Origin of the sequence: Streptomyces sp. NPDC046887, from assembly GCF_040644755.1 — a bacterium.
Taxonomy (GTDB): domain Bacteria; phylum Actinomycetota; class Actinomycetes; order Streptomycetales; family Streptomycetaceae; genus Streptomyces; species Streptomyces lichenis.
In genome coordinates this window covers 199827-255882 of sequence record NZ_JBEYXH010000005.1, presented here as the reverse complement: position 1 = coordinate 255882, position 56056 = coordinate 199827, and the positions used below count along the sequence as shown (strand labels likewise).

Annotated in this window: 51 protein-coding genes, 3 tRNA genes and 1 pseudogene (2 of these 55 only partly in view); 28 read left to right on the top strand and 27 right to left on the bottom strand. The window is 73.2% G+C overall.

Annotated elements, in window-relative coordinates; translation table 11 throughout:
• Both ABZ945_RS08450 and ABZ945_RS08445 read right to left on the bottom strand, forming a co-directional pair.
• A protein-coding gene (locus ABZ945_RS08450) for a metal ABC transporter ATP-binding protein (protein WP_361266015.1) crosses the window boundary here: on the bottom strand, positions 1 to 239 show its 5' end (the start). It extends 553 nt beyond the left edge of the window; the window shows 239 of its 792 coding nt (coding positions 1–239); the start codon lies at positions 237 to 239; the stop codon falls past the left edge of the window.
• A 98-nt stretch (positions 240 to 337) separates the two neighbouring features.
• Entirely contained in the window at positions 338 to 1333 is a 996-nt protein-coding gene (locus tag ABZ945_RS08445; RefSeq protein WP_361265921.1) for a metal ABC transporter substrate-binding protein, read from the bottom strand.
• A 171-nt stretch (positions 1334 to 1504) separates the two neighbouring features.
• On the opposite strand from ABZ945_RS08445, the gene ABZ945_RS08440 reads away from it, so the two are divergent.
• Positions 1505 to 2887: a glycine--tRNA ligase gene (locus ABZ945_RS08440; protein WP_248632167.1), complete on the top strand. Its 1383-nt coding sequence runs from the start codon at positions 1505 to 1507 to the stop codon at positions 2885 to 2887.
• A gap of 150 nt (positions 2888 to 3037) precedes the next feature.
• Here the strand turns inward: ABZ945_RS08440 and ABZ945_RS08435 are convergent, their stop codons facing one another.
• The gene (locus tag ABZ945_RS08435; RefSeq protein ID WP_361265917.1) at positions 3038 to 3625 is read right to left on the bottom strand and encodes a TetR family transcriptional regulator; all 588 of its coding nucleotides are present in this window, start codon (positions 3623 to 3625) and stop codon (positions 3038 to 3040) included.
• 32 nt (positions 3626 to 3657) lie between these two features.
• Entirely contained in the window at positions 3658 to 4677 is a 1020-nt protein-coding gene (locus ABZ945_RS08430; RefSeq protein WP_361265914.1) for an aldo/keto reductase, read from the bottom strand.
• A gap of 257 nt (positions 4678 to 4934) precedes the next feature.
• Between ABZ945_RS08430 and ABZ945_RS08425 the strand changes: the two genes are divergently transcribed.
• Positions 4935 to 5147, top strand: a complete 213-nt coding sequence (locus ABZ945_RS08425) for a DUF6243 family protein (protein ID WP_361265911.1) — start codon at positions 4935 to 4937, stop codon at positions 5145 to 5147.
• A 103-nt stretch (positions 5148 to 5250) separates the two neighbouring features.
• On the opposite strand, the gene ABZ945_RS08420 is transcribed toward ABZ945_RS08425, so the two are convergent.
• Positions 5251 to 6723, bottom strand: a complete 1473-nt coding sequence (locus tag ABZ945_RS08420) for an MFS transporter (protein ID WP_361265908.1) — start codon at positions 6721 to 6723, stop codon at positions 5251 to 5253.
• Between the two features lie 73 nt (positions 6724 to 6796).
• On the opposite strand from ABZ945_RS08420, the gene dusB reads away from it, so the two are divergent.
• From dusB to ABZ945_RS08405, 3 genes and pseudogenes are all read left to right on the top strand, one after another.
• On the top strand, positions 6797 to 7951 hold the full coding sequence (dusB, locus tag ABZ945_RS08415) for a tRNA dihydrouridine synthase DusB (RefSeq protein ID WP_361265905.1): 1155 nt from the start codon (positions 6797 to 6799) through the stop codon (positions 7949 to 7951).
• 610 nt (positions 7952 to 8561) lie between these two features.
• Positions 8562 to 11273, top strand: a complete 2712-nt coding sequence (ppdK, locus tag ABZ945_RS08410; protein ID WP_361265902.1) for a pyruvate, phosphate dikinase — start codon at positions 8562 to 8564, stop codon at positions 11271 to 11273.
• 889 nt (positions 11274 to 12162) lie between these two features.
• Positions 12163 to 13137, top strand: a pseudogene (locus ABZ945_RS08405) (winged helix-turn-helix domain-containing protein); the annotation flags it as partial.
• Positions 13138 to 13383: 246 nt separating this feature from the next.
• Here ABZ945_RS08405 and ABZ945_RS08400 read toward each other — a convergent pair.
• Positions 13384 to 14544 carry an alkaline phosphatase PhoX gene (locus ABZ945_RS08400; RefSeq protein ID WP_361265899.1) on the bottom strand — a complete coding sequence of 387 codons (1161 nt, stop codon included), beginning with the start codon at positions 14542 to 14544 and terminating at the stop codon, positions 13384 to 13386.
• A gap of 280 nt (positions 14545 to 14824) precedes the next feature.
• On the opposite strand from ABZ945_RS08400, the gene ABZ945_RS08395 reads away from it, so the two are divergent.
• On the top strand, positions 14825 to 15604 hold the full coding sequence (locus tag ABZ945_RS08395; RefSeq protein WP_361265896.1) for a TSUP family transporter: 780 nt from the start codon (positions 14825 to 14827) through the stop codon (positions 15602 to 15604).
• 18 nt (positions 15605 to 15622) lie between these two features.
• Here the strand turns inward: ABZ945_RS08395 and ABZ945_RS08390 are convergent, their stop codons facing one another.
• Both ABZ945_RS08390 and ABZ945_RS08385 read right to left on the bottom strand, forming a co-directional pair.
• A complete protein-coding gene (locus ABZ945_RS08390; RefSeq protein ID WP_361265893.1) occupies positions 15623 to 16303 on the bottom strand; it encodes a class F sortase in 681 nt (226 codons plus the stop codon).
• 140 nt (positions 16304 to 16443) lie between these two features.
• Positions 16444 to 17133: a hypothetical protein gene (locus ABZ945_RS08385; protein ID WP_361265890.1), complete on the bottom strand. Its 690-nt coding sequence runs from the start codon at positions 17131 to 17133 to the stop codon at positions 16444 to 16446.
• Between the two features lie 258 nt (positions 17134 to 17391).
• On the opposite strand from ABZ945_RS08385, the gene ABZ945_RS08380 reads away from it, so the two are divergent.
• The 3 genes from ABZ945_RS08380 to ABZ945_RS08370 all read left to right on the top strand — a co-directional run bounded on the left by ABZ945_RS08380 (position 17392) and on the right by ABZ945_RS08370 (position 18948).
• A complete protein-coding gene (locus tag ABZ945_RS08380) occupies positions 17392 to 18039 on the top strand; it encodes an NAD(P)H-dependent oxidoreductase (RefSeq protein ID WP_361265887.1) in 648 nt (215 codons plus the stop codon).
• A 76-nt stretch (positions 18040 to 18115) separates the two neighbouring features.
• Positions 18116 to 18451 carry a divalent-cation tolerance protein CutA gene (gene cutA / locus ABZ945_RS08375; protein ID WP_361265884.1) on the top strand — a complete coding sequence of 112 codons (336 nt, stop codon included), beginning with the start codon at positions 18116 to 18118 and terminating at the stop codon, positions 18449 to 18451.
• On the top strand, positions 18448 to 18948 hold the full coding sequence (locus ABZ945_RS08370) for a gamma-glutamylcyclotransferase family protein (RefSeq protein ID WP_361265881.1): 501 nt from the start codon (positions 18448 to 18450) through the stop codon (positions 18946 to 18948). The genes cutA and ABZ945_RS08370 overlap by 4 nt, the downstream gene beginning before the upstream one ends.
• Positions 18949 to 18961: 13 nt before the next feature.
• Here the strand turns inward: ABZ945_RS08370 and ABZ945_RS08365 are convergent, their stop codons facing one another.
• Both ABZ945_RS08365 and ABZ945_RS08360 read right to left on the bottom strand, forming a co-directional pair.
• On the bottom strand, positions 18962 to 19651 hold the full coding sequence (locus ABZ945_RS08365; protein ID WP_361266013.1) for an ElyC/SanA/YdcF family protein: 690 nt from the start codon (positions 19649 to 19651) through the stop codon (positions 18962 to 18964).
• A gap of 84 nt (positions 19652 to 19735) precedes the next feature.
• Positions 19736 to 20455 (bottom strand): aquaporin, encoded by a 720-nt coding sequence (locus ABZ945_RS08360; RefSeq protein WP_361265878.1) that lies wholly within the window; start codon positions 20453 to 20455, stop codon positions 19736 to 19738.
• A 176-nt stretch (positions 20456 to 20631) separates the two neighbouring features.
• On the opposite strand from ABZ945_RS08360, the gene ABZ945_RS08355 reads away from it, so the two are divergent.
• The 4 genes from ABZ945_RS08355 (at position 20632) to ABZ945_RS08340 (ending at position 26760) form a co-directional block, all read left to right on the top strand.
• Positions 20632 to 21960, top strand: coding sequence for a deoxyguanosinetriphosphate triphosphohydrolase (locus ABZ945_RS08355; RefSeq protein WP_361265875.1), 1329 nt, complete (start codon positions 20632 to 20634; stop codon positions 21958 to 21960).
• 176 nt (positions 21961 to 22136) lie between these two features.
• The gene (locus tag ABZ945_RS08350; RefSeq protein ID WP_361265872.1) at positions 22137 to 23405 is read left to right on the top strand and encodes an FAD-dependent oxidoreductase; all 1269 of its coding nucleotides are present in this window, start codon (positions 22137 to 22139) and stop codon (positions 23403 to 23405) included.
• 74 nt (positions 23406 to 23479) lie between these two features.
• Positions 23480 to 25396 (top strand): DNA primase, encoded by a 1917-nt coding sequence (dnaG, locus tag ABZ945_RS08345; protein WP_361265869.1) that lies wholly within the window; start codon positions 23480 to 23482, stop codon positions 25394 to 25396.
• 188 nt (positions 25397 to 25584) lie between these two features.
• Positions 25585 to 26760 (top strand): RNA polymerase sigma factor, encoded by a 1176-nt coding sequence (locus ABZ945_RS08340; RefSeq protein WP_361266011.1) that lies wholly within the window; start codon positions 25585 to 25587, stop codon positions 26758 to 26760.
• Between the two features lie 27 nt (positions 26761 to 26787).
• On the opposite strand, the gene ABZ945_RS08335 is transcribed toward ABZ945_RS08340, so the two are convergent.
• The 6 genes from ABZ945_RS08335 to ABZ945_RS08310 all read right to left on the bottom strand — a co-directional run bounded on the left by ABZ945_RS08335 (position 26788) and on the right by ABZ945_RS08310 (position 33050).
• Positions 26788 to 27021: a hypothetical protein gene (locus tag ABZ945_RS08335; RefSeq protein WP_361265866.1), complete on the bottom strand. Its 234-nt coding sequence runs from the start codon at positions 27019 to 27021 to the stop codon at positions 26788 to 26790.
• A gap of 50 nt (positions 27022 to 27071) precedes the next feature.
• Positions 27072 to 27311, bottom strand: coding sequence for a hypothetical protein (locus ABZ945_RS08330; protein ID WP_361265863.1), 240 nt, complete (start codon positions 27309 to 27311; stop codon positions 27072 to 27074).
• Between the two features lie 100 nt (positions 27312 to 27411).
• Complete coding sequence (locus tag ABZ945_RS08325; RefSeq protein ID WP_361265860.1) at positions 27412 to 29394, bottom strand: ABC transporter ATP-binding protein; 1983 nt, start codon at positions 29392 to 29394, stop codon at positions 27412 to 27414.
• Positions 29394 to 31127, bottom strand: a complete 1734-nt coding sequence (locus ABZ945_RS08320; RefSeq protein WP_361265857.1) for an ABC transporter ATP-binding protein — start codon at positions 31125 to 31127, stop codon at positions 29394 to 29396. The genes ABZ945_RS08325 and ABZ945_RS08320 overlap by 1 nt, the downstream gene beginning before the upstream one ends.
• Before the next feature lie 108 nt (positions 31128 to 31235).
• Positions 31236 to 32687, bottom strand: a complete 1452-nt coding sequence (locus ABZ945_RS08315; protein ID WP_361265854.1) for an FGGY family carbohydrate kinase — start codon at positions 32685 to 32687, stop codon at positions 31236 to 31238.
• 63 nt (positions 32688 to 32750) lie between these two features.
• Entirely contained in the window at positions 32751 to 33050 is a 300-nt protein-coding gene (locus ABZ945_RS08310) for a YtxH domain-containing protein (RefSeq protein ID WP_248632192.1), read from the bottom strand.
• 170 nt (positions 33051 to 33220) lie between these two features.
• Here ABZ945_RS08310 and ABZ945_RS08305 point away from each other — a divergent pair.
• The 8 genes from ABZ945_RS08305 (at position 33221) to ABZ945_RS08270 (ending at position 41665) form a co-directional block, all read left to right on the top strand.
• Positions 33221 to 33293: transfer RNA gene (locus ABZ945_RS08305), tRNA-Asn, on the top strand.
• A 5-nt stretch (positions 33294 to 33298) separates the two neighbouring features.
• Positions 33299 to 33371, top strand: a tRNA-Asn gene (locus tag ABZ945_RS08300).
• Between the two features lie 211 nt (positions 33372 to 33582).
• Positions 33583 to 33656: transfer RNA gene (locus ABZ945_RS08295), tRNA-Ile, on the top strand.
• Between the two features lie 325 nt (positions 33657 to 33981).
• On the top strand, positions 33982 to 38211 hold the full coding sequence (locus tag ABZ945_RS08290) for a DEAD/DEAH box helicase (protein WP_361265850.1): 4230 nt from the start codon (positions 33982 to 33984) through the stop codon (positions 38209 to 38211).
• A complete protein-coding gene (locus ABZ945_RS08285; RefSeq protein ID WP_361265847.1) occupies positions 38211 to 39293 on the top strand; it encodes a hypothetical protein in 1083 nt (360 codons plus the stop codon). Before ABZ945_RS08290 ends, ABZ945_RS08285 begins: the two co-directional genes overlap by 1 nt.
• Before the next feature lie 143 nt (positions 39294 to 39436).
• Positions 39437 to 39652, top strand: a complete 216-nt coding sequence (locus ABZ945_RS08280) for a hypothetical protein (protein WP_361265844.1) — start codon at positions 39437 to 39439, stop codon at positions 39650 to 39652.
• Between the two features lie 51 nt (positions 39653 to 39703).
• Complete coding sequence (locus ABZ945_RS08275; RefSeq protein WP_361265841.1) at positions 39704 to 40882, top strand: hypothetical protein; 1179 nt, start codon at positions 39704 to 39706, stop codon at positions 40880 to 40882.
• Positions 40883 to 40942: 60 nt separating this feature from the next.
• Complete coding sequence (locus ABZ945_RS08270) at positions 40943 to 41665, top strand: hypothetical protein (protein WP_361265838.1); 723 nt, start codon at positions 40943 to 40945, stop codon at positions 41663 to 41665.
• A gap of 18 nt (positions 41666 to 41683) precedes the next feature.
• On the opposite strand, the gene ABZ945_RS08265 is transcribed toward ABZ945_RS08270, so the two are convergent.
• The 3 genes from ABZ945_RS08265 to ABZ945_RS08255 all read right to left on the bottom strand — a co-directional run bounded on the left by ABZ945_RS08265 (position 41684) and on the right by ABZ945_RS08255 (position 43310).
• Positions 41684 to 42037 (bottom strand): hypothetical protein, encoded by a 354-nt coding sequence (locus tag ABZ945_RS08265; RefSeq protein ID WP_361265835.1) that lies wholly within the window; start codon positions 42035 to 42037, stop codon positions 41684 to 41686.
• 136 nt (positions 42038 to 42173) lie between these two features.
• Positions 42174 to 42650 (bottom strand): phospholipase, encoded by a 477-nt coding sequence (locus ABZ945_RS08260; protein ID WP_361265832.1) that lies wholly within the window; start codon positions 42648 to 42650, stop codon positions 42174 to 42176.
• A gap of 243 nt (positions 42651 to 42893) precedes the next feature.
• Positions 42894 to 43310, bottom strand: a complete 417-nt coding sequence (locus ABZ945_RS08255; RefSeq protein ID WP_361265829.1) for an organic hydroperoxide resistance protein — start codon at positions 43308 to 43310, stop codon at positions 42894 to 42896.
• 108 nt (positions 43311 to 43418) lie between these two features.
• Between ABZ945_RS08255 and ABZ945_RS08250 the strand changes: the two genes are divergently transcribed.
• Positions 43419 to 43910 carry a MarR family transcriptional regulator gene (locus tag ABZ945_RS08250; protein ID WP_361265826.1) on the top strand — a complete coding sequence of 164 codons (492 nt, stop codon included), beginning with the start codon at positions 43419 to 43421 and terminating at the stop codon, positions 43908 to 43910.
• Positions 43911 to 43972: 62 nt separating this feature from the next.
• Here ABZ945_RS08250 and ABZ945_RS08245 read toward each other — a convergent pair whose 3' ends face one another.
• The 5 genes from ABZ945_RS08245 to ABZ945_RS08225 all read right to left on the bottom strand — a co-directional run bounded on the left by ABZ945_RS08245 (position 43973) and on the right by ABZ945_RS08225 (position 50530).
• Positions 43973 to 45322 (bottom strand): carboxyl transferase domain-containing protein, encoded by a 1350-nt coding sequence (locus ABZ945_RS08245; RefSeq protein ID WP_361265823.1) that lies wholly within the window; start codon positions 45320 to 45322, stop codon positions 43973 to 43975.
• Positions 45315 to 46787 carry an acyl-CoA synthetase gene (locus ABZ945_RS08240; RefSeq protein WP_361265820.1) on the bottom strand — a complete coding sequence of 491 codons (1473 nt, stop codon included), beginning with the start codon at positions 46785 to 46787 and terminating at the stop codon, positions 45315 to 45317. Before ABZ945_RS08240 ends, ABZ945_RS08245 begins: the two co-directional genes overlap by 8 nt.
• Positions 46788 to 47049: 262 nt before the next feature.
• Positions 47050 to 48762 (bottom strand): GAF domain-containing protein, encoded by a 1713-nt coding sequence (locus ABZ945_RS08235; RefSeq protein WP_361265817.1) that lies wholly within the window; start codon positions 48760 to 48762, stop codon positions 47050 to 47052.
• Positions 48759 to 49802: a rod shape-determining protein gene (locus tag ABZ945_RS08230; protein ID WP_248632208.1), complete on the bottom strand. Its 1044-nt coding sequence runs from the start codon at positions 49800 to 49802 to the stop codon at positions 48759 to 48761. The genes ABZ945_RS08235 and ABZ945_RS08230 overlap by 4 nt, the downstream gene beginning before the upstream one ends.
• Positions 49803 to 49927: 125 nt before the next feature.
• On the bottom strand, positions 49928 to 50530 hold the full coding sequence (locus ABZ945_RS08225) for a hypothetical protein (RefSeq protein ID WP_361265813.1): 603 nt from the start codon (positions 50528 to 50530) through the stop codon (positions 49928 to 49930).
• Positions 50531 to 50763: 233 nt separating this feature from the next.
• On the opposite strand from ABZ945_RS08225, the gene ABZ945_RS08220 reads away from it, so the two are divergent.
• Positions 50764 to 51609, top strand: coding sequence for a hypothetical protein (locus tag ABZ945_RS08220; RefSeq protein ID WP_361265810.1), 846 nt, complete (start codon positions 50764 to 50766; stop codon positions 51607 to 51609).
• 78 nt (positions 51610 to 51687) lie between these two features.
• Here ABZ945_RS08220 and ABZ945_RS08215 read toward each other — a convergent pair whose 3' ends face one another.
• On the bottom strand, positions 51688 to 52140 hold the full coding sequence (locus tag ABZ945_RS08215) for a MarR family transcriptional regulator (protein ID WP_361265807.1): 453 nt from the start codon (positions 52138 to 52140) through the stop codon (positions 51688 to 51690).
• Between the two features lie 100 nt (positions 52141 to 52240).
• Between ABZ945_RS08215 and ABZ945_RS08210 the strand changes: the two genes are divergently transcribed.
• Positions 52241 to 53260, top strand: coding sequence for an NADP-dependent oxidoreductase (locus ABZ945_RS08210; RefSeq protein ID WP_361265804.1), 1020 nt, complete (start codon positions 52241 to 52243; stop codon positions 53258 to 53260).
• Between the two features lie 105 nt (positions 53261 to 53365).
• Here the strand turns inward: ABZ945_RS08210 and ABZ945_RS08205 are convergent, their stop codons facing one another.
• Positions 53366 to 53863 (bottom strand): MarR family transcriptional regulator, encoded by a 498-nt coding sequence (locus ABZ945_RS08205; RefSeq protein WP_361265800.1) that lies wholly within the window; start codon positions 53861 to 53863, stop codon positions 53366 to 53368.
• 102 nt (positions 53864 to 53965) lie between these two features.
• Here ABZ945_RS08205 and ABZ945_RS08200 point away from each other — a divergent pair, with 102 nt between their 5' ends.
• From ABZ945_RS08200 to ABZ945_RS08190, 3 genes are all read left to right on the top strand, one after another.
• Positions 53966 to 54415, top strand: a complete 450-nt coding sequence (locus ABZ945_RS08200; RefSeq protein WP_361265797.1) for a Rid family hydrolase — start codon at positions 53966 to 53968, stop codon at positions 54413 to 54415.
• A gap of 112 nt (positions 54416 to 54527) precedes the next feature.
• Positions 54528 to 54953, top strand: a complete 426-nt coding sequence (locus ABZ945_RS08195; RefSeq protein WP_361265794.1) for an organic hydroperoxide resistance protein — start codon at positions 54528 to 54530, stop codon at positions 54951 to 54953.
• Between the two features lie 106 nt (positions 54954 to 55059).
• Positions 55060 to 55404 carry a hypothetical protein gene (locus ABZ945_RS08190; protein WP_361265792.1) on the top strand — a complete coding sequence of 115 codons (345 nt, stop codon included), beginning with the start codon at positions 55060 to 55062 and terminating at the stop codon, positions 55402 to 55404.
• Here the strand turns inward: ABZ945_RS08190 and ABZ945_RS08185 are convergent.
• On the bottom strand, positions 55377 to 55649 hold the full coding sequence (locus ABZ945_RS08185) for a type II toxin-antitoxin system prevent-host-death family antitoxin (protein ID WP_361266009.1): 273 nt from the start codon (positions 55647 to 55649) through the stop codon (positions 55377 to 55379). The genes ABZ945_RS08190 and ABZ945_RS08185 overlap by 28 nt on opposite strands.
• Positions 55650 to 55738: 89 nt before the next feature.
• On the opposite strand from ABZ945_RS08185, the gene ABZ945_RS08180 reads away from it, so the two are divergent.
• Positions 55739 to 56056, top strand: partial view of an EI24 domain-containing protein gene (locus ABZ945_RS08180; protein WP_361265789.1) — the start only. Its footprint extends 627 nt past the window's final position; 318 of the gene's 945 nt are visible here — the first part of the coding sequence; it begins with the start codon at positions 55739 to 55741; the stop codon falls past the right edge of the window.

Here is a 56056-nt window from a genome sequence, read left to right as displayed (position 1 = left end):
CGCAGCTCGGTGCCGAAGAGGGCGACGGAGCCGCCGGTCAGCGGCACCTGCCCGATCGCCGAGCGGACGGCGGTGGACTTGCCGGAGCCGTTGGCGCCGAGCAGGGCGACCACCTCGCCGCGGTGGACGGTGAGGTCGATGCCGCGCAGCACGGGCCGCGCGCCCAGCGTGGCGGTGGCCGCGCGGAGGGCTATGACGGGCTCGGGCTCGGTTCTCTCCACTCTCTCCACGGTTTCCATGGTGTCCTCGATCGGCTCGCGGTGCGCTTCGGGGATCTTCGGCGCCGCGGACGGGCCGCCGCGCTGGCGGCCGATCCGTCCTCCGGCCGGGGCTCGGGTCATCGGGCCCCCAGTGCCTGCTTCAGGGCGGTCAGGTTGGACCGCATGACCTGGAGGTAGTCGTCGCCCTTGGAGCGGTCGGTGATGCCCTCCAGCGGGTCGAGCACCGCGGTCTTCAGCCCGGTGTCCCGGGCCAGGGTCTTCGCCGTCCGGTCGCTGGCCAGGGTCTCGAAGAAGACGGTGCTCACCTTGTCCTTCTTGGCGATGGACTGGAGCTCCTTGATCCGGGCCGGGCTGGGCTCGGCCTCGGGGCTCACCCCGGAGATGCCCTCCTGGTCCAGCCCGTAGCGCTCGGCGAGGTAGCCGAAGGCGGCGTGGGTGGTGATGAAGGTGCGGGTGGAGGTGTTCTTCAGCCCGCTGTCGTACGCGGTGTCGAGCGCGGTCAGCTCCTTGACCAGGGCGTCGGTGTTCTTCCGGTAGTCCGCCGCGTGGTCCGGGTCGGTCTCGGCCAGCGAGTCCCCGACGCCCTTGGCGATCTCGGCGTACTTCACCGGGTCCAGCCAGACGTGTGGGTCGGTGCCGCCCTCGTGCCCGTGGTCATGGCCTTCCTCGCCGTGCTCGTCCCCGTGCTCATGGCTGTGGCCCTCGGTGGAGGCGCCGTGCTCCTCCAGGGCGGTCAGCGAGCCGGCGTCGACGGTCTTCTTCGCCTCGGACTGGGCGATGGCCTCGTCTGCGGCGGGCTGGAGGCCCTTGAGGTAGAGGACGTAGTCGGCCTCGCCGAGCTGGCCGATCTGCCGGGGCTTGAGCTCCAGGTCGTGCGGTTCGACGCCCGGCTGGGTCAGCGTGGTGACCTCGACGTGCCGGCCGCCGATCCGCTCGGCCAGGAACTGCATGGGGTAGAAGGACGCCACCACGTCGACCTTGCCGTCCGAGCCCGCGCCCGTGCTGCCGCCGGAGTCGCCGCAGGCGGTCAGGGTGAGCAGACCGAGGGCGACGGCGGCGGCGACAGCGGTGGTGGAGGCGGGGACGGAAGGTATCGAACGGCGTACTCTCATGACAGTCATTTTCAACAATATTGGAAACGGTTGTCAACAAGGATCCTCAGTGCCCTGAGCCACACCCCGATCGGGCTTTGGGGGCCACCGATTTGGTCCCGGGGGTGCGCCCGCCGGTAATCTGAATCATTCGCAAGCGCCGTTCGTCACCGTCGTACTGAAGAGAGCACCGTGGCCGCCGACAAGATCGACACCATCGTCAGCCTGAGCAAGCGCCGTGGCTTCGTCTACCCCTGCAGCGAGATCTACGGCGGGCAGCGCGCCGCCTGGGACTACGGACCGCTGGGTGTCGAGCTGAAGGAGAACATCAAGCGCCAGTGGTGGCGTTACATGGTCACCTCGCGTGAGGACGTCGTCGGCATCGACTCCTCGGTCATCCTGGCCACCGAGGTCTGGGAGGCGTCCGGGCACGTCGCCACCTTCACCGACCCGCTCACCGAGTGCACCTCCTGCCACAAGCGCTACCGCGCCGACCACCTGGAGGAGGCCTACGAGGAGAAGCACGGCCGCCTCCCGGAGAACGGCCTGAAGGACCTCAACTGCCCCAACTGCGGCAACAAGGGCACCTTCACCGAGCCCAAGCAGTTCTCCGGCCTGCTCTCCACCCACCTCGGCCCGACCCAGGACTCCGGCTCCGTCGCCTACCTGCGCCCCGAGACCGCCCAGGGCATCTTCACCAACTTCGCCCAGGTGCAGCAGACCTCGCGCAAGAAGCCGCCGTTCGGCATCGCGCAGATGGGCAAGTCCTTCCGGAACGAGATCACTCCGGGCAACTTCATCTTCCGGACCCGCGAGTTCGAGCAGATGGAGATGGAGTTCTTCGTCAAGCCGGGCGAGGACGAGCAGTGGCAGGAATACTGGATGGAGCAGCGCTGGAACTGGTACCGCGACCTGGGTCTCCGCGAGGAGAACATGCGCTGGTACGAGCACCCGGCGGAGAAGCTCTCCCACTACTCCAAGCGCACCGCCGACATCGAGTACCGCTTCTCCTTCGGCGGGAGCGAGTGGGGTGAGCTGGAGGGCGTGGCCAACCGCACCGACTACGACCTCGGCGCGCACTCCAAGGCCTCCGGCACCGACCTGTCGTACTTCGACCAGGAGGCCGGCGAGCGCTGGACCCCTTACGTCATCGAGCCGGCGGCGGGCGTGGGCCGGGCCATGCTGGCCTTCCTCCTCGACGCCTACAACGAGGACGAGGCGCCCAACGCCAAGGGCGTCATGGAGAAGCGCACCGTGATGCGCCTCGACCCGCGCCTGGCGCCGGTCAAGGTCGCGGTCCTGCCGCTCTCCCGCAACCCGCAGCTCTCGCCCAAGGCCAAGGGCCTCGCCGCGGACCTGCGCAAGAACTGGAACATCGACTTCGACGACGCCGGCGCCATCGGCCGCCGCTACCGCCGCCAGGACGAGATCGGCACCCCGTTCTGCGTCACCGTCGACTTCGACACCCTGGACGACAACGCGGTCACCGTCCGCGAGCGCGACACCATGAAGCAGGAGCGCGTCTCCCTGGACCAGATCCAGGGCTACCTGGGCAGCCGCCTCCTCGGCTGCTGACCCCCCGGCTCCCGCCGCGCGACCCGAGGCCCCCGCCCCGTACCCCCGAGGTACGAGCCGGGGGCCTCGGCCGTACGGAGTGCCGCCCGGGCCACCGCCCGGCGCCTATGCCTGCCGGACGTCGCGCGGGCCCGCTCTGAGCCGGCGCGGTTACGGGCGCAGGCCGCGGAGGATGAGGTCGGTGACGGCGGTGAACTCGGCCTCGATGCCTTCGGAGGACCACACCGGGGCGTAGGCGGGGTCATGGAAGCGGGAGGTGGCGTCGAAGACGGCGCGGGCACTCTGGGCCGGGTCGGTCGGGGTGAAGCGGCCGGCCTGGACGCCCTCCTCGATGATGTGGCCGACCTGCCCGAGCAGTATGTCGATATGGCGCTCCACCACCGTGCTGCTGTCGTCGATCAGCGCGCTGTAAGTGGCGAACAGCTCCGGGTCGTCGCCCGCCTTGTGCCGCTTGGCGTCGAAGAGGCGGGCGAGCCAGGCCCGCAGCTTCTCCGGCCCGGGGCCGGTGTCCGGGGAGGCGGTGGTCTCGGCGAGCAGCTCCTCGGTGCGGCCCAGCCAGCGCTGGGTGACCGCCTCCCGCAGCGCCGCCTTGGTGCGGAAGTGGCGGTAGACGCTGCCATGGCTCACCCCGAGCGCCCGGGCCACGTCGACGACCGTGGCCTTGGCCGGGCCGTAGCGGCGCAGGACCTCCTCGGTGGCTTCGAGGATGCGGTCCGGGGTCAGCGCTTCACTGCTCATGGAAGGTGACGGTACCCGTCTCGCGGAGGGCGTCAGCGCTCGCTGTCCAGATGGGCCATCTGGGCGGACGGATACCGCTCGCCCGCCGCCGCGCCCGCGGGCACCGCCTTCTCGATCGCGGCGAGGTCACCGGCGTCCAGGGTGACGGCCAGGGCTCCGAGCGCCTCGGCCAGCCGGTCGCGGCGGCGGGCGCCGATCAGCGGGACGATGTCCTCGCCCTGGGCCAGCACCCAGGCGATGGCGGTCTGGGCGACCGAGACCCCCTTGGCGTCGGCGATCTCGCGCAGCTTGTCCACCAGGTCGAGGTTGCGGTCGAGGTTGTCGCCCTGGAAGCGGGGGCTCATGGCACGGAAGTCGCCGGTGCCCAGCTCGCGGTCCCGGCTGAAGTGCCCGCTGATCAGGCCGCGGGACAGCACCCCGTACGCGGTGATCCCGATGCCCAGCTCACGGGCGGTGGGCAGGATCTCGGCCTCGATGGAGCGGGAGATCAGGCTGTACTCGATCTGGAGGTCGGAGATCGGGGCCACGGCGGCGGCCCGGCGCAGGCTCTCGGCGCCGACCTCGGACAGGCCGATATGGCGCACATGGCCGGACTCGACCAGCTCGGCGATGGCCCCGACGGTCTCCTCCACCGGCACATCCGGGTCGAGGCGGGCGATCCGGTAGACGTCGATGTGGTCGGTACCCAGGCGCTGGAGTGAGTACGCCGCGAAGTTCTTCACCGCGGCGGGGCGGCCGTCGTAGCCGAGGAAGGCGCCGTGGACGTCCCGCAGGGCGCCGAACTTCACGCTGACCAGGGCGCGATCCCGGTCGGCGGCGGGGGCGGTGCGCAGGGCCTCGTTGATCAGCAGCTCGTTGTGGCCCATGCCGTAGAAGTCGCCGGTGTCGAGCAGGGTGACGCCGGCGGCCAGGGCGGCGTGCACGGTGGCGATGGCCTCGCCGCGGTCGGCCTCGCCGTACAGCGCGGACATCCCCATGCAGCCGAGGCCGAGGGCCGAGACCTCAGGTCCGGTGCGGCCCAGGGTGCGGTGGGGGAGCGATGTGGTGGTCATGTCGGCTCCTGGGAGAGAGGGGTCGGTTCGGTTGGCGCTGTGTATGAGTATGGAACATGCGATGACAGATTTCAATATCTGTCAGTCACTCGATGGAGTGAAGACGCCATCGGAAAATCGGGTGCGGGGGTGGGGTGGAGGTGGACTAGGGTCGCCCTATGGCGAATCTCCCTCTCTACGAGTGAGCGCGCGCGGGGGACACACCCGCACCGCGCCCGACAGACGTCCATCCACTCGATCCCTGTGAGGGAGACACCATGGCCAAGAGCCGCAACAACCTGCTCGGCGTCGGCGGACAGCGCCGCAAGCTGTCCAAGAACGGTGAGCCCGGCTCGCCGTCCGCGCGCGCCGAGGACCGCCGTTCCGCCGACGACCAGAAGCAGGAGCTGCTGCGCAAGATGCGTGAGCGCGCCCAGCAGAGCGAGGGTCAGGGGCAGGACCAGGGGCAGCAGGCCTCCGCCGCCGAGTAGGCGGGTAGGGGCAACAGAGACACCGAGGGCCCGGGACGGCACCGCTTGCGCGGGCGTCCCGGGCCCTTGCCCGTACTCCTGGAGCCGTACCCCTCGGGGACCGTCAGCGGCGGTCCGCGTTCGCCGGGGCCGGGGCGGGCTGGTCCGGGGCGGTCAGGCGGCGGGCGGTGCGTTCGGCGGTGGCGCGGGCCCAGGCGCCGCTGGTCGCCGCGCCGACCAGGAGCACGGCCAGTCCGCAGCCGGCCAGCACCCACCAGGCGGTGCGGCTCGCCGCCACGAAGTCGCCCATGGAGCCCGACCCGCCGCCCCCGGCGGCCATCCCCGAGGCGAGCACCGCGCCGATGACGGCCACGCCCAGCGTCGTACCGATCTGGCGGCTGGTGGACGCCACCGCGGAGGCCACCCCGGCCTGGGCGCGCGGCATCCCGGAGACGGCGGTGTTGGTGATCGGGGCGTTCACCATGCCGAAGCCCAGGCCGAACAGGACGTAGCCGGTGAAGAGGAGGGGCAGGCTGGTCTCGGCGTCCAGCGCGGCGAACAGCACCCCGCTCGCGGTCAGCGCCACCCCGGCCACCAGCAGCGGCAGCCGTGGGCCCCGGCTGCCGACCAGCCGCCCGGAGAGCGGGGCGCAGACCAGGGTGAGCGCCGCCATCGGCAGCATGTAGAGGCCGGCGTGGAGGGCGGAGAGCCCGCGCACCTCCTGGAGGTAGAGCGTGTTGACGAAGAGGAAGCCGCCCAGCGCGGCGAACGCGCAGATCGCGATGACCGTCGCCCCGCTGAACGGGGCGCTGCGGAAGAAGCGCAGGTCGATCAGGGGCTCGGTGCGCCTCGGCTCGTAGCGGAGGAGGGCGAGGAGGGCGGCCAGGGCGAGCGCCGCGCAGACGGCGACCAGGGGGGAGGTGAAGCCCGCGTCGGGGGCCTCGATGATGCCGAAGGTCAGCGAGCCGAGCAGCACCATGACCAGCAGCTGGCCCACCGGATCGACCCGGCGCGGCTTGGGGGCTCGGGACTCCGGGACGTACCGCCAGGTGAGGAGGAGGGCGGCCAGTCCGACGGGCAGGTTGATCCAGAAGATCGCCCGCCAGCCGACCGTCTCGGTCAGCACCCCGCCGACCAGCGGCCCGGCGGCCATCGAGATGCCGACCACCCCTCCCCAGACGCCGATCGCCCGGGCCCGCTCCCGCGGGTCGGTGAAGGTGTTGGTGATGATCGACATCGCCACCGGGTTGAGCATGCAGCCGCCCACCGCCTGCACCATCCGGAAGACCACCAGCGCGGTGAGGCTGGGGGCGAGGGAGCAGAGCGCCGAGCCGACGGTGAAGAGCACGAGGCCGGTCATGAAGACCCGGCGGCGGCCCAGGCGGTCCGCTGTGGAGCCCGCGAGCATCAGCAGCGAGGCCAGGACGACGGTGTAGGCGTCGATGGTCCACTGCATCCCGGAGACGGAGGCGTCGAACTCCCGGCGCATGGAGGGCAGCGCCACGTTCAGCACGGTGTTGTCCAGGCTGACGATCAGCAGGCTCATACAGCAGATCGCCAGCACCAGCAGCCGCCGGCGGGAGGTGAGATCGGGCATATCTCCAACGTAACCCCTCACTAAGTACGCCTAACTAACGAACCTCCCCAGGGCGTGGGTGACAATGGACGGCATGACCGCGCTTGCTCCCTCCTCCACGCACGCCCCGCTCGCCATCGGGCCGCACACCGTGCAGCCGCCGGTGGTGCTCGCCCCGATGGCCGGTATCACGAACGCCCCGTTCCGGACTCTGTGCCGGGAGTTCAGTGGGGGCAAGGGGCTGTTCGTCAGCGAGATGATCACCACTCGGGCGCTGGTCGAGCGGAACGAGAAGACCATGCAGCTGATCCACTTCGACGCGAGCGAGACGCCGCGCTCGATCCAGCTGTACGGGGTGGACCCGGTCACCGTCGGCAAGGCGGTCCGCATGATCGTGGACGAGGACCTGGCCGACCACATCGACCTCAACTTCGGCTGCCCGGTGCCCAAGGTCACCCGCAAGGGCGGCGGCTCGGCGCTGCCGTACAAGCGGCCGCTGCTGCGGGCGATCCTGAACGAGGCGGTCGGCAACGCGGGCGAGCTGCCGGTCACCATGAAGATGCGCAAGGGCATCGACGACGACCACATCACCTTCCTGGACGCCGGGCGGATCGCCGTGGAGGAGGGCGTCACCGCGATCGCGCTGCACGGCCGCACCGCCGCCCAGCACTACGGCGGCACCGCCGACTGGGACGCCATCGCCCGGCTGAAGGAGCACGTCCCGGAGATCCCGGTGCTCGGCAACGGCGACATCTGGTGCGCCGAGGACGCGCTGCGGATGATGCGGGAGACCGGCTGCGACGGGGTGGTGGTGGGCCGCGGCTGCCTGGGCCGCCCCTGGCTGTTCGGCGATCTGGTGGCCGCCTTCGAGGGCACCGGCGGCCCGGCCGCGCCCTCGCTGCGCGAGGTGGCCGAGGTGATGGTGCGGCACGCCACGCTGCTGGGGGAGTGGATCGGCGACGAGTCCCGTGGCGTCATCGACTTCCGCAAGCATGTGGCCTGGTATCTGAAGGGCTTCGCGGTCGGCTCGGAGATGCGGCGGCGGCTGGCGGTGACCTCCTCGCTGGACGAGCTGTCCGCTCAGTTGAGCGAGCTGGATCTGGACCAGTCCTGGCCGCTCGGCGCGGACGGCCCTCGGGGCCGGACCTCCGGCAACAACCGGGTCGTCATGCCGGACGGCTGGCTCAAGGACCCGTACGACTGCGCGGGCGTCGGCGAGGACGCGGAGCTGGACACCTCGGGCGGGTGAGGCCGCGCCCCACCGGAGAGGTGGGGGAATGGGCGGGAGAGGCGGTCCCCGCCGGGAGGTGGGGATTGGCCGGTACCGATCGCAACCAGGCCGTACGAGGTCGTACGGGGTCGCGGACGAGGCCTGGTGTGGTCGGCGGGGGCGGGTGGTCCGGGTGCGCTCACCTGGGGCATCCGCCCTTTTCGTGCGCTTCTCGCGCCGTCTCCGTGTCGCCGCGCGGGGCTCCGGAGAAGTCCGGATACTGGGATCGGAGCGGGTCGGAGGCGCGTGATTCTCGCCACCCCTGATCGGACCTCCGCTCATATGAGCAGTAAGAGAGTGGCTGCACCTTCTCAAGGGGTGGCACGGAGTGCCATCCCTCCTGTGTTCAATAAGTGAACTCATATGGTCGGCCTGTACGCTCAGATGAGCGATCAGGGCCAGTGTTTCCCCAAACGGGCTTCGGGGGGTGAACGGGTGAGGCTCCCCGGCCTGCGCCCTGGTCACCTGCGATCTGCTGGCGGACGAGTGGTTACGACCGAGCGACCGACAAGCGGACGTACCGAGAAGCCTTCGATCTGGGTATGTTCTCGCCGTCAGGGCAGCCACCGCGTCCCGAGGAGTCGAGACCGTGTCGGAAAACAAAGATCAGAAGTTCGTGTACGACTTCACCGAGGGCAACAAGGACCTGAAGGACCTGCTCGGTGGCAAGGGCGCCAACCTGGCCGAGATGACCAATCTCGGACTGCCGGTACCCCCCGGGTTCACGATCACCACCGAGGCCTGCAAGGTCTACCTGGAGAGCGGCGAGGAGCCCGCGGCACTCCGTGCCGAGGTCAGCGCCCATCTGGAGGCCCTTGAGCGGGCCATGGGCAAGAAGCTCGGCCAGGCCGACGACCCGCTGCTGGTCTCCGTACGCTCCGGCGCCAAGTTCTCCATGCCCGGCATGATGGACACCGTCCTCAACATCGGACTCTCCGACACGTCCGTGGAGGGGCTGGCCCGGCAGGCCGGCGACGAGCGGTTCGCCTGGGACTCCTACCGCCGCCTCATCCAGATGTTCGGCAAGACCGTGCTGGACGTCGACGGCGAGCTCTTCGAGGAGGCGCTGGAGGAGGCCAAGCGGGCCAAGAAGGTCACGGTCGACACCGACCTGGCCGCCGCCGACCTCAAGAAGCTGGTCAAGCAGTTCAAGAAGATCGTCACCGCCGAGGCCGGCCGGGAGTTCCCGCAGGACCCGCGCGAGCAGATGGACCTCGCCATCGAGGCGGTCTTCAACTCCTGGAACACCGACCGGGCCAAGCTCTACCGCCGCCAGGAGCGCATCCCGCACGACCTGGGCACCGCGGTCAACGTCTGCTCGATGGTCTTCGGCAACCTCGGCCCCGACTCCGGCACCGGTGTCGCCTTCACCCGCGATCCGGCCTCCGGCCACCAGGGCGTCTACGGCGACTACCTCCAGAACGCGCAGGGCGAGGACGTCGTTGCCGGCATCCGCAACACCGTGCCGCTGGCCGACCTGGAGTCGATCGACAAGGTCTCCTACGACAAGCTGATGCAGATCATGGAGACCTTGGAGAACCACTACAAGGATCTCTGCGACATCGAGTTCACCATCGAGCGCGGCCAGCTCTGGATGCTCCAGACCCGGGTCGGCAAGCGCACCGCCGGTGCCGCCTTCCGGATCGCCACCCAGCTGGTGGACCAGGGCCTGATCGACCAGGCCGAGGCGCTCCAGCGGGTCAACGGCGCCCAGCTCGCCCAGCTGATGTTCCCGCGCTTCGACGAGAAGGCGGACGTCCAGCAGGCCGGCCGGGGCATCGCCGCCTCGCCGGGCGCGGCGGTCGGCAAGGCCGTCTTCGACTCGTACACCGCGGTGAAGTGGTCCCGCTCCGGCGAGAAGGTCATCCTGATCCGCCGCGAGACCAACCCCGACGACCTGGACGGCATGATCGCCGCCGAGGGCATCCTCACCTCCCGCGGCGGCAAGACCTCGCACGCCGCCGTGGTCGCCCGCGGCATGGGCAAGACCTGTGTCTGCGGCGCCGAGGAGCTGGAGGTCGACACCAAGCGCCGCCGGATGACCGTGCCCGGCGGGCAGGTGGTGGAGGAGGGCGACACCGTCTCCATCGACGGCTCCACCGGCAAGGTCTACCTCGGCGAGGTGCCGGTCGTGCCCTCCCCGGTGGTCGAGTACTTCGAGGGCCGGATGCACGCCGGCGCCGACGACGCCGACGAGCTGGTCGAGTCCGTGCACCGGATGATGGCCTACGCCGACCGCCGCCGCCGGCTGCGGGTGCGGGCCAACGCCGACAACGCCGAGGACGCGCTGCGCGCCCGCCGGTTCGGCGCCCAGGGCATCGGCCTGTGCCGCACCGAGCACATGTTCCTCGGCGAGCGCCGGGAGTACGTGGAGCGGCTGATCCTCGCCGACACCGACGCCGAGCGCGACGACGCCCTGAAGGCCCTGCTGCCGCTGCAGAAGCAGGACTTCGTGGAGCTGTTCGAGGCGATGGACGGGCTGCCCGTCACCGTACGGCTGCTGGACCCGCCGCTGCACGAGTTCCTGCCCGACATCACCGAGCTGTCGGTACGGGTGGCCCTGGCCGAGTCCCGCAAGGAGCCGCACGAGAACGAGCTGCGGCTGCTCCAGGCCGTACACCGGCTGCACGAGCAGAACCCGATGCTGGGCCTGCGCGGCGTACGGCTCGGCCTGGTCATCCCCGGCCTGTTCACCATGCAGGTCCGCGCCATCGCCGAGGCCGCCGCCGAGCGGATCGACGCCAAGGGCGACCCGCGCGCCGAGATCATGATCCCGCTGGTCGGCACCGTCCAGGAGCTGGAGATCGTCCGCGACGAGGCCGAGCAGGTCATCACCGAGGTGCAGGCGGCCACCGGGGTGGAGCTGAAGCTCGCCCTGGGCACCATGATCGAGCTGCCGCGCGCCGCGCTGACGGCCGGCCAGATCGCCGAGAGCGCCGAGTTCTTCTCCTTCGGCACCAACGACCTCACCCAGACGGTGTGGGGCTTCTCCCGGGACGACGTGGAGGCCAGCTTCTTCACCGCGTACCTGGAGAAGGGCATCTTCGGGGTCTCCCCGTTCGAGACGATCGACCGGGACGGTGTCGGCGCGCTGGTGAAGAGCGCGGTCGAGGCCGGCCGGGCCACCCGCCCGGACCTCAAGCTCGGCGTCTGCGGCGAGCACGGCGGCGACCCGGAGTCGGTGCACTTCTTCCACGAGGTCGGCCTCGACTACGTCTCCTGCTCGCCGTTCCGGATCCCGGTGGCGAGGCTGGAGGCGGGCCGGGCGGCCGCGTACTCCAACGGCAGCGACAGCCGCTAGCCGCGCTGACCGGCGGGCCGGTCCAGGGCGGGGGGCCACCCGCCTGACCGGCCTGCCTCGCCGGCCCGCCCGACGGGCCCACCGGGGCCGCCGCCGGCCCATCTGACCCTCACCGGCCAGGCGGCGGCCCCGGGACGCGGGGAGCGACGCGGCGGACACCTTTGTGCGGAGGTGTCCGCCGCGTCGTCGTGTGCGCGGACGCCGCCGCGGGCAAGCGGGGTGCGGGGGCACGGGGGACGTGCGCGAGCGGGTGCGGGCGGTCGGACGCGTGCGCGGGCGGGGTGCGGGCGGCCGGGGCCCGGGGCGCGCCGGCGGCGGGCCGGGGCACGGACCAACTCATGGGCGCCACGGGGGCGCTGCCGGCGGCAGGGTGGCGGCGGTCGGTGGGGGCCGGGGGGTCGTGCGGTGGGGAGGGCGTGTATCGTCTCGGGGGGCCTGGGGGAGCGAGTGCCGGGAAATGGCGTTCCCGGAAGGCGTATGTAGGTACATGTATTGCGGTTCGCGGTCCGTTGAATTCCCGCCTGTTGAACGGCGGACGTTTCACGGGATTCATGTGGTGTCCACCCGGCGTAATTGCGCCATTCGCCAAGCAAAGAACGGGTGAGGCGCGGCCACCGGATCCCCACCCAGTGGCCGCGCCCCATTACCCATGTCGGTCGGGAGAGCCGCAACCTTTCAGGTCCGCCGCCGGACGCGCGAAGCCCCCCACGGTCTTCTGACGCGTCACCTCGGTCCTGAAGGTTTCCCGTTCCGACGGGCTACAGCTTTTCGGCTGAACCCCATCCTCCGCGACGCGTTTCAACTGTGGCTGAAACACCGTGGTAACGTGCTGTGATGGCATGCATACTCAATGCCGGGGGTGATTGCGGATGCAACAGGTGGGGGTTCAGTGCTGCGTATTCATTTCACCGGGAACGACCTCGCTGCCATACGGATGGCGGCCCGGCCGGATGCGTTGTGGGAAACGATTCTCAGCTTTCACAGGTTGCGGGACCGGCGCGGCCCGCTGGTCTTCGGGGCCTGGCGGGAGGAGGCCCGGGCCCGGCTGAGCGGTGAGACCAGACTGCTCGGCGCGCTCGTCCCGCAGCGCGGCTACTTCCCCGACTTCCTCACCCCGGCGGCCGGTCTGGACGGGCTGGAGTCCGGCCTGGAAGCGATCCGGGCCACTCCGCCGGCCCGGGTCCACACCGAGCTGGCCCTGCTCGCCGCCGCCCGCCCGGTGGCCGCCCCGCTGCCCGGATGGGCGGTCGACCTCGCCCAGGGCGACCCGGAGCCCTTCGGCCGGCTGCTGACGGCGCTGCGCGGCTACCACCGGGCCGCCATCGAGCCCTCCTGGGCCTATGTGGAGTCCCGGATAGAGGCAGACCGCGCGCTGCGGGGCCGCGCCCTGCTGGACGGCGGGGCGGAGGAACTGCTCGCCTCCCTGCCGCCGATGCTGCGCTGGCAGGCCCCGGTGCTGGAGGCGGACTACCCGGTCGACCGGGACCTGCACCTGGACGGCCGGGGCCTGCTGCTCCAGCCCTCGTTCTTCTGCCGGGGCACCCCGGTGGTACTGCGCGACCCGGACCTGCCGCCGGTGCTGGTCTACCCGGTCACCCACACCGACGCCCCGGCGGCGGTCAACCCGGACGGCGGCGCCTCCCCGCTCGGCCGGCTGGTCGGGCACACCCGCTCGGCCGTGCTGCGGGCCATCGGGCACGGCGGCACCACCAGCGAACTGGCCCGCCGCGCCGGGGTGTCGCTCGCCTCGGCCAGTCAGCACGCCGGGGTGCTGCGGGAGGCCGGGCTGGTGGTGACCATGCGCCAGGGCAGCTCGGTGCTGCACACCCTGACCCCGCTGGGCGCCGCCCTGCTGCACGGCGGCCACCCCCACCCGGGCGCCGCGCGCCCCCTGGAGGGCGCCGGACGGCTCAAGGAGGCCGAGGCGCGCGTCAAGGGCGCCAAGGGCTCGGAGGGACGGGTCAAGGGGCCCGAGGGGCGGCTGCGGGAGTCCGGCGGGCACCGCGGGGAGGGCGGTACCCGCCGGGGCGGGGGCGGCGCCCCGCCCCCGCGCCGCCGCCACGCGTGGAACGGCCCCGTGGGGCCGTGACGGTGACGCCGGGTCGGGGGGCTATGCGCGGAACGGGCCGGTCACCTCGTAGGTGATGCCGCCCGAGGAGCTGCCGGAGGGGCCGCGCTGGCTGGAGAAGTACAGCCGCCGGCCGTCCGGTGAGAAGGCCGGTCCGGTGATCTCGGAGCCGGACTGGCCGGAGATCCGCAGGAAGGGCGCCACCGTGTCGTCCGGGGTGATCAGGCAGATCTCCATGTTGCCGCCGTCCTCCGCGATGTACAGATCGCCGGAGGACGAGCCGGTGACGTTGTCCACCCCGGTGAGCGGCGCCGCGCCGGAGGGCACCAGCGAGTCGTCGTAGGCCAGTTCGTAGGTGCCGGCCACCAGGTTCAGCCGCCAGACCCGGTTGTCGCCCTTGGTGGTGAACCAGACGTGGTCATTGGCGTAGTGGCAGCCCTCGCCGCCGTTGAACCGCTTGGCGCCGGACACCTGGTTGCGGGTGGTGGTCGGGGTGCCGTCCGGGTCGGGTACGTCCTGCCAGCGGAAGGTGCCGGAGGTCGCCGAGCCCGCCACCAGCACCTGGAGGGTGCCGGCGGAGAGGGTGCCCCAGGCGGCCGGCACGAAGCGGTAGAAGCAGCCGTCGGTCTCGTCCTCGGTCAGGTAGACCACCTTGCGGACCGGGTCGGCGGCCGCCGCCTCGTGCTTGAACAGCCCCATCGCGGGGTGCCGCACCGCCGCCTTCGCGCCCCAGGGGTCGGTCTCGTAGACGTAGCCGCGGGTGACCTCCTCGCAGGACAGCCAGGTGTTCCACGGGGTCCGCCCGCCCGCGCAGTTGGTGCGCGTACCGGAGAGGATCCGGTACGCGCCGGTGATCGCGCCGCTCGCCGAGAAGCGCAGCGCGCTCGCCCCGCCGTTGGGGCTCACCTCCGAGTTGGAGACATAGATCCAGCCGGTGCCGTCGGCGAAGCAGGCGCCGCCGTCGGGTGCGTCGTGCCAGGTGTACGAGGTGGTGCCGACCCGCTGCCGGGACCGGGCGACCACCCGGCTGCCGAAGCCCTCGGGCAGCGCGATGCCGTTGGCGTCCGCCGGGCGCAGGGCGCCGTACGGCCCGGTGCCGGGCTGGGCGGGCGCCGCATAGGCCGCACCCGCCATCAGGGCGCCGCCGAAGGCCGCCGCCGCACCGCCGCCAACCGCTCCGCGCAGAAAACCGCGACGTTCCACGTGTCTCACTCCAGGGTCCGGTGAACCCTCCGGCGCGCGTCCTCATGTCGTCACGTCGAAGGGTGCGGCCCGCCGCACCGGCCGGCGCGGCGGGTCTCACTCGACCCCGGACCGTAGGAGGCGGGCATGGGCCCGGCATGGACACGGCCCCAACGCCCGATGAAGGCCGGACGGCGGCTGTGCGGCCGTGAACGAGGGGCCCGCGGCCATTGCGTACAACTTGGCGGCCTGCCCTCGGAAGGGGTGGACGTAATGGATGTCACCGGATTAGGGTCCTTACGTGCCCGATATCTCCCTGGCCACCCTGGTCATGCTCTGCCTCGCCGCCCTGGTGGCCGGCTGGATCGACGCCGTGGTGGGCGGCGGCGGGCTGCTTCTGCTGCCCGCGCTGCTGCTGGGGCTGCCCCAGGTCTCCGCCGCCCATGTGCTCGGCACCAACAAGGCGGTGGCCATCGTCGGCACCACCGGCGCCGCCGTCACCTACGCCCGCAAGGCCCCGGTGAGCGTGGCGACGGCGGTGCGGATCGGGCTGATGGCGCTGGCCGGGTCGATGGGCGGGGCGTTCTTCGCCGCCGGGATCAGCAGCGAGGTGCTGCGCCCGGTCATCATGGTGGTGCTGCTCGCGGTGGCCGCCTTCGTGGTGCTACGCCCCGGGTTCGGCACCGCCGCGGCCGCCTCCGGGCCGGTCGGGCGGGGCCGCACGGTCACCGCGATCGTCCTCGTCGGCGGCGGGATCGGCTTCTACGACGGCCTGTTCGGCCCCGGTACCGGCACCTTCCTGGTGCTGGCGCTCACCGCGGTGCTCCATCTCAACCTGGTCACCGCCTCCGCGACGGCCAAGATCGTGAACGTCTGCACCAACGCGGGCGCGCTGGCGATGTTCGCCTACCAGGGCACGGTGCTCTGGCAACTGGCCGCGCTGATGGCGGTGTTCAACCTGGCGGGCGCGATGCTGGGCGCGCGGATGGCGCTGAGCCGGGGCGCCGAGTTCGTCCGCGGGGTGCTGCTGGTGGTGGTCTTCTCGCTGGTCGCCAAGCTGGCCTTCGACCAGTGGGGGTGAGCCGTGGGCGGGGGTGGTTCAACCGCGTGATACGGCGGTGGGCACCGTCTGCCGTACGCCGATGAGGTGCCCGAAGGCGACCACATTGGCCTGGTAGCCGCCGGTCCGCCGGTCGAACGCGCCGCCGCAGGTGATCACCCTCAGCTCGGCGCGGTCGGCCCCGCCGTAGACCTTGTCGTCGGGGAAGGCGTCGTTGTCGTACACCTCGACCGCGTCCACGGTGAAGACGGCGGTACGGCCGTCGGCGCGGTCCACCTCGACCCGGTGGCCCTTCTTCAGGGTGCCCAGGGAGTAGAAGACCGCGGGCCCCTGGTCGTTGTCCACATGCCCGGCCAGGACGGCGGCGCCCTCCGCGCCGGGGGCGGGCCCCTCCGCGTACCAGCCGGCGATGTTCCGGTTGGCGGCCGGCGGCACCTCCAGACCGCCGTCGGAGGCCAGCCCCAGCCGCATGAGCGGGGCGTCCACCTTCAGGTCGGGGATGCGCACCCGGTAGGGCGCCGCGGGCGGCAGCGGGTCGGCGGCCGCGGAGGTGTGCTGGTGCGGCCCGGCCGCGAAGGCCTGCGCCGCGGAGGGGACCGGCGGGGTGGTGTCCGCGGAGCCGTTCTGGATCAGCCAGAGGCCGACGAAGGCGGCGACCGCCAGGCCCCAGCCCTTGCCGCGGGCCTTGTCGTTGCCGGGCTGGGGCGCGGGATCGGACATGGCTGCCTCCTCGACGGGTGCGCGGGGGCGGGGCGTTCATCGTGGGGAGGGTGATGGGGCTCCCCACCCGCGCCGCGGTCTGGAGGGACACACGCGGCGGGGGCGGGGAGCGGGGCGGGGGCTTCGGGGACGGACCCCGGTCAGCCGTTCTGCGTGCCGCTCGCCCGGCGACGCAGGAACCACAGCCCGCCCGCGGCGGAGGCGGCCAGTACGCCCGCGCCCGCCGCGATCTGGGTGGTGTCCGGGCCGACGCTGCCGCCGACACCGGTCTTGACGTGGCCGCTGGGGTGGCGGCCACCGCTCTCCTCATGGCCCTCGGAGGACTCGTGGCCCCCGGAGGACTCATGGCCTCCGGACGACCCGCTGCCCCAGTCGTGCCCACCGCTGGACCCACCGGAGTCATGGCCTCCGGAGTCGTGGCCGCCGGTGCCTCCGGAGTCGTGCCCCCCGGAGCCCCCGGAATCGTGTCCGCCGGAGTGCTTGACGATCAGGTCGCCGGTGGCGGTCTTGCCGTTGTCGCAGGCCACGGCTATCGCATAGGTGCCCGACTTGGTGTGCTTGGGCACGGTGAAGCGCCCGACCACGATCTCCTTCTGGGTGCCCCGCTTCAGCTTGAACTCCCCGGCTCCCAGGGACTCCGCGTCACCCACCCCGCGCCCGTCCTTGCCGCAGGCGGTGGTGTTGACGGTGACGGTGTCGCCGGGGCTCGCGGGGGAGGGGTAGACCTCCAGCGAGCCGCGGTCTCCCGCGTACGCGGTCGGTGCGGCGAGCGCGCCGAGGGCGAGGGCCGCCAGTGCGGTACCGGTCAGCGGGCGGGCAGTGGTGCGCATGGGGGTCCTCCGGGGCCGCACGGTCGGACGGATGTCCTGGTCATGTCCTGGTCTTCTCCTTTCCGAGGTAACGGTCCGGGCCCGCGCCCCGCCTGCTGATAACGCATCAGTTTCCGGCGTACGGGCTCGTGACCGGTCCGTGTCGGCGGACGTCCTCGCAGCTCAGCGCTGTCCCCGAGGGCGTACGCCGGTCATCCGGCCGAACGGGTGAGCCGGTCGCTTGACCTCAACCAAGCTTGAGGAGTGAGGCTGTCGCCCATGCAGAGCAGCAGCGCCCCGAGCGCCCCCGAGACCGCCACCCGCCCGCTCCCCGACGACCGGCCGCGTACCGTTCCGCTCCGGCTCGCCGTCATCGTGGCCAGCAACCGCGAGGGGCGGTTCGGCCCCGTGGTGGCCGACTGGTTCCTCGCCCATGCCCGGGAGCACGCCGAGTTCGCCGTCGACGTGGTCGACCTGGCCGAGGCCGATCTGCCGACCGGGCTCTCCCGCGACCCCGGACCGGCCGCGGCGGCCACCCTGGCCGCGGTCGGCCCGGTGCTGGCCGCCGCGGACGCCTTCACCGTGGTGACCCCCGAGTACAACCACTCCTTCCCCGCCGCCCTGAAGAGCCTGATCGACTGGCACTTCACCGAGTGGCAGGCCAAGCCCGTCTCCTTTGTGTCGTACGGCGGACTGTCCGGTGGGCTGCGGGCCGTCGAGCAACTGCGCCAGGTCTTTGCCGAGATGCACGCGGTGACCATCCGCGACACGGTTTCCTTCCACAGTGCCCACGGCCACTTCGACGAGGAGGGCGCCCACCGCGACCCGGCGGTCCCGGACGCCGCCGCCAAGACGCTGCTCGACCAGCTGGCCTGGTGGGGGCACGCCCTGCGGGACGCCAAGGCGGTACGCCCGTACGGGGCATGAGGGGGCCGGGCCCCGCGGCGTACGGTGGGGGCGCCGCCGCCCGCCCCCACCCCCCCCGTAGCCCGAGGAGATCAGCATGCCCCCGGCCCCAGCTCCGGCCCTGACCGTACTGACCACCACCGACAGCGCCGAGAGCGCCGAGCGGCTGGCCCGGAGCGCCGTGGAGGCCCGGCTCGCCGCCTGTGCGCAGATCTCCGGGCCGGTCACCTCGGTCTACCACTGGAACGACGCGATCGAGACCGGCCAGGAGTGGCAGGTCTTCTTCAAGACGACGGAGGAGCGCTACGAGGAGCTGGAGGCCCAGCTGACCGCCGAGCACCCCTATGAGACGCCGGAGATCATCGCCCTGCCGGTGGTCCGCGGCAGTGCCGGCTATCTGGCCTGGCTGACGGCGGAGACCTCCGCCCGATGACTGTCCCCGACCCCCTCGGGCGCCCCCAGACCGCCCCCGACCGGGCCGCTCACCCCCTGCCCTTCTTCGTGTACGGCACGCTCCGGCCCGGCGAGTCCAACCACGCCCGCCATCTGCGCGGCCGCACCGCCGACGAGGAGCCCGCCCGGCTGCCCGGCACCCTGCTCTACGAGGGCCCCGGCTACCCCTACCTGGCCCGTGCGGGCGCCGGGGACGCGGGCGGTGCGGCGGGGGTGCTGGGGGAGCTGGTGACGGCCGCGCCGGGGGAGTACGAGGCGCTGCTGGCCGTACTCGACGCGCTGGAGGAGTTCCTGGCGCCGGGCCATCCGCTCAACGCCTACGAGCGGGAGCGGTGCGAGGCGGTGCGGCTGGCGGACGGGGCCCGGGTGGCCGCCTGGGTGTACGTGGCCGCCCCGGCGGTGCGGCTGGGCGCCGCGATCACCGGCGGCGACTGGCTCACCCGGCCGGGCCGGGCCCCGCTCCCGCCGCCGCCCTGAGGACCGTCAGCCGTCACGGCCGTCCCGCCACCGCCAGCGCCTCGGCCACGCCCGGCTCCTGGCGGCCCAGGAAGACCGGGTCGGGGCGGAGCGAGGCGTCCAGGGCGGCCTTCCCGGCGGCGGCCAGCTCGCGGACCCCGCCGTAGTACCAGGTCGCGTCGCGCCGCTCGTCCACCCCGACGCCGTACACATCGATCCCGGCCGAGCGGCAGAGCGCCACCGCGCGCCGGACGTGGAAGCCCTGGGTGATCAGCACCGCCCGGTCCACCCCGAAGATCCGCTTGGCCCGGACACAGGAGTCCCAGGTGTCGAAGCCCGCGTAGTCGCTGACGATCCGCCCGTCCGGCACCCCGCGCTCGCGGAGATAGCCGCGCATGGCGTCCGGCTCGTCGTAGTCGGCGCGGCTGTTGTCGCCGGTGACCAGCACCACCTTCACCTTGCCGTCCCGGTAGAGCCCGGCCGCCGTGTCCAGCCGGTGCGCCAGATACGGGGTGGGGCGGCCCTGCCGGAGGCCCGCCCCGAACACCACCGCCACGTCATGGGCGGGCACCTCCTCGGCGGTGCGCAGCCGGCTGTCGGCGACGGCGTGCATCCAGGTCGCGGGTGCCAGGGCGAGGACGCAGCCCAGCATCGCGCCCTGCACCAGCCGCCGCTGCCCCCGCCGTCCGACCGGCCACGGCCGCCACCCCCGTACTCCCCGCATCACACCGACCCGCCCCTCTGCTCCCGGCCGTTCCCCCGTCATCGGGGACCCCACCAGGGACGACGCGTCCGGGCGGCCATCGGTTCACCGCTGCGGCAGCCGGGACGCCGACGGCGGGCGGCGGCCGTAGAGGAGGGCGGCCAGGCAGGCGCCCAGCAGGCCGCCCCCGAGCTGGGCGGCGATGAAGCCGGGGAGGGAGGCGGGGGCTATCCCGGTGAACGAGTCGGTCAGTGAACGGCCCACCGTGGCGGCCGGGTTGGCGAAGGAGCCGGAGGAGGTGAACCAGATCGCGGCGGCGATGTACGCGGCCACGGCGAGCGGGGCGAGGGAGGCGCGGCCGATCCGGTCCAGCCCCTGGATCAGCAGGACGAGCCCGGCGGTGGCCACCGTTTCCCCGATCAGCAGATGGCCGTCCGAACGGAGCTGGGTGGACCAGGCGCCCGGCGGGCGGCCGAACATCGCCTCGGCGAGCAGCGCCCCGGCCACCGCCCCGGCGAGCTGGGCGGCGATGTAGAGCGCCACGCCCCGCCCGGTGAGCCCGGGCCCCGGTCGGGTGGGGGCGTGCCGTCCGGTCCACCAGGCCGAGAGGGTGACCACCGGGTTGAGGTGCGCCCCGGAGACGGGGGAGAAGAGGGCGATGAGCAGGCCCAGGCCGATCGCCGAGGCCAGCGAGTTGGCCAGCAGCCGCACCCCGGTGTCCTCGCTGAGCCCGCTGGCCTGGAGGCCCGAACCGACGATGACCGCCACCAGCGCGGCGGTGCCCACGAACTCCGCCACGGCGCGCCGCGCCAGGGTTCCCTCCATACCTCCACCCCACTTTTCGTTTTACGGAAACTTGATTCCGATCAGTGGAATTCATGGTACGGGGTGGGGCGGTCCGCGCCAGGCCGCGTCCCACGGTGCGACCCGGTCCGTCAACCCACGTCCCTTTGATCACCCCTCAGGGGTTCGTTGTCGGCCCGGGCGGTTACCTTCAACGCATGAACGGCACCAACGGCCCCCGCCCCGCCCCGTCCGGCGGCACCGCCCCCGCCCCGGACGCCCCGTACGACGGGCACGCCGCCGAGCGGTACGCGTCCGAGCCGGACAAGCGGCCGGGCCGTACCGCCTTCCAGCGGGACCGGGCCCGGGTGCTGCACTCCTCGGCGCTGCGCCGGCTCGCCGGCAAGACCCAGGTGGTCACCCCCGGCTCGCGCACCCACGCCTGGGACCCGACCCCGCGCACCCGGCTCACCCACTCCCTGGAGTGCGCCCAGGTCGGCCGCGAGCTGGGCGCCGCCCTCGGCTGCGACCCCGACCTGGTCGAGGCCGCCTGCCTCTCCCACGACATGGGCCACCCGCCCTTCGGGCACAACGGCGAGCAGGCGCTGGACGAGGTCGCCAAGGACTGCGGCGGCTTCGAGGGCAACGCCCAGTCGCTGCGGCTGCTCACCCGGATCGAGCCCAAGCGGTTCGCCCCCGACCCGGCCACCGGCGAGCTGGTCAGTGTCGGGCTCAACCTCACCCGCGCCGCGCTGGACGCCGCCACCAAGTACCCCTGGGTGCGCGGCGACCACCCCACCCAGCCCGCCTCGCCCAAGTTCGGCGTCTACGAGGACGACCTGCCGGTCTTCCGCTGGGTCCGCCAGGGCGCCCCGCGCGACCGCACCTGCTTCGAGGCGCAGGTCATGGACTGGGCCGACGACGTGGCCTACTCGGTGCACGACTTCGAGGACGGGCTGCACGCCGGGCACCTGGACCCCAACCTGCTGCACGCCGAGCCCGAGCGCGCCGACATCTGGCGGGTCGCCATCGGCCGCTACGTACCGGCGGACACCGACCCGCAGGAACTGGCCGACGCCCTCGACCGGTTGATGGAGCAGCAGTGGTGGCCGCACGGCTACGACGGCACCGCGGTGGCGCAGGCCCGGCTCAAGGACGCCACCAGCCAGCTCATCGGCCGCTTCTGCCTGGCCGCCGAGAGCGCCACCCGGGCGGTGCACGGCCCGGGCCGGCTCAGCCGGTACGGCGCCGAGCTGGTCGTCCCCCGCGAGGCGCGCCACGAGTGCGCGGTGCTCAAGGCGGTCGCCGACCGGTACGTCATACAGCGCGCCGAGCAGGAGACGCTCCGCGCCGACCAGCGGATCGTCGTCGCCGAGCTGGCCGAGGCGCTGGCCGCCCGCGCCCCCGAGGGCCTGGACCCCCAGTTCCGCGCCCTGTTCGACGCGGCCCGTGACGACCGGGCCCGCAAGCGGGTGATCGTGGACCAGATCGCCTCGCTCACCGACGCCTCCGCCCGCGCCCTGCACACCCGGCTCACCCAGCGGTAGCACCCCCGATGCCGCCGCGACCGCGGAACGTCTCCTTCCCGCCATCCCGCCGCGTACGGGACGCGGCGGGACGGCGGCGGCGTAGCGTGGAGATCCCGTGCCGCGGCCGCCCGGCACGTATCCGGGACCCCGCCGGGTAGCCGCCAGGAGAACCGAAGGACAACAGGAGGCACCAAGTGGTCGACGCAGATCAGACCTTCGTCATCGTCGGCGGAGGACTGGCCGGGGCCAAGGCCGCGGAGACGCTCCGCGCCGAGGGCTTCACCGGCCGGGTCATCCTCATCGGCGACGAACGCGACCACCCCTACGAACGGCCCCCGCTGTCCAAGGGCTACCTGGCCGGAAAGGACCCCCGCGAGGGCGCCTTCGTCCACGAGCACTCCTGGTACGCGCAGCATGACATCGAACTGCACCTGGGCCAGCCCGTCACCGCGCTGGACCGGCAGGCGAAGACGGTCCGCCTCGGTGACGGCACCCTCCTCGCCTACGACAAGCTGCTGCTGGCCACCGGCGCCGAACCGCGCCGCCTGGACATCCCCGGCACCGAGCTGGCCGGGGTGCACCATCTGCGCCGGCTCAGCCACGCCGACCGGCTCCAGGGCGTGCTGGCCGCGCTCGGCCGGGACAACGGCCATCTGGTGATCGCCGGGGCCGGCTGGATCGGCCTGGAGGTGGCCGCCGCCGCCCGCGGCTACGGCGCCGAGGTCACCGTGATCGAGTCCGCGCCCACCCCGCTGCACTCCGCCGTCGGCCCCGAGCTCGGCCAGCTCTTCGCCGACCTGCACGCCGAGCGCGGCGTCCGGCTGGCCTTCGGCACCCGGCTCACCGAGATCACCGGCCAGGACGGCATGGTCCTGGCCGCCCGCACCGAGGACGGCGAGGAGCACCCGGCGCACGCCGTGGTCGTCGCCATCGGCGCCGCCCCGCGCACCGCGCTCGCCGAGAACGCCGGGCTCGCCCTGGTCGACCGGGACCACGGCGGCGGCATCGCGGTGGACGCCGCGCTGCGCACCTCCGACCCGGACATCCACGCCGCCGGGGACGTGGCCGCCGCCGAGCACCCGCTGCTCGGCACCCGGCTACGGGTCGAGCACTGGGCCAACGCCCTCAACGGCGGGCCGGCCGCCGCCCGCGCCATGCTCGGCCAGGACGTCTCCTACGACCGGATCCCCTACTTCTTCTCCGACCAGTACGACCTGGGCATGGAGTACAGCGGCTGGGCCCCGCCCGGCGCCTACGACCAGGTGGTGCTGCGCGGGGACGCCGGGCGCCGCGAGTTCATCGCCTTCTGGTTGAAGGACCGCCGGGTGCTGGCCGGGATGAACGTCAACGTGTGGGACGTCACAGGGCCCATCCAGGACCTCATCCGCTCCGGCGCCCCGGTGGACCCGCACGTCCTCGCCGACCCCGCCACCCCGCTGGACGCGGTGCTGCCCCGGGTCTGAGGACGCCTCCCGTAGGCCTTCGGTCCTTCGGGAGGCCAGACGAGCGGGTGCCGCCGCGGCCGTAAGATTGCCGGGTGGCTGGCGGCAGGATCAACGACGAGGACGTGAAGGCGGTACGGGACGCGGTCCCGATCGACGCCGTGGTCGCGGAGTACCTCCAGCTGCGCAACGCCGGCGGCGGCAACCTCAAGGGCCTGTGCCCCTTCCACGACGAGAAGTCCCCGTCCTTCCAGGTCAGCCCGAGCAAGGGACTCTTCCACTGCTTCGGCTGCCAGGAGGGCGGGGACACCATCGCCTTCGTGATGAAGATCGACCACCTCTCCTTCTCGGAGACGGTCGAGCGCCTGGCCGCCAAGGCCGGCATCACCCTCCGCTACGAGCAGGGCGGCTACACCCCCGGCCACCAGCGCGGCGAGCGCATCCGGCTGGTGGAGGCGCATGAGCTGGCCGCCCGGTTCTACGCCGAGCAGCTGGGCTCCCCGGAGGCCGAGGCCGGCCGGGTCTTCCTCGCCGAACGCGGCTTCGACCAGGCCGCCGCCCAGCACTTCGGCGTCGGCTACAGCCCGGCCGGCTGGGACCACCTCACCCGCTTCCTGCGCGGCAAAGGCTTCACCGACAAGGAGCTGATCCTCTCCGGGCTCTCCCAGGACAGCCGCAGCGGCAAGCCCATCGACCGCTTCCGCGGCCGGCTGATGTGGCCCATCCGGGACACCGGCGGCGATGTCGTCGGCTTCGGCGCCCGCAAGCTCCGCGAGGACGACAACGGGCCCAAGTACCTCAACACCCCCGAGACCCCGATCTACCGCAAGTCCCAGGTGCTGTACGGGATCGACCTGGCCAAGAAGGAGATCGCCAAGTCCTCCCGGGCGGTGGTGGTGGAGGGCTACACCGACGTCATGGCCTGCCATCTGGCCGGGGTCACCACCGCCATCGCCACCTGCGGCACCTCCTTCGGCGGCGACCACATCAAGATCCTGCGCCGGCTGCTGATGGACAACGGCTCGGCCCGGGTGATCTTCACCTTCGACGGGGACGCCGCCGGGCAGAAGGCCGCGCTGCGGGCCTTCGAGGACGACCAGAAGTTCGCCGCCGAGACCTATATCGCCATCGCCCCCGACGGTATGGACCCCTGCGACCTGCGGCTCGCCAAGGGCGACCAGGCGGTGGCCGAACTGGCCGAGCCGCGCACCCCGCTGTTCGAGTTCGCGCTGCGCCAGATCACCGGCCGCTACGACCTGGAGACCCCGGCCGGCCGGGCCGCCGCCCTGGACGAGGCCGCCCCGGTGGTGGCCAAGCTGAAGGATCTAGCCGTTCGGCACGTTGTGGCTGTCCAGCTCGCTGGCATCGTCGGCATCTTTGACCAGGAGTTCGTTGTCCAGCGGGTTGCCCAGCTCGCCAAGTGGGCCCGAGACCGCGGCGGCCGCCCCGCCCCCCGGGCCCGTACCGGCGCCCACCGCTCCGAGCAGGTCCTCGCCCCGGCTGCCCCCCGTACGCCTTCCGGCCCCGCGCTCACTCTGCGCAACCCGGTCTACCGCACCGAGCGCGAACTGCTGAAGCTCGCCCTCCAATACCCGGCGCTGGTCTCACCCGCCTTCGACGCCTACGAGGCCGACGAGTTCACCGCCGCTCCCTACGCCGTGGTCCGCCAGACCATCGCCGACGCCGGCGGCGCCGAGCAGGGTGTGCACTCCGGCTCCGACTACCTGGCCGCGGTCCGCGAGGCCGCCGCCGACGACCAGGTCCGCGCACTGGTCACCGAGCTGGCGGTGGAGCCGCCGAACATCCGCAAGGTGGACGCGGTGTACGCCGACACCCAGCTGGTCGCGGTCCGGCTGCGCGCCGTGGACCGCCGGATCGACGAGGTCAATAGCTCACTGACCCGCCTCGGCTCGGGCGGTGACCCGCAGGCGTTCGCTGCCGTGCAGAACGAGCTCTGGGTGCTCCAGCAGTACGGCCAGTCCCTCCGCACCAACGGCGCCGCGGCGCTGTAAGGCCCCATCCCTCCGGGGCCGTGTCACCCTCCGGACCCGGCCGGTCGCGCGCGGTTCGCAGAAAATCGCCGCACGCCCCTCGTGGCCGCGATGTGTCGTACCCCACACTGAGGGCGGTGCCGCACCGCCGGGCCGCCCGAACGTCATCGGGCCGCACGCCCCCGCTCCGGTCGCCGCCCGTGGGAGGGATCCACTCGGGACCCGCCCCGGTCCGGCCGCCGTCGCCCCGCCGCCGTACGCCACCGGCGGCGAACACCCAGGAGGTCGCCCCCGTGCAGACCCGGACCCTGACCCTGACGCCGGTAGAGGCCGCCCCCGACGGGCCCGTACCCCTGCCCGTACCGCCGCCGCTCACCGACGGGGGAGCGGCGGCCGAGCAGGAGCAGCCGGACCCGGAGGCGGAGGCGGTGCCGCCGCGGCGCGCCCGCGCCGCCGAGTCCGCGGGCACCGGCGGGGCCACCGCCGACCTGTTCCGCCAGTACCTCCGCGAGATCGGCCGCATCCCGCTGCTGAGCGCCGCCGAGGAGGTGGAGCTCGCGCGCCGGGTCGAGGCGGGGCTGTTCGCCGAGGAGAAGCTGACCCGCACCCGCGACCTGGACACCCGGCTCGCGCACGACCTGGACCGGCTGGTCGTCATGGGCCGGATCGCCAAGCGCCGCCTGATCGAGGCCAATCTGCGGCTGGTGGTCTCCGTCGCCAAGCGGTACATCGGCCGCGGGCTGACCATGCTCGACCTGGTCCAGGAGGGCAACCTCGGGCTGATCCGGGCGGTCGAGAAGTTCGACTACACCCGCGGCTACAAGTTCTCCACCTACGCCACCTGGTGGATACGGCAGGCCATGTCCCGGGCGCTCGCCGACCAGGCCCGCACCATCCGGGTCCCGGTCCATGTGGTGGAGCTGATCAACCGGGTGATCAGGGTGCAGCGCGGGCTGCTCCAGGAACGCGGCTGCGAACCCACCCGGGAGGAGGTGGCCGCCCATCTCGGGCTGGCGCCGGAGCGGGTGGGGGAGGTGCTGCGGCTCGCCCAGGAGCCGGTCTCGCTGCACACCCCGGTCGGCGAGGAGGACGACGTGGCGCTCGGCGACCTCATCGAGGACGGCGACGCCCCCTCGCCGGTGGAGTCCGCCGCCTTCCTGCTGCTGCGCCAGCACCTGGAGGCGGTGCTCTCCACTCTCGGCGAACGGGAGCGCAAGGTCGTCCATCTGCGCTACGGGCTGGACGACGGCCGCCCCCGCACCCTGGAGGAGATCGGCCGCCTCTTCGGCGTCACCCGGGAGCGGATCCGGCAGATCGAGTCCAAGACCCTGGGCAAGCTCCGCGACCACGCCTACGCCGAGCAGCTCCGCGGCTATCTGGACTGACGGCCCGCCCGCCGGGCACCGCTGCCGTCAGGAGTCGTCGCGCTGCCGCCGCCAGGCACTCTCCAGCGCGGTGCCGACAGCGCCACCGAGGCCTATCCCCAGGCCGATGCCCACCGCCGGATTGCCGAGCAGCGTGCCGAGGCTGACACCGAGCGCCGTCCCGACACCCAGCCCCAGCGCGATCCCCGCCCCCTGCGCCCGCCCACCGGCGCCCGCCCCGTCGACCTCCGGCGTACCGCCGTCCTGCCGCTCTCCGGCCATGTCTCCCCCTCAGATCGGCTCCGCCCCTGGTCAGCGGGGCGGACGTCCGCTCACCCTAGTCGTCCGCCCCGCCGCCGGGCACTCTCCAGCGCACCGCCCAGCCCGGTCCCCAGGGCCACCCCCAGGCCGACGCCCAGCGGGGCGAGGCCGTCCATCAGCAGGCCGAGGCCCACGCCCAGGGCCGTCCCGACGCCCACCCCCAGCGCCATCCCCGCGCCCGGCATCCGCCCGCTCCGGGCGCCCATGCGCACCCGCCCCAGGGGCACCCCGCCGTCGCGCCGCTTCGCCATACCGTCCGCCCCAGCCGCCCGTCCGTGTGCGCCGCACCACGGGTCGGGGGCGGCCACGCACACCGTAGCCGCCCCCTCCCGCCGATCACCGACTGCCCGCTCAGTCGACCTCCGCCACCGCCTGGGCGAACTGCGCCGCGTACAGCCGGGCGTAGGCGCCCCGGGCGGCCAGCAGCTCCCGGTGCGTGCCCTGCTCCACGATCGCGCCGTCCTCCATCACCAGGATCACGTCCGCGTCCCGGATCGTGGAGAGCCGGTGCGCGATGACAAAGCTGGTCCGGCCGTGCGCCAGGCGGGCCATCGCCTTCTGGATCAGTACCTCGGTACGGGTGTCCACCGAGCTGGTGGCCTCGTCCAGGATCAGGATCAGCGGGTCCGACAGAAACGCCCGGGCGATGGTGATCAGCTGCTTCTCGCCCGCGCTGACCCCGGAGCCCTCGCCGTCTATCACCGTGTCGTAGCCGTCGGGGAGGGTGCGGATGAACCGGTCGGCGTGCGCGGCCTTCGCGGCCTCCTCGATCTCGGCCCGGCCCACCTCGCGGTCGGCGGGGGCCCCGTAGGCGATGTTCTCCGCGATGGTGCCGCCGAACAGCCAGGTGTCCTGGAGGACCATGCCGATCCGGGCCCGCAGCTCCTCCCGGCGCATGGAGGCGATGTCGGTGCCGTCCAGCAGGATGCGGCCGCCGGTCACCTCGTAGAACCGCATCAGCAGGTTGACCAGCGTGGTCTTGCCCGCGCCGGTCGGACCGACGATCGCCACCGTCTGCCCGGGCGACACCGCCAGCGACAGCTCCTCGATCAGCGGCCGCTCCGGGTCGTAGCGGAACGCCACCTTCTCCAGCTCCACCCGGCCGCCGGCCTTCTCCAGCCCCACCGGCTCCACCGGGTCGCCGGCCGACGGCCGATCCCCGGCCCGGCGGCCCGTTCCGGACGCGTCCGGCTCCTGCTCCTCCGCGTCCAGCAGCTCGAAGACCCGCTCCGCCGACGCCACCCCCGACTGCACCAGGTTCGCCATGGACGCCACCTGGGTCAGCGGCATCGAGAACTGCCGCGAGTACTGGATGAACGCCTGGACGTCGCCGATCGACAGCGCGCCGGTGGCCACCCGCAGTCCGCCGACCACCGCCACCAGCACATAGTTCAGGTTCGAGATGAACATCATCAGCGGATGCATGATCCCGCTGTTGAACTGGGCGCGGAACGAGGCCTGGTACAGCTCCTCGTTCTGCTCGCGGAAGTCCTCCGCCGCCTCGCCCTGCCGGCCGAAGACCTTCACCAACGCGTGCCCGGTGTACATCTCCTCGATATGCGCGTTCAGCCGGCCGGTGGCCCGCCACTGCTGGACGAAGTGCGGCTGGGAGCGCTTGCCGACCCGGGTCGCCACCACCACCGACAGCGGCACCGTCACCAGCGCCACCAGGGCCAGCAGCGGCGAGACGTAGAACATCATCACCAGTACGCCCAGGATGGTCAGCAGCGAGTTGACCAGCTGGCCCATGGTCTGCTGCATGGTCTGGCCGATGTTGTCGATGTCGTTGGTCGCCCGGCTGAGCACCTCACCGCGCCTGGCCCGGTCGAAGTACGCCAGCGGCAGCCGCTCCAGCTTGTGCTGCACCGCCTCCCGCATCCTGAACACCGTGCGGTTGATCACCCGGATCGACAGCCGCGAGGACACCAGCATCAGCAGCCCGGCCACCGCGTACACCGCCAGCGCTACCAGCAGCGTCCGGCCGACCGCGGCGAAGTCGATGCCCTGCCCGGGGGTGAACGCCACCCCGGACAGCAGATCGGCCAGCCCGCCGTCCCCGTCCGCCCGCAGCCGCGCCACCACCTGGTCCTTGGCTACGCCCTCCGGCGTCTGCCGCCCCACCACCCCGGCGAACACCAGGTCGGTGGCCCGGCCCAGGATCAGCGGGCCGACCACCGACAGCGCCACACCCAGCGCGCCCGCCAGCAGCATCGGCCACAGGGTCAGCCGCTCCGGGGCGAGCTGCCGCAGCAGCCGCTTGCCCGACACCTTGAAGTCCGTCGAACGCTGGTCGGGCCCGCCGCCCGCCATCATCCGTCCCGCCGGCCCCGCCATCAGGCAGCCTCCGCCTCGGTCAGCTGGGAGAGCACGATCTCCCGGTACGTCTCGTTCTCCGCCATCAGCTCATGGTGGCGGCCCACGGCCACCACCCGGCCCTCGTCCAGCACCACGATCCGGTCGGCCTCCCGGATGGTGGAGACCCGCTGGGCCACGATCACCACCGTCGCCTCGGCCGTCTCGGCGGCCAGCGCCGCCCGCAGCGCCGCGTCCGTGGTGTAGTCCAGCGCCGAGAAGGAGTCGTCGAAGAGATAGATCTCCGGCCGCTGCACCAGCGTCCGGGCGATCGCCAGCCGCTGGCGCTGCCCGCCGGAGAAGTTGGTCCCGCCCTGCGACACGGGGGCGTCGAGCCCTCCCTCCAGACCGCGGACGAAGTCGGCGGCCTGTGCCACCTCCAGCGCGTGCCACAGCTCCGCCTCGCTCGCGCCGGGCCGGCCGTAGCGCAGGGTGGAGCCCACCGTCCCGGAGAACAGATACGGCCGCTGCGGCACCAGCCCCACGATCCGCGCCAGCACCGCCGGGTCCAGCCGCCGCACGTCCACCCCGTCCACCAGCACCTCGCCGCCGGTCACATCCGACAGCCGCGGCACCAGCCCCAGCAGCGTGGACTTGCCGCTGCCGGTCGAGCCGATCACCGCCGTCACCTCACCGGGCCGCGCCTCCAGGTCCACCCCGCGCAGCACCGGCTCCTCCGCGCCCGGATAGCGGAAGTCCGCCCCGCGCACCTCCAGGTGCCCGGCCCGCTCCAGGACCGTCACCGGCGCCGCCGGCGGCACCACGCTGGACTCCGTACGCAGCACCTCCTCGATCCGCTCGGCGCACACCTCGGCCCGCGGCACCTGCATGAACATGAAGGTGGCCATCATCACGGACATCACGATCTGCATCAGATACGCCAGGAACGCGGTCAGCGCGCCGATCTCCATCCCGCCGGAGTCGATGCGGTGCGCCCCGAACCAGACCACCACCACGCTGGAGACGTTCACCACGGTCATCACCACGGGGAACATCAGCGCCATCAGCCGCCCGGTGCCCAGCGACACCTCGGTCAGCTCCTCGTTGGCCCCGCGGAACCGGCCGCGCTCATAGCCGTCCCGGACGAAGGCGCGGATCACCCGGTTGCCGGTGATCTGCTCCCGCAGCACCCGGTTCACCGTGTCCAGCCGCTTCTGCATCAATCGGAACAGCGGCCGCATCCGGCGCACGATCGCGTACACCGACAGCCCCAGCACCGGCACCACCGCCAGCAGCACCGCCGACAGCGGCACATCCTGCCCGAGCGCCAGCACGATCCCGCCCACGCACATGATCGGCGCCGACACCATCACGGTGAACGCCATCAGCACCAGCATCTGGATCTGCTGGACGTCATTGGTCGTCCGGGTGATCAGCGAGGGCGCCCCGAAGGCCGCCACCTCGCGCGACGAGAAGGACTGCACCCGCTCGAACACCGCCGCCCGGACATCCCGCCCCAGCGCCGCCGCGGTCCGCGCGCTGAGCCGCACCGCGCCGATGCTGCACACCACCTGCGCCACCGACACCGCGACCATCACCGCCCCGAAGCGCAGCACGTAACCGGTGTCCCCGCGGACCACCCCGTGGTCGATGATGTCCGCGTTCAGCGTCGGCAGATAGAGGGTGGCGCAGGTCTGCAGGAACTGCAGCGCCACCAGCAACGCCATCGGCCGCCGATAGGGCCCCAGGTGGTTGCGGAGTAGTTGTCTGAGCACGGATCAACTATCGCCCGGACCGGCCGCCGACCACGAGTCGGTTTCCGTGGACTTTGCCGTACGGGGCCCAGGGCGCCCGCGGCTGTCCGCCGGCCGGGGGGCCGGGGGCTACCGCCCTGCCGGGCTCTCGAACGCCCCCGGATGCAGCTGCTCGCGCGTCGCCGTGTACTGCTGGCGCACCGCCTGGCCCATGGCCAGCTCCTCGCCCGCCTCGAAGACCTGCGCGGACGCCCCCTGCCAGGCCGGCGGGGCCTGCGGGGACAGGGTGCCCTGGGAGACGCCCAGCGCCCACGCCGCCTGCCGCGCCGCACCCAGTGCCGCGTAATCCGCCGGCTGGGGGACGACCACCTGCGCGCCGAACACCGCGGGCGCCACCGCCTGCACCGCGGGCAGCTCCGCCGCCGCACCCAGCAGGAACACCCGCCGCACCTGGACGCCCCGGCCGCGCAGCACGTCCAGCGCGTCCGCCAGCGAGCACAGCATCCCCTCGAACGCCGCCCGCGCCAGGTGCTCCGGCTTCATCGACTCGCGGCGCAGCCCGCTGAGGGTGCCCGCGGTGTGCGGCAGGTTCGGGGTGCGCTCACCCTCCAGATACGGCAGCAGCACCAGCCCCGAGGCGCCCGGTGTCGACTTCAGCGCCAGCGCCGACAGCTCCGGGAGGTCCTCCGCGCCCAGCATCTCCGCCGTACCGCGCAGCGCCCGCACCGCGTTCGACGTCGACACCACCGGCAGATGCATCCCGGTGGCGTCCGCGAACGAGGTGATCATCCCGCTCGGGTCGGCCAGCGCCTCGTGGTGCACCGCCATCACCGAACCGGAGGCGCCCAGCGACACCACCGCGTCCCCGAGCGCCAGCCCGAGCCCGAAGGCGGCCGCCATGGTCTCCCCGGTCCCGGCCGAGATCAGCAGGCCCTCCGGGGTCATCCCGGCCGCCTCGGCCGGACCCAGCACCTCCGGCAGCGCCGCCTGGTGGCCGAGCGCCAGCTCCACCAGGTCGGGGCGGTACGCGCCGGTGCCCGCCGACCAGTACCCCGTACCCGAGGCCGCGCCCCGGTCCGTGGTGCGCCGGGCCGGCCGCCCCAGCAGCTGCCAGACCAGCCAGTCGTGCGGCTGGAGCACCATCGCCACCCGGGCCGCCGCCTCCGGCTCGCCGCGCGCCAGCCACCGCAGCTTCGCCACCGGCTGCGCCGCCTGCGGTACGCAGCCCACCGCCTCCGCCCACGCCTGACGGCCGCCGAACCCCTCGACGAGGTCGGCGGCCGCCACCTGCGCCCGCTTGTCGTTGCCCACCAGCGCGGGGCGCACCAGCGCCCCTTGCCGGTCCAGCGGCACCAGCCCGTGCTGCTGGGCCGAGACGCCGATGGCCTGCACGCCCTCCAGCAGCCCGCCCGAGGCGGCCTCGCCCAGCGACAGCAGCCACGCCTGCGGATCCACCTCGGTGGCCTTGGGCTCCACCGGATGCGGTGCGTACCCCTGCCGCAGCACGGCGCCCGTGTCGGTGTCGCAGACGACGATGCGCGTGAATCCCGACGAACTGTCCAACCCGGCGACTATCCCCATGGGAGGAGATTCTGCCGCACGGACCATCGCTCCGGACGGGTCGGGCAAGCCGGATCCGTCTGGTCAGGTGTTGGTCGTCCCCCACTCGTCCTCACCGGTGCGCGAGCGCTCCTTGAGCGAGCGCACCCGCTCGGCGACGGACTCCGGCATCCGGTCGCCGACCTTGTCGCTCACCTGGTGCAGCGCCTTGCCGGCCACCTCCCGCCCGGTCTGCGCGGCGGACTCCGCCGCGTTGCGCACCGCGGGGTTCTGCGAGAGCTGCCGCGCCTGCTTGCGCAACTGCTCGTACCGCTCCCGCCCCGCCCTGGTTCCGAGGACATACCCCAGAGCCACTCCCACCACGAACGTGAGCTTGTAACGCATGGCTGCCACCCTTCCGTCGGCGTCGGTGCAGACCGCCTACCCGTCAGGGGCAGGGATCACCCCGGATACCGATTGGCGGAGCACCCCCCTGCTTGCGCTAATGTATGTGTCGCAGCGAGCGCCCGCCCCCCGGGAGCACCCCGGCGGGTACGTTCGGTGCAACGCAGCAATCCCCTGTAGCTCAATTGGCAGAGCAGCCGGCTGTTAACCGGCAGGTTACTGGTTCGAGTCCAGTCGGGGGAGCGCGATCCCCTGTAGCTCAATTGGCAGAGCATTCGGCTGTTAACCGGAGGGTTGCTGGTTCGAGTCCAGCCGGGGGAGCTCCACCGCGAAGAGGGTCCCCCGGGGCCCTCTTCGCCGTTTCCCGCCCTTGTCCCGTCCGGCCTTCCGAGGCCGTTTCCCCCAGGTGGGAACCGCCCGGACCGCTGCGGAGTCCTCATGGTCAGGCATGGCCGACCAGCCGGAGCAGGAGATCGTATGACCGGCTATGCTGCGGCAGACGACGCGCACACATGTACGCGACGCGCCGTGAGGGGCGGTAGCTCAGCCGGTTAGAGCAGCGGACTCATAATCCGTCGGCCGTGGGTTCGAGTCCCACCCGCCCCACCGTAAGAAACGTTCTGACCTGCGGCGGGCCTTCGGCGCACGCCGCTGCCAGGAGGGCGCGGCGGGCGCCTTCGACCGGTCACCCGCCTTCTCCACATCCCCGCCCGGTGGCACCGCTCGTGTGTGCGACGGCCGTGCCCCGCGGTCGCACGGTGTTTCCCGCGCACGGCGACCCCTCATGAATACCGCCCCACCCTTGCGCGTGCGGTATCGGGCGAAGTCGGCGTGGCGGTGGCCGAGTTGTGCCAGGCTGAAAGGCAGCGGAAAGGGAGAGCCGCTGCCGCACCACCGGGGCGGGGGGCACTCCGCGGGAATCGGGGGGCCTGTGAGTCAAGAGGTGTGGTTCCTGAACCCGGACTGGGCGGATCTCCCCCTGGGCAGGGGCGAGGGCGCCGCCAAGTCGGCCCGGGAGCGGTACGCCGAGGGCGCGGACTGGATACGCCGCTGGAGCTGCTACGCGCAGCTGATGAAGGAGGCGGCCGAGAACTGGGGCCAGGACGACGACGTCCACGAGCTGCTCGGCGACGTACATCTGCGGATCTACCAGGACCTGATCTCGCCGCACCTGCTGGAGCCGTCGCCCGGGGAACGGGGCAGGTTCCTGCTCGACTCCGTCATCCGGCCGGTCCTGACCAAGCTGTACGACGAGACGGACGACCTGGTGTTCCCCGGGGGCTCGAAGGGCGCCCGCGCCAAGTCACGGGAGGCGGTCAGCGCCTGGTTCTGGGCGATCGAGGCCCGCCGGTCGTGGAAGGAGGCGGCCCGCAAATGGCAGGCCGCCATCCCCGGCGGGCACACGCTGCGCCAACCCGAGCGGACCATCAAGGAACGCATGTGGGCCGAGGGCCTGGACGCCCCCGAGGCCTTCCCGCCACTGGCCGCTCCCGGACTGCGCCTCATCACCGAACGGCTGGACGACGCCCTGCGCCCCTACGCTCGCGAGCCCCTCTCCGAGGGGACCGACCTGCTGTCGCGGCTGCTGCCGGCCTCGATCGCCGAGAAGGTCGGCGAGTCGTCCAGGACGCTCGCCGAGCGGCGCGCCCAGTATCCGCCGGCCGTGCTGGAGAAGCTCGGCATCGACGAGAACGGCCAGACCGACCTGATGGCCGCGGCCCTGCCCCGGCTGCTGGAGTGCATCGCGACGCAGCGGTCGATGCTCCTGCTGGGCCCCACCTCCAGCGGCAAGAGCCGGGTCGGGCGGATCGCCGTATGCCACGCGATCACCCGCGCGCGCCGACGTCACGGCCGCGCCATCGTGCTGATGCCGACCAAGGCCCTGGTCAGCCAGGCCGTCGAGGAGTGGGAGGAGTTCCTGGAGGGCACCGGGTACAAGTGGCGCATCGTCCCCGGTTCCCGCGACTACCCGCACTACGACGAGATGCTGCTGCGGGGCGAGTACGAGGTGGCCGTCATCATCCCGGAGAAGCTGGCCGGGTTGATGGCCGGCGGTATGACGCTGGACGGCTGCGACCTGATCGTCGTCGACGAGTTGCAGAACCTGGCTGACCCCGACCGCGGGCCCCGGCTGGAGATGCTGCTGACCGCGATCCGCGCGTCCTACCAGATGCCGATCCTGGGCCTGTCCGCGACCCTGACGGAGGCGGCGGCCGAGAGTGTGCGGGCGTGGCTGGACATCGACCCGGACGACGTCGTCCGGGTGACGAGGCGGCCGGTGCCGCTCAACATGATCGTCCGTGACGACCGCCGGGTCAGCGAACGTCACGCCGAGGACGACCGGCTGGAAGAGCGCTCCGAGGACCTGGGGGTGGTCCTGCGGCAGTGGCGCAAGGACTCGGTGCTCGAAGCCCTGCTGGACCGCGCCCCGGCCTATGAACGGGCGCTCGCCGTGGCCGTGAAGCTGCTGAAGGACGACAGCCGCGGCATCCGCAGTGTGCTGTGCTTCGTCGGCTCCCGGCAGCACGCCCAGGAACTCGCCGAGGTGGCGCAGGTGCTGCTGAGCCGCGATCCGGACATCGGACCGGTGGACCCCGAGGTCAGCCCCTTCGCCGGCCGGTTCGGCACGCTTGACGAGAAGGAGGTGCGCAAGCGGCACACCGCCTTCTTCCGGTTCCCGCAGACCACCGTGCGCGACTCGGTCGAGGACTCGGTGCGCACGGGCGTCGGCTACCACTCGGCCCGCCTGGAGCAGGGACTGCGAAGCGTCGTGGAGAAGGCGTTCCGGGACGGCCTGATCCGCTTGCTGTTCGCCACCGACACCCTGAAGCTCGGCATCAACCTGCCGGCCGACGCGGTGGTGGTCGGCTCGCTGACCACACCGACCGGCGGACGCACCAGCCAGGTCCTCAGCCAGGACACGGTGGCGCAGCGGCTGGGCCGCGCCGGCCGTCTCGGCATGGGCACGGGACCGAGCCCGCGCGGCTACGGCTATCTGGTGATCCCGCGGACCCGCCTGGTGAAGAGCGCCGTCAGGTTCCAGGAGACGGATCTGGAGGGCCTGGCCGGGCATGTGGCGCCGAAGGACGAGGCGGAGCCCGCGGTCGACCGCGCGCTGCGCGCGCTCTCCGACGTGACCGCCGTCTACCGCCACTACGTCGACTACCACTCGACCGGCGCGACGATCGCCTCGCAGGTGGACGAGAAGGCGTTCGCCGCCGAACTGCTGCACTGGGCGGTCCAGCAGCGGCACCCCTTCACCGAGGTGGCCCTCGGTGAACGGCTGGACGCGCTGCACCGGGCCTCGCTGGGCGCCGTCAACGGGAACACGGCCCCCGACCGGGCCGCCGTGCGCGAGCTGCTGGTGAGCGAACGGCTGATCGGTGTCTCCCCGGGGCCGGCCGGGGACCCGGAGTCCGCCTACTGGGTGGTCACCGGCCTCGGCCGGGCGATCAGCACCTCGGGGCTGCCCTTCGCGGACGCCCGGGTCGTCGAGCAACTGGTGGCGGAAGCGGCGCTCGGGGCCGGCGACCTGACCCTGCTGTGGATCGCGGCCCGCTCGCAGCACGTCCGGTCCACCATGAGCTGGCTGTCCGTGGTCCCCGCCACCGGGGACGAGGAGCGGGAGCGCGAGCAGTGCCAGCGGGTGCTGCGGCTGGCCGCCGTGCTGGGCGCCGCCGATGCCGGGGAGCGCGACAGGAAGGCGGGCTACCTCGCCGAGAAGGAGTTCACCGCCCATCTCGACGGGCGCGATCCGATCGGCACCGGCGTGGTCGCCGACCAGCTCCGGCGCCTGCTGACGGGGCCCGTCGAAATGCCCGGCCTGGACGCCGTCACCGCGCTCCTGCGGGCGTGCGTCATGCTGCTGTGGATGACCGGCTGCCCGCTCAGCCAGATCACCAAGGCCGTCGAGGTCAACACCCGGGTGGGGACGGCCCGGGTGAAGGGGCGCCGGGAGGTCGCCGTGCACGCGGCGGACGTACGGAACCTGGGGGAGAACGCCAGCTATCTCTTCGACGCCGCCCGTGAGCTGTCCGGGGTACGCCCCCAGGGGACGGTCTTCCGGCGCTTCGAGGCGATGGCGGAGGCGGTGGAACTGGGCGTACCGAGTGTCCTCGGCCCGCTGGCGAGACTGCCGCTGCCCACCACGCACCGCGAGCGCATCGTGCGGCTCGTCCGGCACCTGCCGGCGGTCACCGCCAAGGGCATCGACCACCTCGCCGACGTCGTCGACCGCTTTCTGCGCCGGCCCCGCAAGGCGCGGGACTTCAGCGAGGCCCAGGTGTTCCGCGAGTTCTTCCTGAGCGAGAAGGAGCGCGCCGAGATCAGGCACATGCTGGACACGCAGGAGCAGAGCCGCAGACGCGGCCTGCGGCTGATGCCCGCGTTCACCGCGTTCCGGGTGCCCGGCTTCAGCAACTACCGGTTCGCGGACGTCCTGGACAACCTCTCCCCGGACAACGAGGAGAGCGCGCCGCGTGATGTCGCCGCCCTGCTGCGGGCGTTCGGGCTCACGGTGGAGGACGACGCCCCGCACGGCATGCTCACGGTCTCCTCCCCTCTCGAACCCGGGCTCGGGCGCACGATCGCCGTGCACACGGAGGACTTCGGGGTGCAGCAGCTCGTGGCGGCCCGGGGATGCGCGGACATCGTGGTGGCGTGCGGGGGTGTCACCTCGGGGGTGCGGCTCGCCTTCCCCGAGTCCCCGCACAATCCGGTGGTGGTCCAGCCCGCCATCCTCCTGGAGACGCTGGGCCGCGTCATGCAGATGGCCCAGGCCGAAGGGCTGATCGCCGACCCCACCGCCGCTCCGGCCGAGGCCGGCTCCGCCATCGACGACATCCTCGCGCGGCGGGCGCCGGGCGGCGAGGAGGGCGACGGGGAAGCGGACGAGGACGGGGAGGACGACGAGGACTGGGAGGACTTCGAGGAGGACGAGGAGGAGGACGAGGACGAGGACGAGGCGTGGGCCTTCTCGCCACCCGCGTCCGGGGATGTGGACGACGGGGTCCGCGCGATCGGCCACCGACTGCTGAAACTGCTGACCGCCGCTCCGCCTCTGCTGGGCCGCAGTGAGCTCAACCGGCTGGTCGCCGGACTCCAGGTGGCCCCGCCGCCCGAGGAGAGCGACGACCGCCGACCGGTCCTGGGGGAGAACTGATGGGACGATTCGATCTCGGGATCTTCGTCGACGCCCACTACCTGTTCGACGTGGATCCGCAGGAGCGGAGCGCCTCGGTCGTGCTGCCCCGGATCGAGGCCGCGGCCGAGGAGCAGTGCATGTCGTACGGCATGGCGGACCGGCTCGTGGTGGCCGACTGCGCGGACACCCGGGCGAGGGGTATCGCCGAGGACTTCGCGCGGCAGGGGTTCGTCATCCGGCACATCCCGGCCGATTCACCGCTGACCAGGGCCGGCGCGCTGACCGCGGAGATCGTCGAGGCCGCGGTCGGCCGGGAGGACCTGCGGACGGTCGCCGTCGTCGCCGAGCCGGGGGTGGCGCTGTCCGTCGCCGACACCCTGCACCGGGCCGGCCGGGCCCTGATCGCCTGTACCGCGGGACAGGCGCGGGGCGGCCCCGCCGTGGACCGGGTGATCACCTTCACGCTGGACCGGTCGGAGCTGCGCCGCCTGGTGGCGCGGGCGGTCGCCGGGCTGCGCGAGGCCGGCCGGGAGGAGGTGGGGATGGCGGAGTTCGCGGTCGTCCTGCGCGGTCTTCAGCCCGGCTTCTCGGCCGGTGACTACGGGGCTCCTCTGAAGAAGCTCCTGCAACGACTGGCCGGCCCCGACTACCGGTTCGCCGAGCCCGACCGCATCCTGCTGCGGTCGGCCGGCGCCGCCGGCGGGGCGCGGGAGAAGGCACCGGGCGGCGCGGAAGCCGGGAGCGGTCACTGGCCGGACGCGGCACCGTCGCTGATATCGGTCATGCGGGAGGCCGCCCTGGTGCTGCCGCTGATCGAGCCGACGGACGAGGCGGCGGTGGTGAAGGCGTTGCGGTCGGTGCTGGATCTCGCGAGCGAGCGGGGGCAGTTGCGGGAGGCCGCGCTCGGCGAGGGGCTGCCCATCCAGGTGGTGGCCGCCGGGCTGAGGGTGGTCGCCGAGGGATACCGGGACCTCGGCCACAAGACCAGCGAACTCTGCCGCCAAGCGACCGCCGGGACGGCATGGCAGGTGGCGCACGCCCCGGGCAACCCCAAGCACCTCCTGGTGCGGTTGACGCGGGAATCCGCCGAGCCCGGCTGACCGTTCCGGGCCCGCGTCAGGGTTCCCGGCGCGTTCCCGGCGGCATTCCCCGAGTCGGCCCCGCCGGCCCGTCGCGTTCCCCGTTTCCCCCGCCCAGTCTGGACGGGAGCCGGAAGGTGTCCGGCAGAGACGGAGAAACCGACATGGACCCGAAGAAGCATCGGCAGACGCCCCGGGTGGACGCCTCCCCGGCGGCCACCGGCAGCAGTGCTGGCGACACGCTCGCCGGAGGCGTTCCCCGACCGTACGACGGAACGCCCGACGGCGGGCGACCACCCGGTCGGGATCCGCTGCCCCTGTGGCTGAGGATCGTCGACATCGTCGTACGCGTCGTCGATCTGGCGCTGCGCCTGAACTGACCTTCCGGGGGGCGGCTCCTCGCCGCCCCCCGGAACCCTTCGAGAGAGCTGATGACCGTGCCACTCCCCTTCCCCGGACAAGGCGACGCCGCGCTGCGGTGGCCGACCGACCTGGTCGTGGCGGAACTGACCCGGCTGATCGACGCCACCGCCCGGGACGGCCTGCCCGCCGAGGCCCTGGACCTGCTGGCCCAGGAGGTCACCCACTTCCTGGGCGAGGCCTTCGCGGACGAGGGCGTGCTCCATGAGTGGAAGGCGGCGCTGGCCACGGCCGCCTGGTCCGACGGGACCCTGCCCGCCGATGCGCAGACACGGTGGCTGACCGACCTGCGCGAGGCCGTGACCACCGCCGCCCCGCCGCGCCCGGCCTACTGGACGCGGCGGGGCGGCGATGAGGCGCGTCCGCTCGGGCTGCGGGAGACCGCCGCGGCGGTCGCCGGCACCGTGGCGGAGCTGGAGCGGGCGGGCTATCTGGCGTGGGCGTTCGGTCAGAACTGCGTGGACCGCTATCTGGAGGGCGAGCTGGGTACGGACCCGGGCGCCCGGATGCACGAGGTATTAGGGCGCCCGGGGCTCTGGCCGATCGCCACCCGGCACCCGTCCTACTCGGTGGACGACCTGGCGGACGTGATCGAGTTCCTCGCCGACCACGTCCGCCGCCCCACCCGGTCGTACCGGCACGACTACGCGGACTGCGGTCTGCACTTCAGCGAGTTCCACGCGGAGCGCGGCGCGCAGCTCTACCGCGCCAGGATCAACGCGGTGCTGGAAAGGAGCGGACTCGGCCTTGAGCTGGCCGGGAACGGCAGGCTCCGGACGGTGGCCCCGCCCGGTCTCGGCGCCCTTGTCGGCGCCTCCCTCACCGGCCCCGCGGTGCACGCCGCGGACGAGGAGGAACTGCGCCACGCGGTGCGGCGGTTCCAGGCGCGGGGCGCCGGCGACCTGGACCGCAGGCACGCCGTCATCGCGCTGGCGGGGATCCTGGAGCGGCGTCGCGGCCTGGTCTCCGACCATCTGCTCAGCAAGGACGCGGGCTCGCTGTTCCACATCGCCAACAGCTACGGCATCCGGCACCAGAAGGCCGACCAGCGGACGGAGTACGACCCCGGCCTCTATCTGGAGTGGGTCTTCTACCTGTTCCTGAGCGTCATCCATCTGACGGACCGCATCGCCGCCGGGCAGCGGGAGGGCGACCCGGGCGCGCATCCACCGGACGGCGCCCCGTCCTGATCCGGCCGGAATGAGCGGATCGGCTGACAGTGCCTCAGGGCCGGTTCTAGCGTGTGCGGTATGACCGACTCGCACCCCGACGTCCTGTCGCCCCGTGACGAAGCCCGCCTCGAACTCTCCTCGCGGGCCAGAACGGTCGCCGAGGGGGCGGCGGCCCTGGTCCCCATCGCGATCGATCCCGAGCCCGGCTCCTCGATCACGACAGCGGCGGAGTTACTGGTCCGGGCCGAGGAACTGCTGACCGCCGCGGTGATCGCGGAGCGTGAGCGCGGCCTCTCCCCGGAGCGGATCAAGGAGCTCGCCGGGCACCGGTACTGGGCGCGGGCGGTGCTCGACTGGGCCGAGGAAGGCCGGCGCAACCGCAGCGGCCTGCCCGCCCCCGCTCTCGCCAAGAGCCTCGACGAGTGGGCGGCGGCCCGGGAGACCGCCGACGCGGCCAGACCGGTCACCGACGGGCTGGACGCCACCCGCTTCCCCGGATCCGCACCGTACGAGGCGTACCAGCGCGATCGCGTCCAAGGCCCGCACGCGGCACTCGCCGAAGCGCTGAAGGAGCGCGGCGAGGCATGGGAGGCCCTGAACGAGCTGACCGAGGACGACGACGACGGGAACGGCGAGGACCATCCGGTGAACCTGCGGGTGGTGGCCTCCTGCCGGCAGCTGGCCTCGGCCTATCGCGAACTGGCCAGCGCCGACCCCGCCTTCGCGTACGAGTACCTGGACGAGGCCGTCTCCTTCGACCGGACGGCGGACCGCTTCGCCAAGGAGGGCCCCTTCGCGTAGCCCGGCACGAGCGGCAGGTCAGCTCGCGGCACGGCCGCCGACGCGCACTTCGACCTCGTCGTCCAGACGACGGAGCTCGCGGACCGTCCAGGTCCGGGCGTCGACGGAGGTGCCGGCGGCGGTGGTGTAGGCCGGGACGGCCAGCTGGGGGCCGCCCGACTCCGGGATCCGCAGCTCGGTGTCGGCGACCACCCCGTCGGAGAAGCGCAGGTCCACCTCGATCGGCCGGGGGCGTGCCGCGAAGGCGGCGGGGTCGGGGAGGGCCTGGACACGCAGGCGGGCACCCGCGAAGAGGTGGGTGTGGTCGCAGACGGCCGGGTAGGTGTCGGCGGCGTCCGCCGGTCCGTCGGCGGGCGGGGGTGTGGGGGGCATGAGGTGCTCCGGGGCGTCGGTGCCTTAGGGGATCGCACCCGGACCAACGAGCCGGAGCGGGCGTCGGTCGCCACGGCCGATGCCGCACGGGCGGCAGTGGTGGACCGGCGGTGCCGCTCCGGCTCCTCAGGGTGGGTCAGGAGGCCGGGGCCTCGGCCGGGGAGACGCCGAAGATCGAGACGGCCTGGTAGTACGTCCAGGCGGTGGAGTTGCAGGAGGTCCTGGTCGCGCCGGAGTAGCGGGTGCAGACCCGCTTGAGGTCCTCGTGGAAGGCGGAGTCGACGCGGGCCTTGTTGGCTGGGAAGTTCCCGGCCGCCTTGTGGTTGCGGTAGCCGAAGTCATGGCGGGCGCAGGCGGTGGAGAAGGGGAAGCCGAACGGGTTGTCGGGCGAGGAGGAGCAGTAGTCCGTGGACCAGTCGAATCCGTACGCGGCCCACGCCCCCTGGTTCGCCCGGGCGGCGGCCCAGGCGTTGTGGCTGGCGGCGCTGGTCTGCGTCCAGGAGCTGAGGACCTGCGGCTTGTCCGCCGGGGCGGCGGACGCGGGGCCGGCCAGGAGGAGGAGGGCGGGCAGGCTGAGCGCGGTGGCGAGGGGCAGGGCGAGTCTGGGGCGCATGCGTGACCTCCGTGCGGTGGGCGAAGGGGGCGGTACGCCGTGGGTTCGCTCTCCACGACAGCTTCATCCTGGCGGTCATGGTCACGACAAGAGCAGTGCTCGACGGTGAATTGTTGGCGGCGGGTGTGTCATCTTCCGTTGAGGGGGCGGGGGTTGTGTGTGGAGGGCGTCCGGCGGACGGTGTGACGGCGCCCCGCCTCCCGGGGTCGGGAGACGGGGCGCCGTCGAAGGGGCTGAGGGGGGTTACTCGACCACCAGCTCCACCGGGATGTTGCCGCGGGTCGCCTTGGAGTAGGGGCAGGTGGCGTGGGCCTTCTCCAGCAGGGCGCGGCCGGCCTCGCCGTCCAGGTGGTCGGGGAGCTCGGCGCGCAGGACGACCGCGAGGGAGAAGCCGCCGTCGGAGGCGTCCTTGCCGATGGAGACCTCGGCCGTGATGGAGACGTCCGAGACGTCGGTCTTCTGCTGGCGGGCGACCAGGCCCAGGGCGCTGGCGAAGCAGGCGGCGTAGCCGGCCGCGAAGAGCTGCTCGGGGTTGGTGCCCTGGTCGTTGCCGCCCATGGCCTTGGGGAAGCCGAGCGGGAGGTCGATCTGGCCGTCGGAGCTGACGGCCCGGCCCTCGCGGCCGTTGGCGGTGGCGACGGCGGTGTACAGGGCGTCCATGTCGATCGGTCCTTCCAGTGGCGGATCGGTACGCCATCATTTGTAGCGCGCTATTCAGTTGTGCGCAACTCAATTGCTCGTACGGGGGCTGGCGGTACGCTGGGAGGCATGGAGACCGTCGACACCGCCCCCGCCGAGGAGGTCCTCCGCCTCGACCACCAGATCTGCTTCTCGCTGCACGCCGCCGCCCGCGCCTTCAACGGGGTGTACCGCACGGCCCTGAAGGACCTCGGACTCACCTACCCGCAGTACCTGGTGATGCTGGTCCTCTGGGAGCACGGCGAACTGCCGGTGAAGCGGATCGGTGAGCGGCTGCGGCTGGACTCCGGCACCCTGTCGCCGCTGCTCAAGCGGCTGGAGGCGACCGGCTACGTGGAGCGGCGGCGCAGCGCGGAGGACGAGCGGTCGGTCACCGTGCGCCCCACCCCGGCCGGTGCGGCGCTGCGCGAGCGGGCCGTGGACGTGCCCCGGCGGATCGGCGCCGCGACCGGGATGGAGCTGGCGGAGGTCATGGAGCTGCGGGCCCGGCTGGACCGGCTGACGGAGGCGCTGGACGGCGCCGAGCTGGGGCTCGCGGCGGAGGAGTGCGTACGCGAGTGAGGGCCCGTGGGTATCGCGACTGAGCCCCCGGGGGCATCGCGACGGAGGCCCGCCCCTGGTGGTCAGACGATGCCGCGGGCCACGCCCAGCTCCACCAGGTCCTGCGGGCGCAGCCGCAGCTGGTCGGCGGTGGCCGGAGCCTGCTCCGGTGGGCGTTTGAGGATGGCCGCCGCGAGCTCGGGGGCGATGACGGAGAAGTAGCTGTCCCGGGTCACCCAGGTGCGGCCGGGCGCGGCCAGCGCCAGTGCGCCGCCCGAGCCGCCCTCGCCGATGACCAGGGTGGTCACCGGCACCCGGGCCTCCGCGACCGCCGTGAACACCTCGGCGATGGCCGGGCCCGCGCCCACCCGCTCCGCCTCGGCGCCGTTCGCCGCGCCCGGGGTGTCGACCAGGGTGAGGAGAGGGAGGGCGAGGAGGTCGGCGAGGCGGATCACCCGGGCCGCGGTGCGGTAGCCGGCGGGGGTGGTGGCCGTACCGCACTGGCCGACGTACACCACCGCCTGCCCGTCCGCCCGTACGCCCACCCCGCAGCTGATGCCCGGGTCCACCCCGCCGCAGCGGTCACCGTGCAGCGGCAGCCGGTGGGTGAAGTAGCGGGCGAGATACGCCTCGGCACGCGGCCGGGCCGGGTCGCGCGCGGCCCGTACCGCGTCCCAGCCGCTCACCGGGAGCTCCGCCACCGACAGCCGCTCCGGCACCGGCGCGGGCTCCGGGGGCCCGGCGGAGTCGCGGTGCAGGGCACCGAGCCAGTGCGCCAGCGTTCCGCGCAGCCGCTCGGGCGCCACCACCTCGTCCACCTGCCCGGCCGCCCACTGGCCCTCCGCGGTGTACGCCGAGGGGTCCGCGTCCGCCGGACGCACCCGGGACCCGGCGAACCCCACCTGCGCCCCGGCCAGGGCCAGCACCACATCCGCGCCCGCGCCGACCGTGGCCCAGCCGCCGCCGGTTGCCGGATCGCGCAGCACGGTGAGGTGCGGTACGCGGGCCGCCCGGAGCGCGGCCGCCGCCCGGGCCACCCGCTGGAGCTGGCCCAGCGCGAGCATGCCCTCCTGCATCCGGCTGCCGCCGGTCGCCACCAGGGAGACCAGCGGGACGCCCGTACGGCCCGCCAGCTCGTACGCGGCCTCCAGCCGGTCGCCCGCCCGCTGCCCGAGCGAACCGCCGAGGAAGCCGAACTCGAAGACCAGCAGCACGCAGTGGCGGCCGCCGACGACGGCCGTCCCGTACCGCACCGACTCCTCCGCGCCGGTGCGCTCGGCCGCCCGGGCGCGGGCCACGTCATACCCCGACCAGCCCAGCGGGCCGTCCGGAGCGGAGGTACGGGGAGGGGGCCGATGCTCCTCGAACGCCTCGGCGACCAGGGCTATCGCCTCCTGGGACGTCAGCCGCCCGCTGCGGTCGGCGTCAGCCATGGGCCAGCGCCCGCTTCATGATCTTGCCCATGTCGTTGCGGGGCAGGGCGTCCAGATAGCGCACCGTGCGCGGGCGCTTGTGCGGGGCCAGTTCGGCCGCCACCCGGTCGGCCAGCTCCTCCGGGGCGGGCGGGGCGGCCGGGTCCCGGGGGACGATCCAGGCGACCACCCGTTCCCCCAGATCCGGGTCCGGCTCACCGGTGACCGCCGCCTCGCGCACGCCCGGGTGGGCCAGCAGCACGTTCTCGATCTCCCCGGCGCCGATCTTGTAGCCGCCGCTCTTGATCAGGTCGGTCGCCCGGCGGCCCACGATCCGCAGCGAGCCGCCGGCGTCCCGTACCGCCATGTCCCCGGTGCGGAACCATTCCCCGTCGAAGGCGGCGGCGGTGGCGTCCGGCCGGTTCAGATAGCCGGTGAAGAGGTTGGGGCCGTGCACCTGGATCTCGCCCACGCTCTCCCCGTCGTGGGCCGTGAGCTCCGCGCCGCCGTCGTCCACCAGGCGCAGCGCCACTCCGGGCAGCGGAGTCCCGACCGAGCCCGGCCCCGTCGCCTCGGCCCCGTCCTCCCGGACGCTGGTGATCATCAGGGTCTCCGTCATCCCGTACCGCTCCACCACCCGCCGTCCGGTGGCGGCCGTGATCCGCTGGTGGTCGGGCAGCGGCAGCGCCGCCGAGCCGGACACCAGCAGCCGCGCCCCGGCCAGCGCCGAGACCAGCGCCGGGTCCTGGTCCAGCGCCTCGGCGATCCGGTGGTACATCGTCGGCACCCCGAAGAGCATGGTGCCGCCGCCCGCCAGCGCCTCGGCCACCGCGCCCGTACCGAACGCTCCCGGATGGCGCAGGCTTCCGCCGCGCCGCAGCGGGCCCAGCACCCCCAGCACCAGTCCGTGCACATGGAACAGCGGCAGGGCGTGCACCAGCACATCCGCCTCCGTCCACCGCCAGGCCTCCGCCACCGCGTCCAGCGTGGCGGCCAGCGCCCGGCGCGGCAGCACCGCGCCCTTGGGCGGGCCGGTGGTGCCGGAGGTGTAGACGACCAGGGCGGCCGCCTCGGGGGAGGCCCCGTCCCCGGCGAAGCCGCCGGTGAACGGGGCGTCGCCGGTGAGAGACACATCGAGGCGGGGGAGCCCGGCGAGCGGGGCCGGGAGGGTGTCCCCGGGGGCCGCGAGGACCAGCGCCGGGGCGCTGTCGGTCACGATATGGGCCAGCTCGCGTTCACCGCTGCGGGGATTGAGCGGTACCGCCGGGACCCCGGCGAGCAGCGCGGCCACCACCGCGACGGCGGTCTCCGGTGCCGGCGTCGCCCACACCGCGACCCGCCCGGCGCCGCCGATACGGGCCGCCAGCGCACCCGCCGCCGCGCGCAGCCCGCCGTAGGTCAGCGTCCGCTCGCCGAACCGCAGGGCGGGACGGTCCGCGACCGCCGCACCCTCCTCGGCCGCCGCCAGCTCCGGAAACAGGATCACCGGTCGTCCTCCTCGCCTCGGATGGCCCCGCGCCGGTCGTGGCACGGCCCCTGACCGGCCATTCTCCCCAGGGCCGAGCCTCCGGAAAGCGCCTCCCGCCAGCTGTGGGCAACGCCACGACCGGGGGCTTGGGGGGATAGGGGGGCCGAGGGGAGGGCGGCTCACCCGCCCGGCCCAGGCCCGGCGCTCACCCGCCTGGCCCGGCCCGGCGTTCACCCGTCCGGCCCTGGCCCTGCTCACCCGCCCGGCCCGGGCCCGGCGCTCACCCGCCCGTCTCGGGCCCGGTGGCGCGGGCCGCCTCCCAGACCACCGTGTTGCCGGCCGCACCTCCGCCGTCTCCTGGGGCCGCGCCCCCGTCCCGTACTCCGCCGTCTCCTGGGGCTGCGCCCCCGTCCCGTACTCCGCCGCCTCCGCCTCCGTCCCCGTCGTCGGTGACGGTCAGCCGGACCGCCGGGGTGCCGTCCGGCAGGGTGGCGGTGGCGTCCACTTCCACCTGTACGGCGGACACCCCGGTACGGCGGCAGGCGGCGTCCAGCGCCTCCCGTACCGCGTCGAGCAGCCGAGCCGCCGACGGGCCTTCGACCAGCGCGTCCACCGCGCCGGTGAACCGCACCGAGGGCCGGAAGCCCAGCCGGGCGGCCGCCGCCCCGGTCTCCCGCAGCACCTCGCCGCGCAGGGTGCGCGGGGGATCGGCCGGGTGCTGCTGGAGGGCGAAGATCGCGGTGCGCACCTCCTGGATGGTGGAGTCCAGCTCGTCCACCGTGTGCGCCAGCAGCCCGTCCTCCGCCGGACCGGCTCGGCGGCGGACGGACTCCAGCATCATCATGGTGGCGAACAGCCGCTGCACCACCAGGTCGTGCAGGTCCCGGGCGATCCGGTCGCGGTCCTCGTACACCGCCAGCAGCTCCCGGTCCCGCCGGGCTTCGTCCAGCACCAGCGCCAGCGCCGCCTGGGAGGCGAACTGGACGGCCAGCCGCCGGTCCAGCGCGGTGTACGGGGGCCCGCCCCGCTCCCGGGGCAGGGCGAGGGTGCCGATCAGCCGGCCGCCGCTCTGCAGCGGGAGCATCATCGAGGGGCCGAAGCGGCTGCGGACGTGTGTGGTCATCCGGGGGTCGGTCGCCGAGTCCTCGACGAAGACCGGCCGACCGCCCAGCAGGTCCACCAGCACCGGGGCGTCCGGGGCGATCGCGGTGCCGACCACGTCCCCCGGGTCGTGCGGGATGGAGGCGGCCACGATCTCCATCCCGCCCTCCTCGGTGGGCTGGAGCACCACCCCGGCCGCGGCCCCGGCCAGCATCCGGGCCCGTTCGGCGACGATCACCAGCGGATCGTCCGCCTCCACTGCCCGGCCCGATGCCTCCTGCGGTCCCGGTCCCGTTTCCGGACGGTCCGTCAGCAGGGCCGCCGTCACCGCCGCGGCGCCCTCGATCCACCGCTCGCGCTGCCGGGCGCTCTCGTACAGCCGGGCGTTGCCGATCGCGATCCCGGCCTGCGCGGCGAAGGCCCGCAGCACCGCCAGGTCCTCGTCGGTGAAGCGGCCGGAGCGCTTCTCGGTGAGGTAGAGGTTGCCGAACACCTCCTCGCCGACCCGCACCGGCACCCCCAGGAAGCCGTGCATCGGCGGATGACCGGGCGGCATTCCGCAGGAGTCGGGGTGGGTGGTGAGGTCGTCCAGCCGCAGCGGCCGGGCGTCCCGGATCAGCAACCCGAGCACCCCCGCCCGCCCGTCCGGCAGCCGGCCGATGCTTTGCCGCTGCGCCTCGTCCATCCCGGTGGTGTACAGCTCGGTCAGCACACCGCGCCCGGGGTCCAGGACCCCGAGCGCGCCATACCGTGCCCCGGTCAGCTCCGCGGCCGAGTCCACCAGCCGCTGGAGGGTGGGCCGCAGCTCCAGCCCGGCACCGACGTCCAGCACCGCCCGCAGCAGCGCGGGCAGCTCCCCGCCCGGCTCCGGACCGCCGCCGGGCTTCGTCACTCGGCCTCGGCGAGCGGGTTGAGGGTGAGCGGCTGGATACGGCCGTCCAGCATCGCGCCGAGGCCCAGCACCGCGCAGGTATCCGGGCTCTCGGCGATCCGCACCGGCATCCCGGTGGCGTCCCGCAGCAGCTCGTCCAGGCCCGGCAGCCGCGCGCTGCCGCCGACCATGGTGATGCCGCCGTCCACCAGGTCGGCGACCAGGTCCGGCGGGCAGTCCCGCAGCACCTTCCCGATGCCGTCCAGCACCGCGGTCAGCGGGGTGTGCAGGGCCTGGCGCACCGCGGCGGTCTCCACGACCACCGAGCGGGCCAGCCCGGTCGCCACGTCCCGGCCGTGGATCTCGGTGGAGGCCGGGCCGTCCGGGGTGAGCCCGGTGCCGTGCAGGGCCAGCTGGAGCGGGCGTACCGACTGGCTGGGCAGCATCAGCTCGTGCTGGTGGCGCAGGTACTGGATGACCGCGTGGTCGATGGCGTTGCCGCCCACCGGGATCCGCTCGGCGGTCACGATCGAGCCGAGCGAGAGCACCGCGACCTGGGTGGTGGCCGCCCCGCACACCAGGATCATGGTGGCGGTGGGCTCCTCCACCGGCAGCCCGCAGCCGACGGCCGCCGCGATCAGGGTGTCCACCAGCTCCACCCGGCGGGCGCCGAGGCCGACCAGGGTCTCGATGGTGGCGCGCTGCGCCAGCGGGTCGCTGTCGTGCGGGGTGGTCGCCGCCGCGCGTAGCAGGGGCTTGCGCCGCAACTGGCGGCGGAGCTTCTCGCCGAGCAGGTGCCGCAGCATCCGCTGGGCCATCTCCACGTCCACCACGGTGCCGCCGGAGACGGGCCGGGCCACCCGGATGTAGTCGGGGGTGCGGCCGGTCATCTTCTCCGCGAACTCGCCGACGGCGATCAGCGCGCCGGTACGGGTGTTGACGGCGGCGACGCTCGGCTCGTCCACGACGAGCCCGGCGCCCTTGACGAAGACCCGGGTCCTGGCGGCCCCCAGGTCGACGGCGACATGGCAGCGGCGCAACTGCTCAAGACTGACGGTCACGGTGCGGATCCTCCCGGGAGGGGTGTGTCCTCGCATCGTGCGCGCGCCGAGGACAGCCCGCGCGCCGGGAGAGCTGACGGGGTGACAGAACGGCGCCGCCCGGGTGACCGGGCGCCGCCCCCGGCTCACAGCAGCCGCTGGAGCAGCCCCCAGGTGAACTCCGCGGTACGCCGCTCCCCGTCCGGCAGGGTGAACGCCAGCCGCCAGCGGGTGGGCGCGCTGCCCTCCAGCGGGCGGGCCGGCGGGAACGCCCGGGCCACCTCGTCCACCGTGCAGCTCCACGGGCGCAGCTCCTCGGCGGTCCGCGGCTCGGCCGCCGGGGCGCCCGGCGCCCGGACCAGCCACGCGTTCCACACCTGCCCTGTCGCCCCCTGCCCCTTTCCGGTGGTCAGCACCTCGAAGCGGAGGTCCGGCCAGAGCGGTACCGGCCAGCACAGCGCCTCGCACTCCAGTTCGCCGATGGTGCGGGCGGTACGGGACTCGGGCTCGCCCAGCACCCGGCGGTACCGGCTCAGCTCGCCGGGGCCCCGGGGCGAGTGGACCATCGCCTGCCAGCGCCGGTTGGCCTCCCGCATCTCGGCCAGCGAGGCGTCCAGCGCGCGGCGGGCGTCCTCCACCAGCCCGGGCTGGAAGTCCGCCATCCGGCGCAGCAGCACCAACTGGAACTCACGCGGCCCGAACGGCGCGGCGGACAGGGGAGGAGAGGCGGTGGAGCGGGCGGCGGCCATGGCCCCATCCTGCCCGCCGGTCCCACCGGTACGCGGGTGCTCCGCCGACCGACCGGTACGGCCGGTTACGGAGCGGTACGCGCCCCAAGGCGCCGAACGGCCCATGCGTACGAGTGCGTACGGGTTGGCAGCGATACGCGGCCCCGACACGCCCTCCGACCAGCGCTTCCACACACAATCCACACAGGTGGGGAGGGTTGCGGGCCCGGAGGTCCGCATAATCTGCGGGCGCCATGGATTACTGCCACCCCTGCCGGAGGCACCTGAACGGAGCCCTGGCCTGCGCCGGCTGCGGTACGCCCGCCGAGGAGCTCCGCCGCCAGCCCGCCCCGGCCACGCCCGTCGCCGAACCGGCCCGGGTCTTCGAGCTGGACCGGCCCGACCGGTACGAGGAGACCGCGCCCGGCCGAGGCCGCCGCGGCCGGGAACGGGCCCGCCGCACCGGCCGGCCCGCCGGGCGCCGGGGCCGCAGCCGGCGTGGGCGTCGGGCGGTGATCGGGGTGGCCGGGCTGCTGCTGGCCGCCGGGGCGCTGGGGCTGGCCGAGCTGGCCTCCGAACGGCCCGGCGGCGACGGCGCCGCCACCGCGGTGGAGGAGCAGGGCGGCGCGGGCCCGGACGTACTGCCCGAGCAGCCGGAGGCGGACACCGCACCGGACGCCGCCCCCGGCCCGGAGGACCCGGAAGCGGTACGGACCGGTGGTGCGGCGCCCTCCGGGCGGCCCGCCTCCTCCGCCCGCCCCGTCTCCGACGCCTCCTCGGCCGCCCCCTCCGCCTCTTCGATCGAGGTGCCTGTCACACCGGGCGGTGAGGATCCGGCCTCCGACGGACCGGCTCCCGCCCCCTCCGACGCCCCGGAGCCCTCCGGCGGTGTCCAGGACCCCGGCTCCGACGCGCCGCCCGCGCCCGGGCCCGATCCGACGGACGGCGGCCCCGGGGACGGCGGTCCGCAGGAGCCCCCGGACGGCCCCGGCGATCCCGCCCCCGACCGCCCCGCCCCCAGCGCCCCGCAGCCCACCCCCACGGCCGCCGAGCCGGAGCCCGAGGAGGAGTGCGACCGCTTCCTCTGGTGGTGCCTGTAGTACCGGTTCCTCCGGTGGTGCCGGTAGGGCCGATTCTCCTGGTGGTGCCGTAGCACCGGCGCCTTCGCCTGCCCCGTCCTACCGCTCCGGCTGGGTCGGCTCCTGGCCCAGCATCTGGCGCAGCAGATCGCGCAGCAGGGTGCGCTCGGTGGAGGTCAGCCGACCCAGCGGCTCGCGGGCGAAGTCGAGCGCGTCGCGCAGCTGGGCGGCGGTCTCCCGGCCTTCCGGGGTGGCCGCGGCGATCTTCACCCGGCGGTCGGCCGGGTCGGGGCGGCGCTCGACCAGGCCGCGGGCCTCCAGCCGGTCCACGATCCCGGTCACATTGGACGGCTCGCAGCGCAGCGCCCGTGCCAGCCGCCGCATCGGCGTCGGCTCCAGGGCGAGCAGCCCGAGGAGCCGGGCCTGCGCGCCGGTCAGCGCGTGCCGGGCCGCGGCCTGCTCGTACTCCTCGTGGTAGCGGGCCACCACGGTGCCGATCAGCTCGGCCACCTCGCAGGTGAGCGGGTCGATACGTCTACTGGTGGCGGACATACGCCACAGGATAGCCACTTACTTGACATCATGAAATATCAAGGAGCATGGTTGTTTCACGTACTGAAGTACCTCACTCGTTCTCATGGAGGCTCGCACCATGTCCGCTCTTCCCGAGTCCGGCCGCGCCTGGCACCTGGTCGCCCGTCCGCACGGCTGGCCCAAGCCCGAGGACTTCGCCCTGCGGGAGGCGCCGGTCGGTGAGCCGGCCGAGGGCCGCGTCCTGGTGCGCAACCACTACTTCTCGGTCGACCCGTACATGCGCGGCCGGATGAACGACGTCAAGTCGTATGTACCCCCCTTCCAGCTGGACCAGCCGATGGACGGCGGCGCGGTCGGCGAGGTGATCGCCTCCAACGCCAAGGGGTTCGCGGTCGGCGACCACGTCCTGCACGGCCTCGGCTGGCGCGAGTACGCCGAGGTGGGCGCCGCGCACGCGGTGAAGGTGGACGCTTCCAAGGCGCCGCTCTCGGCCTACCTCGGGGTACTCGGCATGCCCGGGCTCACCGCGTACGCCGGGCTGTTCGAGGTCGCCTCCTTCAAGGAGGGGGACGCGGTCTTCGTCTCCGGCGCGGCCGGCGCGGTCGGCAGCCAGGTCGGCCAGATGGCGAAGCTCAAGGGCGCCTCCCGGGTGATCGGCTCGGCCGGCTCGGACGAGAAGGTCAAGCGGCTGGTGGAGGAGTACGGCTTCGACGCCGCCTTCAACTACAAGAACGGCCCGGTGGGCGAGCAGCTGAAGCAGGCCGCCCCGGACGGCATCGACGTCTACTTCGACAACGTGGGCGGCGACCACCTGGAGGCCGCGATCTCCTCCCTCAACGTGCACGGCCGCGCCACCATCTGCGGCATGATCGCCCAGTACAACGCCACCGAGCCGACCCCCGCCCCGCGCAACCTGGCGCTGGTCATCGGCAAGCGGCTGCGGCTCCAGGGCATGCTGGTCAACGACCACTCCGCGCTCCAGCCGCAGTTCGTCGAGGAGGTCTCCGGCTGGCTGGCCTCCGGTGCGCTGAAGTACGACGAGACCAAGGTCGAGTCCATCGACAAGGGTGTGGACGCCTTCCTGGGCCTCCTCCGCGGGGAGAACACCGGCAAGATGGTCGTCTCCCTCGCCGGCTGACCTCGCCTGCTCCCTCAGACTCCTTCAGGGAGCACACGAGCGCCGGGACCCGTGTCGCAGGACGGGTCCCGGCGCTCGTCTGCTCGTCTGCCTGCTCCCTCCCCGCTAGGCCAGATCGGCGGGGCGAGTGCGCAGCTTGGCGGCGATCCGGGCCAGGGCCCGCTGGTCCGCGGCGTTCAGCGGTTCCAGTACGAGTTCCCGCACGGCCTGGACATGGGTCGGCGCCGCGGCGACGACCGTCCGGTAGCCGGATTCGGTCAGGGCCGCGATGGTGAAGCGCCCGTCCTCCGGGTCGGGGTAGCGCTCCACCCACCCGCGCGCCTCGAACCGCTTGACCACATTGGACAGCCGGGAGAGCGAGCCGTTGGCGAGATAGGCCAGCTCGCTCATCCGTAGCCGCCGGTCCGGGGCCTCGGAGACATGGCTGAGGACCAGATACTCGAACAGCGTCAGCCCGGACTCCCGCTGCAGCGGCGCCTCCAGCTTGCCGGGCAGCAGCAGCACCAGCGAGATCAGCCCGGTCCAAGCCTCCTTCTCGGACGGCGTCAGCCAGAGCGCAGCCTCTTCGGACGCCTCGGTCTCGTCAGGCGGGGGGCTGCTCATGCGCTCACCTTACCAACCCTCCTTCACTTCACACATGAAGTCATTAGGGGTATCTTTGACTTCAAGCGTGAAGTTGGTTGACGTCACCGGAAGGAATCCGCCATGCCCGCGACCACCCACACCTCCGAGCCGCAGTTCTTCGTCACCCCCGGATACGGCGAGAAGCTGCTCGACATGCTCCACTACAGGCAGGCGGTCCGGGTCGGCGACCGGGTCGAGATTTCCGGACAGGGCGGCTGGGACGAGGACTTCGCCTTCCCCGACTCCCTGGAGGAGGAGATCGTCCGGGCCTTCGACAACGTCGAGCGGACCCTCGCCGAGGCGGGCGCGAGCTGGCGCGAGGTGATCGCCGTGAACTCGTACCACGTCCCCACCGCCCCGGACACGATCGGCGAGGACCACAACCGGACCATGGTGGAGCAGTTCCGCCGCCGCATGGGCGAGCGCGCGCCCATCTGGACCCAGATCGGCGTACCGGCGCTGGGTGCGCCCGGGATGCGGGTCGAGATCCGCGTCACCGCCGTCACCGGGCCCGGTGACCGCGACCACTGACCGCACCCGTCCGCCCGCCCCCACCCTCCTCCCTCCCGTCACCCGTTAGGCTCAGCCCAGTCCGCCGCGATCGTGGGCGCGAGTCGCGGCGCATCACAGGAGGAAGACCCGTATGTCCATCCAGCAGTCCGACGTCCTCTACACCGCCGTGGCCACCGCCGAGAACGGGCGGGACGGTCGCGTCGCCACGGACGACGGCCAGCTCGACGTCGTCGTCAACCCGCCCAAGGCGATGGGCGGCTCCGGCTCCGGCACCAACCCCGAGCAGCTCTTCGCCGCCGGGTACAGCGCCTGCTTCCAGGGCGCCCTCGGTGTCGTCGCCCGCCAGGAGGGGGCCGACATCTCCGGCTCCACGGTCACCGCCGAGGTCGGCATCGGCAAGAACGACGAGGGCTTCGGCATCATCGTCAAGATCGTCGCCTCGATCCCGAACGTGGACGCCGCCACCGCCCAGGCCCTGATCGAGAAGGCCCACCAGGTGTGCCCGTACTCCAAGGCCACCCGCGGCAACATCACGGTCGACCTCGCCGTCGCCTGACCCACCGCCGCCTGGCCGTGCGAAGGCCGCGCCCCACCGGGGGCGCGGCCTTCGCCGCGTGCGGGCGGGGAGCAGGGCCGGAAGGACGGGCCCTAGGCTCGGCCTGGTGAACGAAGACGCCCGCTACGAGTCGACTCCCGCGCCAAGCAGTGCCCCGCCGGAGAGCACCCAGGTCACCGTCGCGGTCGACGGTGCCGCGCTCGTCTTCGCCTGGAACTCCGACGCCCGGATCGAGGTGCGGAACCTCGGGCGAGAGGTCGTCATCGAGGCCAATGCCGCAGGCCTCCGGACGCTGGCCGGGCACCTCCAGGTGCTGGCCGGCGACGGCGTTCCCGATGGAGCCCATCTCCACCTTGAGGAGAGCAGCGGGCTGGAGGAAGGGTCGGTCGGACTCGTGCTGGAGCGTAGCGACGAGGAGCGTGATCAGCGAGGACAGGGGACGTCGGGGTAGGCGTCGGCCGTGGCGTCCTGGTTGGCGCGGAAGGTATCCAGATCGATGCCGGGAGCGGTCCTGGACATGGCGGCGAATTCCTGACGGGACACGAACCGGCGGCGCCGCCGAAGCGGGACGAGCTGCCCGATCGGGTGTCCATCACGGGTGACGGTGAACGACCGGCCACCTTGTACGGCGTCCAGGATCTCGCGTGACCGGTCGCGCAGATCGCGTCGGGTGATGATCTCGGGTCGCGGGCTCAGGTCGGTCACCGTAGCCCCTGGTGCCGGCCGCCGGCACCGGGGACGTCCGGGCCCCGGGGCCACTGCCGGGGCCCGGCTACAGTGACCGCATGCGTGATCTCGGGGTGGGTTTCCGGTACTTGCTGAAGGGCCAGCGGTGGGTGGCGACCCATGGGCGGTGGTTCGGGTTCGGGCTGCTGCCCGGGTTGGTCACTCTGGTGCTGTACGGCGGGGCGCTGTTCGGGCTGGCGTACGGGGCGGACGATCTGACCGCGTGGGCGACGCCGTTCGCGGACGACTGGGGTTCGCCGTGGCTGGGGCTGTTCCGGGGGTTCCTGACGGCGCTGGTGTTCGCCCTGGGGCTGTTCCTCGCGGTGGTGACGTTCACCGCGGTCACCCTGCTGGTCGGCCAGCCGTTCTACGAATCG

Coding starts and splice junctions, on each gene's coding strand:
- ABZ945_RS08260 (WP_361265832.1), bottom strand. CDS start 42,650: ATGCGCCCCAGACTCGCCCTGCCCCTCGCCACCGCGCTCAGCCTGCCC.
- ABZ945_RS08210 (WP_361265804.1), top strand. CDS start 52,241: ATGTCCGCTCTTCCCGAGTCCGGCCGCGCCTGGCACCTGGTCGCCCGT.
- ABZ945_RS08310 (WP_248632192.1), bottom strand. CDS start 33,050: ATGCGTTACAAGCTCACGTTCGTGGTGGGAGTGGCTCTGGGGTATGTC.
- ABZ945_RS08275 (WP_361265841.1), top strand. CDS start 39,704: ATGACCGTGCCACTCCCCTTCCCCGGACAAGGCGACGCCGCGCTGCGG.
- ABZ945_RS08425 (WP_361265911.1), top strand. CDS start 4,935: ATGGCCAAGAGCCGCAACAACCTGCTCGGCGTCGGCGGACAGCGCCGC.
- ABZ945_RS08445 (WP_361265921.1), bottom strand. CDS start 1,333: ATGAGAGTACGCCGTTCGATACCTTCCGTCCCCGCCTCCACCACCGCT.
- ABZ945_RS08325 (WP_361265860.1), bottom strand. CDS start 29,394: ATGGCGGGGCCGGCGGGACGGATGATGGCGGGCGGCGGGCCCGACCAG.
- ABZ945_RS08220 (WP_361265810.1), top strand. CDS start 50,764: ATGGATTACTGCCACCCCTGCCGGAGGCACCTGAACGGAGCCCTGGCC.
- ABZ945_RS08280 (WP_361265844.1), top strand. CDS start 39,437: ATGGACCCGAAGAAGCATCGGCAGACGCCCCGGGTGGACGCCTCCCCG.
- ABZ945_RS08265 (WP_361265835.1), bottom strand. CDS start 42,037: ATGCCCCCCACACCCCCGCCCGCCGACGGACCGGCGGACGCCGCCGAC.
- ABZ945_RS08215 (WP_361265807.1), bottom strand. CDS start 52,140: ATGTCCGCCACCAGTAGACGTATCGACCCGCTCACCTGCGAGGTGGCC.
- ABZ945_RS08255 (WP_361265829.1), bottom strand. CDS start 43,310: ATGGACGCCCTGTACACCGCCGTCGCCACCGCCAACGGCCGCGAGGGC.
- ABZ945_RS08420 (WP_361265908.1), bottom strand. CDS start 6,723: ATGCCCGATCTCACCTCCCGCCGGCGGCTGCTGGTGCTGGCGATCTGC.
- cutA (WP_361265884.1), top strand. CDS start 18,116: ATGCCCCCGGCCCCAGCTCCGGCCCTGACCGTACTGACCACCACCGAC.
- ABZ945_RS08430 (WP_361265914.1), bottom strand. CDS start 4,677: ATGACCACCACATCGCTCCCCCACCGCACCCTGGGCCGCACCGGACCT.
- ABZ945_RS08250 (WP_361265826.1), top strand. CDS start 43,419: ATGGAGACCGTCGACACCGCCCCCGCCGAGGAGGTCCTCCGCCTCGAC.
- ABZ945_RS08355 (WP_361265875.1), top strand. CDS start 20,632: ATGAACGGCACCAACGGCCCCCGCCCCGCCCCGTCCGGCGGCACCGCC.
- ABZ945_RS08335 (WP_361265866.1), bottom strand. CDS start 27,021: ATGGCCGGAGAGCGGCAGGACGGCGGTACGCCGGAGGTCGACGGGGCG.
- ABZ945_RS08385 (WP_361265890.1), bottom strand. CDS start 17,133: ATGCGCACCACTGCCCGCCCGCTGACCGGTACCGCACTGGCGGCCCTC.
- ABZ945_RS08200 (WP_361265797.1), top strand. CDS start 53,966: ATGCCCGCGACCACCCACACCTCCGAGCCGCAGTTCTTCGTCACCCCC.
- ABZ945_RS08225 (WP_361265813.1), bottom strand. CDS start 50,530: ATGGCCGCCGCCCGCTCCACCGCCTCTCCTCCCCTGTCCGCCGCGCCG.
- ABZ945_RS08390 (WP_361265893.1), bottom strand. CDS start 16,303: ATGTCCGATCCCGCGCCCCAGCCCGGCAACGACAAGGCCCGCGGCAAG.
- ABZ945_RS08205 (WP_361265800.1), bottom strand. CDS start 53,863: ATGAGCAGCCCCCCGCCTGACGAGACCGAGGCGTCCGAAGAGGCTGCG.
- ABZ945_RS08285 (WP_361265847.1), top strand. CDS start 38,211: ATGGGACGATTCGATCTCGGGATCTTCGTCGACGCCCACTACCTGTTC.
- ABZ945_RS08365 (WP_361266013.1), bottom strand. CDS start 19,651: ATGCGGGGAGTACGGGGGTGGCGGCCGTGGCCGGTCGGACGGCGGGGG.
- dusB (WP_361265905.1), top strand. CDS start 6,797: ATGACCGCGCTTGCTCCCTCCTCCACGCACGCCCCGCTCGCCATCGGG.
- ABZ945_RS08435 (WP_361265917.1), bottom strand. CDS start 3,625: ATGAGCAGTGAAGCGCTGACCCCGGACCGCATCCTCGAAGCCACCGAG.
- ABZ945_RS08245 (WP_361265823.1), bottom strand. CDS start 45,322: ATGGCTGACGCCGACCGCAGCGGGCGGCTGACGTCCCAGGAGGCGATA.
- ABZ945_RS08315 (WP_361265854.1), bottom strand. CDS start 32,687: ATGGGGATAGTCGCCGGGTTGGACAGTTCGTCGGGATTCACGCGCATC.
- ABZ945_RS08370 (WP_361265881.1), top strand. CDS start 18,448: ATGACTGTCCCCGACCCCCTCGGGCGCCCCCAGACCGCCCCCGACCGG.
- ABZ945_RS08380 (WP_361265887.1), top strand. CDS start 17,392: ATGCAGAGCAGCAGCGCCCCGAGCGCCCCCGAGACCGCCACCCGCCCG.
- ABZ945_RS08360 (WP_361265878.1), bottom strand. CDS start 20,455: ATGGAGGGAACCCTGGCGCGGCGCGCCGTGGCGGAGTTCGTGGGCACC.
- ABZ945_RS08195 (WP_361265794.1), top strand. CDS start 54,528: ATGTCCATCCAGCAGTCCGACGTCCTCTACACCGCCGTGGCCACCGCC.
- ABZ945_RS08270 (WP_361265838.1), top strand. CDS start 40,943: ATGACCGACTCGCACCCCGACGTCCTGTCGCCCCGTGACGAAGCCCGC.
- ABZ945_RS08330 (WP_361265863.1), bottom strand. CDS start 27,311: ATGGCGAAGCGGCGCGACGGCGGGGTGCCCCTGGGGCGGGTGCGCATG.